This is a genomic window from Streptomyces sp. Wb2n-11 (assembly GCF_001049855.1).
Lineage (GTDB): Bacteria > Actinomycetota > Actinomycetes > Streptomycetales > Streptomycetaceae > Streptomyces > Streptomyces altiplanensis.
The window spans coordinates 562,560-618,953 of sequence record NZ_CVPB01000001.1; the positions used below are offsets into that span (position 1 = coordinate 562,560).

46 protein-coding genes and 8 pseudogenes (1 of these 54 cut by a window edge) are annotated in these 56,394 nt (G+C 71.7%); 17 read left to right on the top strand and 37 right to left on the bottom strand.

Annotated elements, in window-relative coordinates; genetic code table 11:
• On the top strand, positions 1-1,061 hold the 3' portion of the coding sequence (locus tag BN1555_RS02435) for an MMPL family transporter (RefSeq protein WP_093797427.1). It extends 1,027 nt beyond the left edge of the window; 1,061 of the gene's 2,088 nt are visible here — the last part of the coding sequence; its start codon lies beyond the left edge, outside the window; its stop codon occupies positions 1,059-1,061.
• A 24-nt stretch (positions 1,062-1,085) separates the two neighbouring features.
• Here BN1555_RS02435 and BN1555_RS02440 read toward each other — a convergent pair whose 3' ends face one another.
• The 14 genes and pseudogenes from BN1555_RS02440 to BN1555_RS02505 form a co-directional block, all read right to left on the bottom strand.
• Positions 1,086-1,280, bottom strand: a complete 195-nt coding sequence (locus BN1555_RS02440) for a hypothetical protein (protein ID WP_093797429.1) — start codon at positions 1,278-1,280, stop codon at positions 1,086-1,088.
• A 120-nt stretch (positions 1,281-1,400) separates the two neighbouring features.
• Positions 1,401-2,278 (bottom strand): annotated as a pseudogene (locus BN1555_RS02445) (phosphatidylinositol-specific phospholipase C/glycerophosphodiester phosphodiesterase family protein).
• A 108-nt stretch (positions 2,279-2,386) separates the two neighbouring features.
• The gene (locus BN1555_RS02450) at positions 2,387-3,049 is read right to left on the bottom strand and encodes an ABC transporter ATP-binding protein (RefSeq protein WP_093797431.1); all 663 of its coding nucleotides are present in this window, start codon (positions 3,047-3,049) and stop codon (positions 2,387-2,389) included.
• Positions 3,042-3,947, bottom strand: a complete 906-nt coding sequence (locus BN1555_RS02455; RefSeq protein WP_093803119.1) for an ABC transporter ATP-binding protein — start codon at positions 3,945-3,947, stop codon at positions 3,042-3,044. Before BN1555_RS02455 ends, BN1555_RS02450 begins: the two co-directional genes overlap by 8 nt.
• A 266-nt stretch (positions 3,948-4,213) precedes the next feature.
• Entirely contained in the window at positions 4,214-5,107 is an 894-nt protein-coding gene (locus tag BN1555_RS02460; RefSeq protein ID WP_093797433.1) for an ABC transporter permease, read from the bottom strand.
• On the bottom strand, positions 5,100-6,065 hold the full coding sequence (locus BN1555_RS02465; RefSeq protein ID WP_093797435.1) for an ABC transporter permease: 966 nt from the start codon (positions 6,063-6,065) through the stop codon (positions 5,100-5,102). The genes BN1555_RS02460 and BN1555_RS02465 overlap by 8 nt, the downstream gene beginning before the upstream one ends.
• A 32-nt stretch (positions 6,066-6,097) precedes the next feature.
• Positions 6,098-7,702: an ABC transporter substrate-binding protein gene (locus BN1555_RS02470; protein ID WP_093797437.1), complete on the bottom strand. Its 1,605-nt coding sequence runs from the start codon at positions 7,700-7,702 to the stop codon at positions 6,098-6,100.
• Between the two features lie 109 nt (positions 7,703-7,811).
• Positions 7,812-8,918 carry an acyl-CoA dehydrogenase family protein gene (locus BN1555_RS02475; RefSeq protein WP_093797439.1) on the bottom strand — a complete coding sequence of 369 codons (1,107 nt, stop codon included), beginning with the start codon at positions 8,916-8,918 and terminating at the stop codon, positions 7,812-7,814.
• On the bottom strand, positions 8,915-10,096 hold the full coding sequence (locus BN1555_RS02480; protein WP_093797441.1) for an acyl-CoA dehydrogenase family protein: 1,182 nt from the start codon (positions 10,094-10,096) through the stop codon (positions 8,915-8,917). Before BN1555_RS02480 ends, BN1555_RS02475 begins: the two co-directional genes overlap by 4 nt.
• Positions 10,093-11,061: an NADPH:quinone oxidoreductase family protein gene (locus BN1555_RS02485; RefSeq protein WP_093797443.1), complete on the bottom strand. Its 969-nt coding sequence runs from the start codon at positions 11,059-11,061 to the stop codon at positions 10,093-10,095. The genes BN1555_RS02480 and BN1555_RS02485 overlap by 4 nt, the downstream gene beginning before the upstream one ends.
• Before the next feature lie 93 nt (positions 11,062-11,154).
• The gene (locus BN1555_RS02490; protein ID WP_093797445.1) at positions 11,155-11,733 is read right to left on the bottom strand and encodes a helix-turn-helix domain-containing protein; all 579 of its coding nucleotides are present in this window, start codon (positions 11,731-11,733) and stop codon (positions 11,155-11,157) included.
• A 31-nt stretch (positions 11,734-11,764) separates the two neighbouring features.
• Positions 11,765-11,978 (bottom strand): annotated as a pseudogene (locus BN1555_RS02495) (CBS domain-containing protein); the annotation flags it as partial.
• A 126-nt stretch (positions 11,979-12,104) separates the two neighbouring features.
• Positions 12,105-14,777, bottom strand: coding sequence for a glycoside hydrolase family 84 protein (locus tag BN1555_RS02500; protein ID WP_093803120.1), 2,673 nt, complete (start codon positions 14,775-14,777; stop codon positions 12,105-12,107).
• A 269-nt stretch (positions 14,778-15,046) separates the two neighbouring features.
• A pseudogene (locus BN1555_RS02505) lies at positions 15,047-15,807 on the bottom strand (PIG-L deacetylase family protein).
• 209 nt (positions 15,808-16,016) lie between these two features.
• Between BN1555_RS02505 and BN1555_RS02510 the strand changes: the two are divergent.
• Both BN1555_RS02510 and BN1555_RS02515 read left to right on the top strand, forming a co-directional pair.
• On the top strand, positions 16,017-16,739 hold the full coding sequence (locus tag BN1555_RS02510) for a cupin domain-containing protein (protein WP_093797447.1): 723 nt from the start codon (positions 16,017-16,019) through the stop codon (positions 16,737-16,739).
• A gap of 129 nt (positions 16,740-16,868) precedes the next feature.
• Positions 16,869-17,564, top strand: a complete 696-nt coding sequence (locus BN1555_RS02515; protein WP_093797449.1) for a PepSY domain-containing protein — start codon at positions 16,869-16,871, stop codon at positions 17,562-17,564.
• Between the two features lie 79 nt (positions 17,565-17,643).
• On the opposite strand, the gene BN1555_RS02520 is transcribed toward BN1555_RS02515, so the two are convergent.
• On the bottom strand, positions 17,644-18,429 hold the full coding sequence (locus BN1555_RS02520; protein ID WP_093797452.1) for a LysR family substrate-binding domain-containing protein: 786 nt from the start codon (positions 18,427-18,429) through the stop codon (positions 17,644-17,646).
• Positions 18,430-18,487: 58 nt separating this feature from the next.
• Here BN1555_RS02520 and BN1555_RS02525 point away from each other — a divergent pair, with 58 nt between their 5' ends.
• From BN1555_RS02525 to BN1555_RS02540, 4 genes and pseudogenes are all read left to right on the top strand, one after another.
• Complete coding sequence (locus tag BN1555_RS02525; protein WP_093803121.1) at positions 18,488-18,862, top strand: DUF5997 family protein; 375 nt, start codon at positions 18,488-18,490, stop codon at positions 18,860-18,862.
• Between the two features lie 49 nt (positions 18,863-18,911).
• Positions 18,912-19,392: pseudogene (locus BN1555_RS02530) on the top strand (SRPBCC domain-containing protein).
• Between the two features lie 95 nt (positions 19,393-19,487).
• Complete coding sequence (locus BN1555_RS02535) at positions 19,488-19,880, top strand: cupin domain-containing protein (RefSeq protein WP_093803122.1); 393 nt, start codon at positions 19,488-19,490, stop codon at positions 19,878-19,880.
• A 431-nt stretch (positions 19,881-20,311) separates the two neighbouring features.
• Positions 20,312-20,803 (top strand): ATP-binding protein, encoded by a 492-nt coding sequence (locus tag BN1555_RS02540; RefSeq protein WP_255305842.1) that lies wholly within the window; start codon positions 20,312-20,314, stop codon positions 20,801-20,803.
• 772 nt (positions 20,804-21,575) lie between these two features.
• Here the strand turns inward: BN1555_RS02540 and BN1555_RS02550 are convergent.
• The 3 genes from BN1555_RS02550 to BN1555_RS38795 form a co-directional block, all read right to left on the bottom strand.
• Positions 21,576-21,779 carry a cold-shock protein gene (locus BN1555_RS02550; protein ID WP_093797454.1) on the bottom strand — a complete coding sequence of 68 codons (204 nt, stop codon included), beginning with the start codon at positions 21,777-21,779 and terminating at the stop codon, positions 21,576-21,578.
• Between the two features lie 459 nt (positions 21,780-22,238).
• Positions 22,239-22,490 carry a hypothetical protein gene (locus tag BN1555_RS02555; RefSeq protein ID WP_141662801.1) on the bottom strand — a complete coding sequence of 84 codons (252 nt, stop codon included), beginning with the start codon at positions 22,488-22,490 and terminating at the stop codon, positions 22,239-22,241.
• A gap of 210 nt (positions 22,491-22,700) precedes the next feature.
• Positions 22,701-22,841, bottom strand: a complete 141-nt coding sequence (locus BN1555_RS38795; RefSeq protein WP_176709925.1) for a hypothetical protein — start codon at positions 22,839-22,841, stop codon at positions 22,701-22,703.
• A 424-nt stretch (positions 22,842-23,265) separates the two neighbouring features.
• Between BN1555_RS38795 and BN1555_RS02560 the strand changes: the two genes are divergently transcribed.
• From BN1555_RS02560 to BN1555_RS02570, 3 genes are all read left to right on the top strand, one after another.
• Positions 23,266-23,577 carry a hypothetical protein gene (locus BN1555_RS02560; protein WP_093797458.1) on the top strand — a complete coding sequence of 104 codons (312 nt, stop codon included), beginning with the start codon at positions 23,266-23,268 and terminating at the stop codon, positions 23,575-23,577.
• Between the two features lie 288 nt (positions 23,578-23,865).
• A complete protein-coding gene (locus tag BN1555_RS02565) occupies positions 23,866-24,441 on the top strand; it encodes a hypothetical protein (protein WP_093797460.1) in 576 nt (191 codons plus the stop codon).
• 75 nt (positions 24,442-24,516) lie between these two features.
• Positions 24,517-25,254: a phosphodiesterase gene (locus BN1555_RS02570; protein WP_255305843.1), complete on the top strand. Its 738-nt coding sequence runs from the start codon at positions 24,517-24,519 to the stop codon at positions 25,252-25,254.
• Positions 25,255-25,318: 64 nt separating this feature from the next.
• Here the strand turns inward: BN1555_RS02570 and BN1555_RS02575 are convergent, their stop codons facing one another.
• Positions 25,319-25,519 (bottom strand): DUF5133 domain-containing protein, encoded by a 201-nt coding sequence (locus tag BN1555_RS02575; protein WP_255305844.1) that lies wholly within the window; start codon positions 25,517-25,519, stop codon positions 25,319-25,321.
• Positions 25,520-25,788: 269 nt separating this feature from the next.
• Between BN1555_RS02575 and BN1555_RS02580 the strand changes: the two genes are divergently transcribed.
• Positions 25,789-26,883: a carboxylate-amine ligase gene (locus BN1555_RS02580; RefSeq protein WP_093797462.1), complete on the top strand. Its 1,095-nt coding sequence runs from the start codon at positions 25,789-25,791 to the stop codon at positions 26,881-26,883.
• A 192-nt stretch (positions 26,884-27,075) separates the two neighbouring features.
• Here BN1555_RS02580 and BN1555_RS41520 read toward each other — a convergent pair.
• The 5 genes and pseudogenes from BN1555_RS41520 to BN1555_RS02595 form a co-directional block, all read right to left on the bottom strand.
• Positions 27,076-27,171, bottom strand: a pseudogene (locus tag BN1555_RS41520) (hypothetical protein); the annotation flags it as partial.
• Between the two features lie 60 nt (positions 27,172-27,231).
• On the bottom strand, positions 27,232-29,478 hold the full coding sequence (locus BN1555_RS02585; RefSeq protein ID WP_093797464.1) for a S9 family peptidase: 2,247 nt from the start codon (positions 29,476-29,478) through the stop codon (positions 27,232-27,234).
• Positions 29,451-31,235: an N-acetylglutaminylglutamine amidotransferase gene (locus tag BN1555_RS02590; RefSeq protein ID WP_093797466.1), complete on the bottom strand. Its 1,785-nt coding sequence runs from the start codon at positions 31,233-31,235 to the stop codon at positions 29,451-29,453. Before BN1555_RS02590 ends, BN1555_RS02585 begins: the two co-directional genes overlap by 28 nt.
• Entirely contained in the window at positions 31,223-31,378 is a 156-nt protein-coding gene (locus BN1555_RS38800; RefSeq protein ID WP_176709926.1) for a hypothetical protein, read from the bottom strand. Before BN1555_RS38800 ends, BN1555_RS02590 begins: the two co-directional genes overlap by 13 nt.
• Before the next feature lie 171 nt (positions 31,379-31,549).
• Positions 31,550-33,679 (bottom strand): SpoIIE family protein phosphatase, encoded by a 2,130-nt coding sequence (locus BN1555_RS02595; RefSeq protein ID WP_176709927.1) that lies wholly within the window; start codon positions 33,677-33,679, stop codon positions 31,550-31,552.
• A 299-nt stretch (positions 33,680-33,978) separates the two neighbouring features.
• Here BN1555_RS02595 and BN1555_RS40030 point away from each other — a divergent pair.
• A pseudogene (locus tag BN1555_RS40030) lies at positions 33,979-34,326 on the top strand (ADP-ribosylglycohydrolase family protein); the annotation flags it as partial.
• A gap of 137 nt (positions 34,327-34,463) precedes the next feature.
• Here the strand turns inward: BN1555_RS40030 and BN1555_RS02605 are convergent.
• Complete coding sequence (locus BN1555_RS02605; protein ID WP_093797468.1) at positions 34,464-35,714, bottom strand: cytochrome P450; 1,251 nt, start codon at positions 35,712-35,714, stop codon at positions 34,464-34,466.
• Between the two features lie 209 nt (positions 35,715-35,923).
• Here BN1555_RS02605 and BN1555_RS38805 point away from each other — a divergent pair, with 209 nt between their 5' ends.
• Positions 35,924-36,085, top strand: a complete 162-nt coding sequence (locus BN1555_RS38805; protein ID WP_176709928.1) for a hypothetical protein — start codon at positions 35,924-35,926, stop codon at positions 36,083-36,085.
• Between the two features lie 133 nt (positions 36,086-36,218).
• Here the strand turns inward: BN1555_RS38805 and BN1555_RS02610 are convergent, their stop codons facing one another.
• The 7 genes and pseudogenes from BN1555_RS02610 to BN1555_RS02640 all read right to left on the bottom strand — a co-directional run bounded on the left by BN1555_RS02610 (position 36,219) and on the right by BN1555_RS02640 (position 44,522).
• Positions 36,219-36,902 carry a hemerythrin domain-containing protein gene (locus tag BN1555_RS02610; RefSeq protein ID WP_093797470.1) on the bottom strand — a complete coding sequence of 228 codons (684 nt, stop codon included), beginning with the start codon at positions 36,900-36,902 and terminating at the stop codon, positions 36,219-36,221.
• 9 nt (positions 36,903-36,911) lie between these two features.
• Complete coding sequence (locus tag BN1555_RS02615) at positions 36,912-37,367, bottom strand: DUF4383 domain-containing protein (protein ID WP_093797472.1); 456 nt, start codon at positions 37,365-37,367, stop codon at positions 36,912-36,914.
• Positions 37,368-37,585: 218 nt separating this feature from the next.
• Positions 37,586-38,182 (bottom strand): Type-2Aa cytolytic delta-endotoxin, encoded by a 597-nt coding sequence (locus BN1555_RS02620; protein ID WP_093797474.1) that lies wholly within the window; start codon positions 38,180-38,182, stop codon positions 37,586-37,588.
• Between the two features lie 98 nt (positions 38,183-38,280).
• Positions 38,281-41,007, bottom strand: coding sequence for a SpoIIE family protein phosphatase (locus tag BN1555_RS02625; RefSeq protein WP_093797476.1), 2,727 nt, complete (start codon positions 41,005-41,007; stop codon positions 38,281-38,283).
• Positions 41,008-41,281: 274 nt separating this feature from the next.
• Positions 41,282-42,136: a carbohydrate ABC transporter permease gene (locus tag BN1555_RS02630; protein ID WP_093797478.1), complete on the bottom strand. Its 855-nt coding sequence runs from the start codon at positions 42,134-42,136 to the stop codon at positions 41,282-41,284.
• A complete protein-coding gene (locus BN1555_RS02635; protein ID WP_093797480.1) occupies positions 42,133-43,125 on the bottom strand; it encodes a carbohydrate ABC transporter permease in 993 nt (330 codons plus the stop codon). The genes BN1555_RS02630 and BN1555_RS02635 overlap by 4 nt, the downstream gene beginning before the upstream one ends.
• An 80-nt stretch (positions 43,126-43,205) precedes the next feature.
• Positions 43,206-44,522 (bottom strand): annotated as a pseudogene (locus BN1555_RS02640) (ABC transporter substrate-binding protein).
• 276 nt (positions 44,523-44,798) lie between these two features.
• On the opposite strand from BN1555_RS02640, the pseudogene BN1555_RS02645 reads away from it, so the two are divergent.
• Positions 44,799-47,200, top strand: a pseudogene (locus BN1555_RS02645) (glycoside hydrolase family 2 protein).
• Positions 47,197-48,228, top strand: a complete 1,032-nt coding sequence (locus BN1555_RS02650; protein ID WP_093797482.1) for a LacI family DNA-binding transcriptional regulator — start codon at positions 47,197-47,199, stop codon at positions 48,226-48,228. The pseudogene BN1555_RS02645 and the gene BN1555_RS02650 overlap by 4 nt, the downstream one beginning before the upstream one ends.
• Positions 48,229-48,294: 66 nt before the next feature.
• Here BN1555_RS02650 and BN1555_RS02655 read toward each other — a convergent pair whose 3' ends face one another.
• The 4 genes from BN1555_RS02655 to BN1555_RS02670 form a co-directional block, all read right to left on the bottom strand.
• The gene (locus BN1555_RS02655) at positions 48,295-49,275 is read right to left on the bottom strand and encodes an acetylxylan esterase (protein WP_093797484.1); all 981 of its coding nucleotides are present in this window, start codon (positions 49,273-49,275) and stop codon (positions 48,295-48,297) included.
• A 151-nt stretch (positions 49,276-49,426) separates the two neighbouring features.
• Positions 49,427-51,046 (bottom strand): cellulase family glycosylhydrolase, encoded by a 1,620-nt coding sequence (locus BN1555_RS02660; RefSeq protein ID WP_093797486.1) that lies wholly within the window; start codon positions 51,044-51,046, stop codon positions 49,427-49,429.
• Between the two features lie 327 nt (positions 51,047-51,373).
• Positions 51,374-52,615 carry a mannose-6-phosphate isomerase, class I gene (gene manA / locus BN1555_RS02665; protein ID WP_093797487.1) on the bottom strand — a complete coding sequence of 414 codons (1,242 nt, stop codon included), beginning with the start codon at positions 52,613-52,615 and terminating at the stop codon, positions 51,374-51,376.
• Between the two features lie 42 nt (positions 52,616-52,657).
• Positions 52,658-53,632, bottom strand: coding sequence for an ROK family protein (locus tag BN1555_RS02670; protein ID WP_093797489.1), 975 nt, complete (start codon positions 53,630-53,632; stop codon positions 52,658-52,660).
• Between the two features lie 321 nt (positions 53,633-53,953).
• On the opposite strand from BN1555_RS02670, the gene BN1555_RS02675 reads away from it, so the two are divergent.
• Complete coding sequence (locus tag BN1555_RS02675) at positions 53,954-54,298, top strand: tetratricopeptide repeat protein (RefSeq protein WP_093803130.1); 345 nt, start codon at positions 53,954-53,956, stop codon at positions 54,296-54,298.
• On the opposite strand, the gene BN1555_RS02680 is transcribed toward BN1555_RS02675, so the two are convergent.
• Positions 54,295-54,852 carry an ATP-binding protein gene (locus BN1555_RS02680; RefSeq protein ID WP_176709929.1) on the bottom strand — a complete coding sequence of 186 codons (558 nt, stop codon included), beginning with the start codon at positions 54,850-54,852 and terminating at the stop codon, positions 54,295-54,297. The two genes, BN1555_RS02675 and BN1555_RS02680, sit on opposite strands and share 4 nt — an antisense overlap.
• Before the next feature lie 232 nt (positions 54,853-55,084).
• On the opposite strand from BN1555_RS02680, the gene BN1555_RS02685 reads away from it, so the two are divergent.
• Positions 55,085-56,368, top strand: coding sequence for an alpha/beta family hydrolase (locus BN1555_RS02685; protein WP_093797491.1), 1,284 nt, complete (start codon positions 55,085-55,087; stop codon positions 56,366-56,368).
• Positions 56,369-56,394: the final 26 nt, after the last annotated feature.

Genomic DNA, 56,394 nt, shown 5'->3' on the forward strand with positions numbered 1-56,394 from the left:
CCGGGGACGGGAGCGGCGGTCACGGCGTCTGGACGCGGATCGCGGCCCTGGTGGACCGCGCGCCGCGCAAGGTGTGGGCGGTCACCCTCGCGGCCCTGCTCGCCTGCGCCGCCCTCGCTCCGACCCTGAACGCCAAGGGCGTGCCCCTGGAGGAGATCTTCGTCAACGACGCCCCGTCCGTCGCCGCCCAGGAGACGCTGGGCAAGCACTTTCCCGGCGGGTCCGGGAACCCGGCCGTCGTCATCGCCGACGCCGGGGCCCTCCGGCAGGTGACGGCCGCCGTCGAAGGCACCGAGGGTGTGGCCTCGGCCGCCCCGGCGACGGCCTCCGGGCGCCCGGGAGGCGGCGAGCCGCTCGTCGTCGACGGCAGGGTACGCATCGACGCCGTCCTCGCGGACGCGGCGGACACCGAAGCCGCCAAGGAGACCGTCGCGCGGCTGCGCGACGCCGTACGCGCCGTGCCGGACTCCGACGCCCTGGTCGGCGGCTACACCGCCCAGCGGTACGACACCCAGCGCACGGCGGAGCACGACCGCTCCCTCATCGTGCCGGTGGTGCTCGCGATCATCCTGGTCATCCTGGTCGGCCTGCTGCGGTCGCTGCTGATGCCCGTCCTGCTCGTCGCGACGGTGGCCCTGAACTTCCTTGCCACCCTGGGCGTTTCCTCGCTGGTCTTCCAGCAGCTGCTCGGTTTCGGCGGCACCGACTCCTCCGTTCCGCTCTACGGGTTCGTGTTCCTGGTGGCCCTGGGGGTGGACTACAACATCTTCCTGATGTCCCGGGTCCGCGAGGAATCGCTGCGGCACGGCACCCGCGAAGGTGTTCTGCGCGGTCTGACCGCCACCGGTGGCGTCATCACCTCCGCGGGCGTCGTCCTCGCGGCCACCTTCGCCGCGCTCGGCGTCATCCCCCTGGCCTTCCTGCTGCAGATCGCCTTCATCGTCGCCTTCGGCGTCCTGCTCGACACCCTCGTCGTCCGCTCCCTGCTCGTTCCGGCCCTGGTCCGCGACATCGGCCGCACCTCCTGGTGGCCGGGGGCGCTCAGCCGCAGGCCCGACTAGGACCCGGTGACGTGTGGGCGGCGGTCAGGGCCTGAGACCACCGACCACTTCGGCGGTGGCGGCGATCCCGTTCTGGATGGTCGGCCCCACGCTCGTACCGGCCAGGAAGAAGCCGAGCAGGGCGCAGACCAGGGCGTGCGAGACCTTCAGTCCCCCGTTGCGCAGGAAGATCACCGCGAGAATCAGCAGAAACAGCACCAACGAGATCGAAATGGCCATGGCCAACCTCCTCCGCCGCGCCTGAATTGCGGCATTCGGCCGTCAGTCTGGCGCAGCGGAGGGTCCATTCGGGCGGAAGACACGTCCGCCGTACGGGTGTTGACTGGCGGTGATGGCCGACTACGCGTCGTACGTGCGGAGGAAACGCTCCAGGCCCGCGAGGTCGTCGGTGTTGACGTGGTCCACGTCGGCGGCGAGCAGTTCGCTCCAGACGGCGTCCCGCGCCGGCCCCGGCAGGTCGGGTGTGGCCCAGAAGCGGACGCGCTGCCCGCGCCGGTGGGCGGTGGAGACGACGGCGTGCAGCTTCGCGCGTTCGGCCGCGGGGAACGGGCCGGTGCCCTGCCAGGTGAAGCTGTGCGTCCAGTTGCTGCTGATCAGCGGGATGAAGGAGGCGGGAGCCGGGCCCGCGACATCGGGGCCGTTCAGGTCGTCGAGGCGTCCGTCGTAGAAGGCGTGGCGCACGCGCTGCGCCTCCATCGGAGCGCGGGCCGCACGGTGGCCGGAGACGACGGGGGTCACCGCGCCGAGGCGGACGCGGCCGTACGCGTACGTGCTCAGCATCCGGCGGTACCGGCGCAGCAGACGGTGGAGTTCGGGATAGGCGGCGGCCCCGTCGGTCTTGATGTCGATCAGCAGTTGCACGGGACGGCGGTATCCGCGGTACACGGAGCCGTGGTTGGCCCCGACCCTGGCCGCCAGGGGGCCAGGTAGAGCGATTCGAGGGTGCGCGACGGGTCGAGGTCGATCGGGTCATGGGCGACGAGGAGCTGTCCGTCGACGAGGTGGATGTCCGCCTCCACGCTCGTGAAGCCGTGGGAAAGGGCGTCCAGGAGGGGGCGCGGGTGCTCGTAGTCGTTGTGCGCGTGCGCGCGGCGCAGGGGCCCGCGGCCGGGCTTCTGCTCGGCCGCTCGGGCGTACGAGGGTACGGCGACGGCTCCCGCGAGGGCGGCGGTGAAGGTGGTGACGACTCTGCGGCGGGTGGGCGTGACGACGGCCATGGTGCCTCCGGAGGTGTACGGGGCGTCGGTGACTCCGGCGAGTATCCGCCCCGTACAGCCTCAATGGGCAGGCCCGCTCCAGGAGTTCGGCCGATCGTCGCTCCCGGTTCAGACCACCGCGGCGACGTCCTCCCAGCGGACCGTGCGGTCGCACCAGCGCTCCAGGAGGACGCGGTCGTGGCCGACGGCCAGCAGGCCGGCGCCGTGTTCGCGCCGGTACTGCTCGACCACCGCGACCAGGGCCGCCGTCGTCGACGCGTCCAGCATCGCCGTCATCTCGTCGCAGACCAGCCAGCGCGGGCGCAGCACCAGGGCGCGGGCCAGACAGGCACGTTGCAGCTGGCCGTCACTCACCTCGTGCGGGCGCCGGGTGAGGAGGTCGTCACCGAGCCCCACGGCCTGGGCCAATTCACCGACGGCGGTGGCCGCTTCGTCGCGCCGCCCGGTGGCGCGCAGCGGTTCCGCGATCAGGTCGCGCAGGCGCAGGCGGGGGTCGGCGGACAGCCGGGGCTGCTGGAAGACCACGCCGATCGCCGTGCGCTGTGCGCGCGGGGCGCGGTGGCGCCAGCCGGTGACCGTACGGCCGTCGAGGGTGACGGTGCCGGCGTCGGGGCGGTGGAGCAGGGCGGCGACCCGGGCGAGCGTCGACTTGCCGCAACCGCTCGGCCCGAGCAGGCCGACCGCTTCGCCGGGTCCGACGGTGAGGTGGGCGTCCCGTACGACGGGCTTCCCGCGCTCGTAGCCTGCGGTGATCGCTTCGAGTTCAAGCACGGGCACTCTCCTGGACCGGCGGGTGGTGGCAGGCGACGCCGTCCGCGAAGTCCGGCCGCAGGGCGCAGGCTTCGGTGGCGTGCGTGCAGCGGGCGGCGAAGGCGCACCCCGGGGGCAGGTCTCCGAGCTCGGGCGGCATGCCGGGGATCGGCGTGAACGCGCGCTCCGGAAGGGCGTTCAGCAGGCCCCGGGCGTACGGGTGCCGGGGGCCGGCCCCCCGGAAGAACCGCGCGGCGTCGGCGAGTTCCACGATGCGTCCCGCGTACATCACGGCGACGCGGTCGGCGACGCGCTCGGCGGCCGCGAGGTCATGGGTGATCATCAGCAGCGCGTGGCCGTCGTCGACGTGCCGGCGGAGTTCGTCGACGGTGCGGTCGACGAGGTCCCGGTCGAGGCCGGTGGTCGGCTCGTCCGCGAGCAGCAGGGGCGCGTCGCCGACGAGGGCGAGGGCGGTCGCGGCGCGCTGCGCGAGTCCGCCGGACAGTTCGTGCGGGTAGCGGTCGAGGTGGTCCGCCGGGAACGCGGCCCGCCCGGCCGCCGCGCGGGCCGCCGCGCGCACGTCCTGCTTCCGCGTGCCGGTCAGCTCGCGCAGCGTCTCTTCGAGCTGCGCTCCGACGGTCCGTACGGGCGTGAGGTGCGCGGCGGGACTCTGCGGTACGAGTCCGACCCGGCGTCCCCGCACCGTACGCGCCAGGGTGCGTTCGTCGGCGGTGAGCAGGTCGACGTCTCCCAGGAGCGCGGATCCCGCGGTCTGGGCGTTGCCGGGGAGCAGTCCGAGCAGCGCGGAGGCGAGCACGGACTTGCCGCAGCCGCTCTCACCGACGAGGGCCAGGCACTCCCCCTGCGCGAGGTCGAAGTCGGCGTCGGCGACGGCGGCGATGTGCCGCCCTCCACGCATCCGGAACCGCACGGAGAGCCCCCGCACGGACAGCAGGGGCGTCCGGCGCCGCGCGGGACGGCCCGCCTCCGCGTCGCTTCCCGTGCCGGTGCCCGAGGCGGAACGGTCCGCGTCGCGGACGTTCCCCGCGACAGCGTGGTGAACATTCCCCGGAACAGAGGGGGGCGCCGCAGGGGAACGTTCCGAAACCGCTTCGGCGCCGTGCGGGCCGGCCACGGCCGGGGTCTGCGCGGCCGTGGGAACCGGCTTCGCGTTCTGGGGCGGTGTCACAGCATCAGCTCCGATCGGCGACGCGGGTTGATCCGTTCCCGCCAGGAGCCGGCCAGGCCCGCGATGGCGAGGGTCGGGATGATCAGGAGGAGACCGGGAAAGAGTGTCGGCCACCAGTCACCGGCCAGCAGCGAACTGCGGGCCGACTGGACCAGGTTGCCCAGGCTCGCCTGGTGCGTCGGCAGGCCGAGGCCCAGGAACGAGAGCGCCGACTCGTGCCACATCGCGTGCGGGACCATCAGGACCGCCGCGAGCCCCGCCTGCGGCAGTACGCCCGGCAGCAGGTGCCGCACCGCGACCCGCCACCGCGACGCGCCGCCCGAGACCGCCGCGTCGATGTACGGGCGCGAGCGCAGCGAGAGCACTTCGGAGCGGACGATGCGGGCCGTGGACAGCCAGTGCGTCAGGGCCACCGACACGATCACCGGCCACACCCCCGGCCGGAACATCGCGACGATGAAGATGCCCAGCAGCAGGTGCGGGATGGAGGAGAAGGTGTCGACGAGCCGCATCACCACACGGTCCGTCCAGCCGCCGAACGCCGCGGCCGCCGCTCCCACCGCCGTACCGATGAACGTGGCGACGAGCGCCGCGACCAGGCCGACCATGAGGGAGACGCGCAGTCCGTACACGCAGCGCAGCAGCAGGTCGCGCCCTACGTCGTCCGTCCCGAAGGGATGGGCCAGGGACGGCGGCTGGAGCTTCATCGACAAGTCGACGGCCTGCTGGTCGAGATCGGCCAGCGGCGGTACGACGAGAACGGCGAGCACCACCGCCACCACGATCACGGCGGAGGTGCGGACCCGGGCCGTGCGCGTCGAGCGGCGGGTGCGCCCGTGCGAGCGCCACACCGCGGGCTCGGAAACGGGACCGGAAGCGAGCTCAGCCATCGAAACCCACCCTCGGGTCCGCGAGTCCGTACAGCAGGTCGGAGAGCAGGTTCCCGGCCAGCACCGCCGCCGTGGCGAGCACCGTCAGCGCCGCCAGCAGCGGGAAGTCCACCGAGGTCGCCGCCTGCACGGTCGCCGCCGCGATGCCCGGCCAGCTGAAGACCGTCTCGACGAGCAGCGCACCGGTGATGAGTTCGGGCACGCGCGAGCCGATGAGGGTGAGCGTCGGCAGCATGCCGGAGCGCAGGGCGTGTCCGAGCAGCACGGTGCGGTCACTGAGCCCGCGCGCGCGGGCCCCGCGTACGGGGTCCTCTTCCAGCGCGTCGGCGACGCCCTGGCGTACGTAGAGGAAGAACCAGGGAAGCTGCGAAACACCGAGAACGGCCGCCGGCAGCACCAGGTGCGTGACGACCTGCCCCAACGTGATCACGTCGCTGTCGGTGTCGGTCAGGCCGCCGGCCGGCAGCACGCCCAGCCTGAGCGCGAAGAACCACATGGCGAGCAGGCCCAGCCAGAAGGCGGGCGCCGCTTCCAGGGTGTACGCCGCCGAGCTGACGGCCCGGTCCAGCCAGCCGCCCTGCCTCCGCGCGGCCAGCACGCCCAGCGACGTGCCGAGCAGGATCGCGACGAGGAACGCGGTGACGGCGAGCAGCACCGACCAGCCGAGGCGTTCGGTGATGACGTCGGTGACGGGCTGGCGCATCACGCTGGAGTCGCCGAGGTCCCCGGTGGCCGCCGAGGTCAGCCAGTGCCACCAGCGTTCGACGAGCGGCTGGTCGACGCCGAGGTTGGCGCGGAGCTGGTCGAGGTTCTCCTGCGAGGCGGTGAGGCCCGCGGTGCCCGCGTATGCCTTGACGGGGTCGAAGGGCGAGGCGGCGGCGACGGCGAAGACGCCGAAGGTCACCACCAGCAGGATGGGGGCGGCGAACAGGAGTCGCCGCCCCGCCATCCTCACCATCGGCCCCCAGGGGAGCTTCCGGCTCGGGTGTGTCACTTCTTCGGCTTCCAGTCCTCGACGTTCCACCACGGTCCGGAGGCCAGGCCGTGGTCGTGCGGCTCGATCTGCGTCGTCAGCCCGGACCACTTGTCGTCCACGACGTACAGGTGGTCGATGTGGGTGAGGAAGGTGTAGCCGGGGTTCTTCACGAGCTCGCGCTGGATGGTGTCGTACGCGGCCTTGCGGTCGGCCTTCTCGCCGCTCTCGCGGCCGGTCTTGAGCGCCTTGTCGACGGCCGGGTTGTCGTACCGGGCCATGTTGTTGAAGGCGTCGCCCGCCAGCGAGGACTGGAGGAGCGTGTACTGGTCGAAGTCGGGGTCGCCGGGCGAGCCGCCGCCCGCGAGCACCGCGTCGTGCTTCATGCGCGGCATGATGACCTCCCAGGTGCCGGCCTGGGTCTTGATGTCGATGCCGGCCTTCTTCGCGTCGGACGCGTAGGCGAGGGCGTGGTCCTGGCGGAGCTTGTCGCCGGACAGGTACCAGAGCGGGAACTGGGCGCGTACGCCGTCCTTGACGCGGATGCCGTCGGCGCCGGGCTTCCAGCCCGCCTCGTCGAGGATCTTCTTCGCCTTCGCGAGGTCGTGGGTGCGCTCGGTGCCCTTGGCGAACCAGGGGCTGTCCGTCGGGACGGGGCCGTAGGCCGGCTTGCCCGCGCCTTCGAGGATCTTGTCGACCATGGCCTGGCGGTCGACGGCCACGTCGAGGGCCCGCCGTACGTCGGTGTCGCCCGTGACCTTGTTGTGGGTCGGCAGGGTCACGGTGCGGTAGTCGAAGGACTTGGCGGCGTACGTCGTCCTGCCGGCCTCGTCCTTGAAGGTCTTGGCGAGGTTGGGCGGCAGGATGGCGCCGTCGAGGTCGCCGGTGCGCAGCCGCGTGGCGCGCACGTCGTCGTCCTTGATGATCGCCATGGTGAACTTCTTCACCTTCGGCGCGCCGCCCCAGTAACCGGGGTTGGCCTTGAAGCTGAGCTTCTCGCCCTTGGACCAGCCGGTGAGGACGTACGGTCCCGTGCCGACCGGCTTCGTCGTGAAGGATCCGCTGTTGACGTCCTGCCGGCCCGCGACGTGCTCGGGAGCGATCGGGAGGACGGTGCGCTCGGCGAACGGCGCGTACGGGTACTTGAGCGTGAAGACGACCTTGTGGTCACCGTCGGCCCGGACGTCCTCGACCGCGTCGAGTTCGGTCTTGGAGGCGTTGTTGGTCTTCTTGTCGAGGATGGTCTTGTAGGTGAAGACCACGTCCTTCGACGTGAAGGGCTTGCCGTCGCTGAACTTCACGCCCTGGCGCAGGGTGTACGTGTACGTGCGGCCGTCGTCGGCGACTTCGGGCAGCTCGGCGGCGAGCGCCGGCCGGAGCTTCATCTCGTCGTCGAAGGTGAGCAGCCCGTCGAAGATCTTGGAGTTGCCGTCCTTGCCGTAGCCGAGGAGCGGACTGAGCGTCTCGGGCTCGTACGCGATGCCGACGACCGCGGAGTCCTTGGAACCGCCGGATCCGGATCCGGTCCCGGACTCGCCCGGCTTCGAGCAGGCCGCCGCGGTGATGGCCAGTGTTCCGGCCAGCGTCGCGGCGGCCGCCCCACGTATCGATCGGGACAGCATGGCTCTCCACACCCCTAATAAAGATCAACAGTTATTGCGAACCGATCGCAATTAAACCGTATGTAAAGGGGTGTGGGATCCACTGCCCCTTACCGGGGCAGGGCCCGCGCTACTCGGGCGCGGGCAGGCCGACGAGCTGCGCCATCGCCTCCGTGTGCCGGCCGGGCGTGCCCAGCGCGATCGAGTCCGCCTTGGCCCGCTTGAGGTACAGATGCGCGGGGTGCTCCCAGGTCATGCCGATACCGCCGTGCAACTGTACGCACTCCTCGGCCGCGTGCACCGCGACCCGCGAGCAGTACGTCTGCGCGACCGCCACCGCGAGGGGCGCGTCCGCGCTGCCGGTGGCCAGGGCGTCGGCGGCGTTGCGGGCGGCGGCCCGCGCCGAGACGACCTCGAGCCACAGCTGCGCCATGCGGTGCTTGAGCGCCTGGAAGGAACCGACCGGGCGGTTGAACTGCTTGCGGTCGCGCGTGTAGCGGACGGCCTCCTCCAGACACCACTCGGCGAGCCCCAGCTGCTCGGAGGCGAGCAGCCCGGCCCCGGCGAGCAGCCCGCGCCGCACCGGAGCATCGGCCGATCCGGCGAGGCGGCGGCCGCGGGCCCCGTCGAGGGTGACGGTGGCGAGCGGCCGGGTCAGGTCGAGCGGGGTCAACGTCTCGACGGTGACGCCGGGCGCCCCCGTCTCCACCGCGTACAGCCCGTCCTCGGCCGGTACGAGCAGGACCGCGGCGGCGGCCGCGTCCGCGACGCCGGTGATGCGTCCGCCGAGCGAGCCGTCACCGTCCGCCCGCACCGTGCCGGAGAGTCCGCTCCCGGGAGCGGCGGACAGCGGGACGGCGAGTGCGACGACCGTACCGCCGCCGGCGAGTGCGCCGAGGAGCTCCCCGACCGCCCCGTCCTCGGTGTCGCACCCCAGCAGGGTCTCGGCGGCGATGACCGCTCCGGTGAGGTACGGCGTCGGGGCGACGCTGCGGCCCAGCTCCTCCAGCACCACCGCGGCCTCGCGGTGGGTGGCACCCTGGCCGCCGAGCTTCTCGGGTACGAGGAGCCCCGCCAGGCCCATTTCGGTGGCCAGCGATCCCCACAGCCGCGGGTCGTACGGCGTGTCCGACTCCGCGCGGGTGAGGACGGTCGCGTGGTCGCAGCGGTCGGCGAGGAGGGAGCGTACGGCGGCGCGCAGGTCGTCCTCCGCCTCGGAGTACAGCAGGTCAGTCATCGGGCCAGGTCCTTCCAGGCGATGTCCTTGTCGCTGCGCGGCTCGGACGGCAGGCCGAGTACGCGTTCCGCGACGATGTTGAGCAGTACCTCGCTCGTACCGCCTTCGATGCTGTTGCCCTTGGAGCGCAGGTAGCGGTAGCCGGCCTCGCGGCCGGTGAAGTCGACGAGTTCGGGACGGCGCATGGTCCAGTCGTCGTACAGCAGCCCCTCCTCGCCGCGCAGTTCCACCTCCAGGCCGCTGATCTCCTGGTTGAGGCGGGCGAAGGCCAGCTTCATGGCCGAGCCCTCGGGGCCCGGCTGGCCCGCGACGAGCTGCTGGCGCAGCCGCTCGCCGGCCAGGCGTGCGACCTCGGCCTCGACCCAGAGGCCGAGCAGGCGCTGGTGCAGGTCGTGGGTGCGCAGTTCGGGACGCTCGCGCCAGGTCCTGGCGATCGGGCCGATCATGCCGCCCTCGCGCGGGATGCGGGAGCCGCCGATCGAGACGCGCTCGTTCATGAGGGTGGTCTGCGCGACCTTCCAGCCCTCGCCGACGGCGCCGAGGCGCCGGCTGTCGGGAATGCGTACGCCGGTGAGGAAGACCTCGTTGAACTCCGCCTCGCCGGTGATCTGGCGCAGCGGCCTGACCTCGACCCCGGGATCGGTCATGTCGCACACGAAGTACGTGATGCCCTGGTGCTTGGGCAGGTCCGGGTCCGTACGGGCGATGAGGATCGCCCAGCGGGCCACGTGGGCGCTGGACGTCCACACCTTCTGCCCGTCGACGACCCATTCGTCGGCGTCCCGCACCGCGCGCGTGCCCAGCGCCGCGAGGTCGGAGCCCGCGCCCGGCTCGCTGAACATCTGGCACCACACCTCCTCGCCGACCCACAGGGGCCGCAGCAGGCTCTGCTTCTGCTCGTCCGTACCGAAGCGCAGGATGGTCGGCGCGGCCATGCCGAGGCCGATGCCGATGCGCCGCGGGTCGTTGTCGGGCGCGCCGGCCGCCGCCAGCTCCGCGTCCACGACGGCCTGGAGGGAGCGGGGCGCGCCGAGTCCGCCGAGGCCCACGGGGTAGTGCACCCAGGCGAGTCCGGCGTCGAAGCGGGCTTTGAGGAAGTCCGTGCGGTCCGTGGTGGCCGGCGGGTGCGCGGCGAGCAGTTGCCGGGTCAGGTTCCGCACTTCGGCTGCGTCGGTCATCGGGCCGTTCCCTCCGGTACGACGACCACGCGTCCCGTGGTCGTGCCGTCCGCGACGCGCTGGACCGCGTCCGCCGCGTCCTTCATGGCCACGCGCTCGCTGACCAGGGGCCTGATGGCGCCCTCGGCGGCCAGCTCGGTGAGCTCCTGGTGGCAGGCGAGGACCGCGGCCGGGTCCATGGTGTTGTAGAGGCCCCAGTGCAGGCCGACGATCGAGTAGTTCTTCACCAGGGCGTGGTTGAGCCCCGGCGAGGGGATCGAGCCGCTCGCGAAGCCGACCACGACGATGCGGCCCTCGAAGGCGACGCACTTCACCGACTTGGCGTACGCGTCGCCGCCCACCGGGTCGTAGACGACGTCGGCGCCGCGCCCGCCGGTGGCTTCCTTGACCTTGGCGACGATGTCCTCGCCGTGCCGGTCGATGACCAGGTCGCAGCCCAGCTCCCGGGCGGTACGGGCCTTCTCGGGGCCGCCGACGACACCGATGACGGTGGCTCCGGCCGCCTTGCCGAGCTGTACGGCGGCGCTGCCGACGCCGCCCGCCGCCGCGTGCACCAGCAGGGTCTCCCCCGCCTCGAGGTGCGCCCGGCGGTGCAGCCCGAACCAGCCCGTCTGGTAACCGATGTGCAGGGCGGCCGCCTCGGCGTCGTCCAGCGCTTCGGGTGCGGGCAGCACGCCGGCCGCGTCGACGACGACGTACTCGGCGAAACCGCCGTGCGGCAGCGCCGGAGTGGCGATCACGCGGCGGCCGTCCTCCGTCTCGCCGCAGATCTCGACGCCCGGGGTGAAGGGCAGGGGCGGCCGCACCTGGTACTGGCCGCGGCAGAGCAGGGCGTCGGGGAAGTTGATGTTCGCGGCGCGCACCTTCAGCAGGAGCTGCCCTTCGCCCGGCGTGGGTGTGCCGACCTCGTCGAGGCGCATCACCTCGCCCGGCTCGCCGTTCTCGTGCACTCGCCATGCCCGCATCCGAGATCCTCCACAACACCGTAGGCAGTATCGCGCTCGGCGCATACTAAGCGGTCGCTTGCCCCGATGGGAACAGCTGCGGCGCCATCACCCCTACTTCGGCCTGGCCCGCACGTGCATCCGCTCCCCCTGGGGGCCGAAGAGGCTCAGGACCTCCACGGGCCCCTCTCCCGCCGGGCCGAACCAGTGCGGCACCCGCGTGTCGAACTCCACCGCCTCGCCGGGGCCGATCTCCAGATCGTGCGGACCCAGCACCACCCGCAGCCTGCCCGACAGGACGTACAGCCACTCATAGCCCTCGTGGATGCGCGGCTCGGGGTCCTTGCGCCCCTGCCGGTAGACCACCTTGAACGCCTGGAGGCCGCCGGGCTGCCGGGTCAGCGGCAGATACGTCTGCCCGTCCCGCTCGATCGGCTTCGTCCGCACCCGGGGGTCCCCGACCGGAGGCGCGCCCACCAGCTCGTCGAGCGGCACCTGGTGGGCCCGGGCGATCGGCAGCAGCAGTTCCAGGCTCGGTTTCCGGCCGCCGGACTCCAGCCGGGACAAGGTGCTCACCGAGATCCCGGTCGCCTCGGAGAGCGCGGTCAGGGTGGCTCCGCGCTCCTTGCGCAGTTTGCGCAGGCGCGCGCCCACACCGTTCAGTACGCCGTCCAGGTCCTTCTCTTCATCCATGAGGACATTGCAGGATCGGCAAACCGCTTTGTCAAGCGGAGACGGCGCCGCCCACTGTCGCGGGACCGACGAGCTCTTCCAGTACGTCCTCCATGGTGACGAAACCGATCACGGCGCCCTCGCCCTCGCCGCCGACGACGGCGGCGGCGGCGGCGAGGTGCGTACCCGCGGCCCGCACGGCGGTCGGTCATGGTGTCGTCGAGCGGCGTGTCGGTCCCGACCCCGATCACCGGGTGCAGCGCGGTGTCCAGCCCCCAAGAGCAAGGGGGATGGCAAAGCAACGCAAAGAGGCAGCGGTCACAGCCACCGGACGGGCAGACACGACGCGGCCCCCGGCCGGCTGCCCGGGGGCCGCGTCACCACCGTGTTCCCTACCGCACGATCACCTCGGCGACCTGCGGCGTGCTCCCGCCCCCGCCCCAGAGCAGGCGTACGGCCGAGATCCGTTCGTAGCCCGCGGGGAACTCCTCGTAACCGCCGTCGACCCGGCCGACCGTGCGCCAGGCGCCGTCGGCCTCGCGTACCTGCACAGCGGCCTGCGCGGAGTTGCCCTCCGGCTGGAGGACGGTCACGGACGTCGCCGTCCGCGTCCCGCCCAGGTCCACCTGGAGCGCCTCGCCCGGCTCGGGTGCGCGCGCAGCGCGGTAGACGCTGCCGACGTCTCCGTCGGCCGCCGCACGCAGGCTGCTGCCGGCCGCCGCCGGCGGTCCGCCGGTCACGGCCGCGTCCTCGGTCTCCACGGCGAACTCCCGTACGACGAGCCAGTTCGTCTGCCCCGCCGTGGCCCGCGCCCGCACGTAACGGGCCTCGGTGCCGGCCGGGGCCGTCGCCGTCACGGCCGGCCGGCCGGAGAACGCCGTGAGCTGTTTCCAGGAAGTGCCGTCGGACGAGTACTCCAGCACTCCTTGGCGCATGTAGTCGTTCGCGCTGCCCGGCTTGCCCATGGCGAGCGAGACGCGGCCGATCTCGCGTTCCTTGCGCAGGTCGACCGTCACCTGGTCACCGGCGGCGGTGGCGCGGCTGCTCCAGAAGAACGTGCTGTCGTCGCCGTCGACCATCCGGGCGATCACGTTGCCCTGGTAGGCGGGCAGGTTGGTCAGCCCCCTGGTGCCGCCGGTGACACCGAGCAGCCGGTCGTGCTCGGCGGCCGCGTCCTCGGCGAACTTGTCGAGCACTCCTTCGCCCACGACCACCGGGATCTTGCGCCCTTCCAGATCGGTGTACGTGAAGGACTTCGCCGCGGCGACGAGCCCGGGCAGCCGCTGCCGCTGTTCCCAGGCGCGCTCGCCGTCTCCGTCCCGGGCCAGTGCGACCAGCCGCAGCGCGGCGCGCGTCGCGACGCCCCACGCCTCGGCGGCGTCGAGCCACGATTCGCTGTCGTCGATGAACTCCTGCTCGGGGAGGCGGTCGCGCAGGACGTCCGGTGACTTCTGGAGGTCCGCCAGCGCGCCGTCCAGTCCGCGCTCGTCCCCGGTCTCCCAGAACCGCTCGATCGCGGCGGCCAGGTCGGGGGCCTGCTGGGCGTTGATGCGGGAGCTGTAGTTGACGTCGGAGAAGACCCGCAGGGCCTTCGCCGTCTTCGCGTCGCCGCCCGCGTACTCGGAGATCGCCGTCCTCCACGAATCTCGCGGATCGTAGGCCGCGTCGTTCCACATGTAGTCGGCGACGGTGATCAGCGGGATCTTCGAGGCGTACGCCTGGTTCATCGGGTTGGCGGTGATGCCGGAGCCGAGCTCCGCGGGCATCCCCTCCTCCCGGCCGTTGTAGGGGCCGAGCAGCAGCCGGTTGGTGACGTAGTCGTTCACCGGGTAGTTGTCCCAGAGCAGGATCGGGTGCGCGAAGACGTCACGCGCGGCCCTCGCCTGCGCCACCGTGATCACCGGCGCGATGACGCCGACGCCGGTCCACTCGACCACCACGTCGTCGTCGAGCTGCTCGGCGAGCGCCTTCTTGTACGGGGAGGGAGTGATGTTGTAGTACTCCGTCGGCACCATCTGGAGCGGCGCGGCGCCCGGGTGGGCGGCGATGAAGTCCTGGTTGACCCGGTTGAGGAGGTACGCCTGGGCGGCGCCCGCGGCGGCCGCTCCCGTCCCCCACTTGTCCTGGTCCGCCTGGCAGTTCCACCTGGTGTAGCTGATGTCGTCGAGCGGCACGGCGTAGGTGCGGACACCGAGGTCCCAGACCGTCTCGAACTTGTCGGTCAGCGCCTTGATGTCGGCCTCGGAGCTGTAGCAGACGCTCAGCCCGGGCGACAGCGCGTAGGTGAACTCCACGTGCCGGGCGCGGGCCCGGTCGACGAGCTCCTCGATCTTCGCGAGCTGGGTGGCGGGGTAGGGTTCGCGCCACCTCTCGCGCAGGTACGGGTCGTCCTTGGGCGAGTAGACGTAGATGTTCATCTTGTGCTCGCCGTAGAAGTCGAGCTGGTCGAGACGGGCGGCGTGGGTCCACGGGATGCCGTAGAAGCCCTCGATGACGCCGCGGACGGCGGTGGTGGGCCAGTCCCGGACCTCGACACCCGCGACCTTCGCGCCGGGTCCGCCGCGCTCGGGGAGCAGCAGGCGCAGCGACTGGGCGGCGTAGTACGTACCGGCCGCGTCCTTGCCGGAGAGCGCGATACGGCGCTCCCCGATGCCCAGGACGTACCCCTCCGCGGGGAGGTCGTCGGGGCCCTCGATACCGAGGTCGGCGAGCGCCTCGGCGGTCCGCGGGGTCTCCCCCGGACCGCCGACGTAGACGGTGAGCCTGCTCTTGACGGGGCGTTCGCCTCGTACGACCTGGTGCGCACCGGCGTCGAGGAGCGCCTGCCGGATCACTTCCAGCGCGGCGGCGTCGGCCTTGGCGCCCGCGACAACCGTCACCGTCGGAGTGATGGTGGCCCGGTCGTCGCGCTCCTGGAGGTCCTGCGGTGTCGGGGTGATGACGGGGGCGGTTCTTCGGGCGCTGCCGCCCGGCGGTTCGGTGGCCGAGGGGGTGGCGGCTGCCGGTTCGGCGGCCGCCCCGACGGCCGGAACTCCGGCCACCAGGGCGAGAGCGGCAGCGAGCATGGCGAGCGGGCGCAGGCGGAGCGTCACACGTCCTCCAGGGGTCCCGGCGAAAACTGCGGGCAATCACGCATCACAACCCCACAGAATCGTCCCGGAGCCTGACAGACTGTCAATGGCGCGCACGTCTCATCCAGACGATTTCGCAAGTCGCCCGTGACCGTTCATCTTTGAGCCGGATAGCGGTATCGGTCCCGCAACGCCGCCGCCCGGCACGCCCGAGGCCGGCGCGGTGCCCGCAGCCGCCTTCCCGGCGTACGCCCCGCCGGGACTCAGCGGCTGAAGACCTCGAAGGTGACCGCGGGCTTCCCTCCGAAGCGTTCCGCCGCGCGCTGCGCGTTCCGGGTGAGGAACGTGCGGCAGTACGTCTCGGGGTCCTCGTCCGTCAACGCCTCGATGTAAGCCCGGTGTTCGAGCAGGGACAGCACGGAGCGCTCCAGTCCGGGCTCCGCGTCCACGGCGTGGGTGGGCGTCGCCGAACCCGCGACGGCGACCCACCGCACCCCGTCCCAGGGCGCGAGCCCCGGGCGGTGAGCTCGGGAAAGATCCAGCGGTTCCCGGCGTCGCCCGCCGCGTCCAGAGTGGCCCGGCCCACCGCCCGGTGGTCGGGCGTGTTCCAGGCGACGCCGCCCCAGGTGTCGCGGTGGTTGAGGGTGATGACGAGTTCGGGGCGGTGCCTGCGGATGGCGGCGGCGATGTCCCGGCGCAGTCCGGTCCCGTACTCGATCACGCCGTCCGCGTAATCCAGGAACTCCACCGTGGCGACCCCCACCACCGCCGCACTGGCCCGCTGCTCCCGCTCCCGCAGCGGGCCGCACCTGTCCGGCTCCAGGGTGTCGATCCCGGCCTCGCCCCGGGTGGCGAGCAGGTACGTCACTTCGCGGCCGCCGTCGGTCCACCCCGCCACGGCTCCGGCGCACCCGTACTCGAGATCGTCCGGATGCGCCACGACGGCGAGGGCACGCTGCCAGTCGGAAGGCATCGGCTGAAGCTGCTGGGGCTGTCGGGGCTGTTGTGTCGGCTCGGTGGTCATGCGCGGAGAATAAGTGGCGAACCGCCAGTTCCGGTTCGCCCCGGGCCGTTGCGGTGCCAGGTGTCGTCGCACGCCGGGCGAGCGGCTTCTCGCACGAAGGCTCGACGCGCTCCCCGGCAGTCGGGAAACCGGCGCGGGCACACCCTTGACCGCGGTCGCACACACCCCTAGGTTGCGGCGGGGAAAGCGCTTACCGAGGAGCTTCCGTGGTGACCGGATACGAAGGACTTCCCGGCGGTGTCGGTGTCTCACTGCTGCGGGTGTACGACTGGCCGGCCGCCGACGGGTTGCGCGGCGGCACCCCTCACCTTCACCTCACCTGCTCCGAGGGTTACCTGGTGACCGGCGGCCGGGGCTCGGTGCAGACGCTCACCGCGTCCGGCTTCCGGCAGACACCCCTCACCGAGGGGGCGCTCGTGTGGTTCACGCCCGGCACCGTCCACCGGCTCGTCAACGACGGCGGCCTGACCATCGTCGTACTCATGCAGAACCGGGGCCTGCCCGAGGCGGGCGACGCGGTGCTCACCCTCCCCCCGAGGCTGCTGGCCGACCCTGCGGCGTACCGGGCCGCCGCAACGCTGCCCGCGCACGGCACCGAGGAAGAGCTGGCACGCGCGGCCCGGGTACGCCGTGACCTGGCCGTCGAGGGGTTCGCGGCGCTCCGCGAGGCGGCCGGCGGCGGCGACCCCGGGCCGCTCGCCGCGTTCCACCGGGCGGCGGCCGCGCTGGTCGGACCGCTGACCGGGGACTGGCGCGAGCGGTGGCAGAACGGCGCCGCGGCCGCGGCCGACGCCACGAGGGTCCAGCTCGGCCGGCTGGACGACGGCGACTGCGGGTACCTCGCGCAGGCGGTCGTACGCGCCGAAGGCCCCGCGGCCCGCGGAAGGTTCGGGATGTGCGGCCGACTGGACGTCTACCACGCCGACGGTTGACCCGCGGCCGCGCAGCGGCCACGGGGAGGGCTGCCGGCCGGGAACGCGCGCCGGCCCGGGACCGGGCAGTGGAGTGATCCTTGGCGCCGCAGGGCATGTCGGCGCGGCTTGACGGCTGGAGGTGCCGGTATGGACTTCGAGTCCAGCCGCGTGAAGCCCGGCGTCTCACGCCACCGATGGGGCCGGACCGGGGCCGCCCCGTGCGCCGTCGCCGCCTCGGCGGTACTGATGAGCGGGTGCGGGGACGACGACGGCGGTGGAGGGGAGCCCTCCCCCGGCGCCACTACCGGGAACACGAAGGCGCCGAGTCCGGCGCGGAGGAACAGCCCGTCGGACACCGGGGGGCTCACCGAGGACCAGGCCGAGCGCAAGGCCCTGCTCCCGTCCGCCAGGATCAGCTACGACAAGGCTGCCCGTACGGCGGTGGGAGAGGTTCGGGGAGGCAAGCTGACCGGGATCGAGCTGAAGGACGGCCCGCAATGGATGGCCGAGGTCGCCGCGGAGGACGGCACCGCCCACCGCGTCCGCGTCGACGCCGTCCCGGGCAGGGTGACCCAGTCCGGTGCGGAGGCCGACCAGGACGCCGACGACAAGCGCGAACCGGCCCATCGGCTGGCCGGGGCCGAGCAGAGCTGGGAGCAGGCGGCCAGAACCGCCACGGAGAAGAGGAGCGGCACGGTCGGCTCCGTCAAGCTTGACGACAACGACAGCGGGGCCCTCATCTGGTCCGTCGATGTGGTGACCACCGACGACTGGAACAAGACCACGTTCGACATCGACGCGGCGGCCGGCACGATCGTGCGCGAGCATGTCGACCGCGGCTGAGGCGGCAACCGGTGCCTCGCGGCTCTCCTTCGCCGGCCGAACCGAACCCCCGCAGATCCGCCGGCCCGGCCGAACCGGGCTACGACCGACGGCGAGGTTTGCCGCGCTTGCCGCCCTTGGACCCCCTGGGACCGCTCCGCGGGTTCTTCCCGGCCGTCTTGCCTGTCGTCCTGCCGGCCGCCTTGCCTGCTGCGGGCTTCCGCTGTGCGCCGCCCGCCTCGGGGCTCTTGCCCTTCGACTGTGCCGGGGCCGGGGGGCGGCCTCGTGAACTGTTGACGGTCCGCCCCCGGACGATTCCGATGAACTGCTCCACCAGTTCGGTGGTCTCGTCCTGCGGCCACGACAACGCGATGCGTGACTCGGGGACGTCCGAGACCGGCCGGTACGTGAGGTCCCTGCGGTGGTGCAGGCGGGCGAGGGACTGCGGGACGACGAGCAGACCCACTCCTGCCGCCACCAGTTCGACGGCGTCCTCCGTCGTGGCGGGGCGCTCGTTCGCGGGCTGTCCCGGCGGGTGCTCCCATTCGAGGGTGTCGTCGAGGGGGTGCAGCACGATCTCGTCGGCCAGGTCCTCGGCGGACACCTCGTCGACCGCCGCCACGACGTGGTCCTTCGGGATCACGACCACCGTCGTCTCGGTGTAGAGGGGGATCGCGCTGAGATCCGTCCGGTCGACCGGCAGCCGCAGGAAACCCGCGTCGGCACCGCCGTCACGCAACGCGTCGGGCGCTTCGGCGGCGGACACCGCGACGAGGGTCAGCGGAACTCCGGGCAGCCGCTCGTTCCAGATCCGCACCCACTTCGTGGGCGTCACCCCGGGGACGTAGGCGAGCCGAAACGAAGGAGGTACTTCCGAGCCTGTCACTCCCCCAGGTTACCGGCCGTGGTCGGAGGTAGCGCACATGCTCGATACCCTTGACACCATGACGTCGCACCAGAACACCCAGACAATGAAGCCCGCGACCGCGGCGAAGAAGCTGGGTGTGTACCTCGAGGCCACCCCCGCCGAGTTCCAGGAGGGTGTCGTCTCACGCACCGAGTTGAACGCGCTCCAGACCGATCCGCCCGAGTGGCTGCTGGAGCTGCGCCGCAACGGCCCGCACCCCCGGCCGGTGGTCGCGGCGAAGCTGGGCGTCTCCATCTCGGGTCTCGCACGTGGCGGAGTCACGGAAGCCCTCACCACGGAGCAGATCGACGCGTTGAAGAAGGACCGCCCCGAGTGGCTGGAGCGGGAACGCGCCACCCAGGCCGAGGTCCGGAAAGAAGCGGTGCGTATCAAGGAGAAGAACGCAGAGTAAGGCGCCTCCCGAAGCGGAGCGCCGGGGGCACGAACCATAATCTGCATACGTGCGTTCGACTCGGATCTCCCGTCGTGTGAGTGCCCCCGTCCGGCTGCCTACCGGGCGCTTCTCGATGCAGCCGCGATCGCGAAGTGGAGAGTTCCACCGGGCGTGAGCAGCCACGTGTATGAGTTCGATGCCCGTGAAGGCGGCTCGTTCCGAATCTCGCTCACGTACGACGCGCCGGACGGAACCGGAAAGTCGGCGGCGCAAACCGACACGTGCTACGGCCGCTTCGTGAAGCTCGTACCGGACGAGCAAGCGGTCGAGGTGTCCGAGTTCGAGACGGCAGATCCGAACTCGGCGGTGAGATGACGCTGACCACAACGCTTACCTCGGCAGACGGCGGCACCGACGCCCTCATCGTGCGCGGAGGAACTCCCGACAGCATTCCGGCCGCCGACAACGAGACCGGTACGCGGATGGCACCGGCGAATCTCGCCGGGCTCGTCGAGACCGGCCGGCGTTCTCCCACAACCGCTCGTTGACGGCCGCGGCCGGCCCGGTTGCCCCCACAGGCCCGATTCGCGCGGAAACCGTACGCCTGCGTCACCGGTGGGAGCGGGTGGTACCTTCCGAAGCCATGAACGACAGCGTGTACGTGGGCAATGCGGGCAAGGACGCGCCACTGGACCGGGGATGGCTGCTCGGGCACTTCAAGGACGCCTCCGACCCTCGGCACAGCGAGGCCGTCGAGATCAAATGGGGTGTCCACCCGCAGGGCGACGAACGGGCGCAGTGGGTGACCGGTGAGGAACGTACGGCTCTGCTGGTCCTCATCAGCGGCCGCTTCCGTGTGGAACTTCCTGGGCGCAGTGTTGTGCTGGCCGAGCAGGGGGACTACGTCGTGTGGGGCCGGGGCGTCGACCACTCCTGGTACGCGGAGGAAGAATCCGTCGTACTGACGGTCCGCTGGCCCTCTGTCCCCGGCTACAAAGTGACCTCTGAAGAGGACCGTGCCGGAGTGCTTGCCTGACACCGTGGTGCGTGCCGGTCACAGCCACGCGCGCGTGGCTGGCGACTGCCGGGCCGGGTCCGGTCGTCGGGACGGGAAAGCACGCGAGGAGGATCAGTGACAGGCGGGCACCGCCCCCTCCCACGCCCCTTCCGTGGCCGCCGTCCGAGCGGATGACACCGGTCCGATGCCTCCCGGACCGCGCGCGGACGTTCGCGTACGCACCGCACGGCCCGGTGGAGCGCAGGCTTCCCCGCTGCGTACGCCTGTCCTGGCGGCCCGCGGTGCCCGGGACCCGACCGTGCCGCACACTTGGGCCGGGGAAGTCACCGGCTGCTCCCGCAGGGCCGGCCGACGGAATCACCTGGCGCCGGACACGCGCTGAACCACTGCGCGCCGCAGGAGCCGGCCCGGTGGCGCCGGGGCTGTTCCGGATCAATGAGGAGGTGCCGGTGCAGGAACCCCCGAACAGCGCGGGATTGGACATGGCCGTACTCGTCGGACTGCAGGCTTCGGGAAAGTCCACCTTCTACGAGCAACGCCTCGCCGGCCGTTACGCGCTGGTGAGCAAGGACCTGTTTCCGCGCGCCGCGCGGAACAAGCAGCAGCGGCAGATGCGTCTGGCGGAAGAGGCGCTGACCGCCGGGGAACCGGTGGCGGTCGACAACACCAACCCGTCGCCGCAGGAGTGGCAGCCCTTGGTGGCCCTGGGCCATGCCCTGGGTGCGACGGTGACGGCGTACTGGTTCCCTCCGGACGTCCCGGGCTCGCTCCGGCGCAACGCGGCGCGGGAGGGACGAGACCGCGTCCCCGACGTGGGCGTCCACGCCACGCTCAAGCGGTTGCGCAAGCCGTCGCTGTCGGACGGGTTCGACACCGTGCTGGAGGTGCGGTTCGACGGCCACGGCGGGTTCGAGGTGCGGCGGGACCTCGACGCCGGATGACCGGGCTGCCCCGGAGCCGGACTCGCCGGGATGGCCGCATCCCGGCGAGGTTCCATGCGGTTGTCCGGGTTCGGCTGTCCGTCTTGATCTTCTTCATGGTGAGGTGGGAGGTCAGGCGCAGGACGGCGGGCAGACCACTGAGCCTGCCGGCCAGGAGGGCTTCACAGGCGGCGTGGTCGGCGACGCGGATGAAGTAGTCGGGGCGGCCGTAGGCCGTACATGCGGCGGAACCCGGCGACCTCCCCGTAGGAGGCCACGGTGGCCTCGAACCCGAACGGCGGCCCGGTCCTGTCCCGGGTCGGCTTCGGCATCCTCGGCCGTCTCGCCCTCGACGAGTGCGAGACCCGACCGTCCGCCCCCTTGCAGCCCTCGCGGTGGACGTACGGCGCCGAATGTCGTCGGCGTCCATCCGCCCCTCGGGCGTATCGGCGGGGACCAGGCCGAGTTCGTGGACGCCGTGCACCTGGCCGACGGAGAGAAGGGCACATGTGCGAGCTGGTCGTGACGGTCCGCCACCGCCCTGCCGGAGCCGTTCGTGCCCTCTGTGCGCGGACCGCGGCCGAAGCGGTCCGGGCCGGCCCCCTCTGCACCGGGACCGTCTGGGACTGACAGCACGCCGGGCCGGGCGCCCGAATCGGCGCCCGGCCCGGCCGCTCCGGGTACCCACGGGGTGAGCACCCGGAGCGCAAGGGGATCACCCTTGTCACTTGATATGCGGCCTGCCGCGCTTCTGTGCGCCTACTGCGCCGTCGTCCCCGGCAAGCCCGCTCCGCTATTCCGGAACGATGTTCTCCGCCTGCGGGCCCTTCTGGCCCTGCGTGACGTCGAAGGACACCCGCTGCCCCTCCTGGAGCTCACGAAAGCCCTGGGCGGCAATGTTCGAATAGTGGGCGAAGACGTCGGGCCCGCCGCCGTCCTGCTCGATGAAGCCGAAACCCTTCTCACTGTTGAACCACTTCACGGTGCCCGTAGCCATACCGGTCTCCTGGAATCAAAGGGGCGGATACCGCACAGCACGGCACCCGGAGGTGATCGCCGGGCCCATGAAGACTCTGAACAGCACAAAATACTGTGATCGCCGATCACAGGCGAACAGGGTTCGGAACCACGACTGCTATGACACCGACCGTACCCGAGCAGTGCCCGCTCCGCTATGCACCGCGACGCGGAATCCCCACCTGCACCGTAATGGGGTAAGGGTCTGAATTCAGAGTGGTGAACGAGTAACCGATCGTTCACTTGGGCGGCATCATCAGCAGCAGCACCAGTAATGGATTGCACATGAATGCGATCACCATGAAAGCCGTCACCACCTCCGGGGCGGCCGGGGCGGACGGCCGCCGACCGCCCCGGCAATGGACACCCGCCGGCCGCTCCCTCGGGGGCGGTCGGCGAATACGCCCGCAGACCTTCTCTTCGCCGGCAGTCCGGACGGTCAGTGTGCGTCGCTCTGCATCGCCGAGCCGAACGCGGCCATACAGGGGTCGCAGTAGCGTTCGGCGATCGCCTCGCTGTGCGTGGCGGCGCGGGGTGGAGCGAGACGGCTTCCGCAAAGAGTGCTGGCGGGCGCGTCCTTGGCAATGACATGCCAGACCAATTCGCCTCTGTCCACGGTGGGCTCGGCGCGCATCTCGTACATCGGCGTGCCCTTCTTCATGGTGGGGAGGGGGACCGGTCCGTTGTCCATCAGAGCCCCTGACGGCCGAAAGGGCCACCGGGCGTAGGCCAACAGGAGGAACACGAGGCACCGGAGGTTTACCGGCGCGCGGGCGGAGCCGTCCGGCATCCCGGCAAAGGGCATGGAAGGCGACGCCGGATCACAGTCGGCGGCCACCGGAGGCAGCGGCGCGAAGAGGTGGCGGCCAGGCGCAGGACCCCGGGCCCGAAGGCCCCGGCCTCACTCCGCCTCCGGGCCCTCGGCTCGGTACGTCTTGGTCCAGGCGGCTCCGCACCGGCAACCGAACCGCTCGACCAGTTCACCCTCTTCCGAGACCTCCATGCCCCGATTGAGACGGACGTGTACATGCTGCTTGCTCATAGGGACCACTCTTCGCTGTAGGCGGATTCCCGGCGGGATCGTTCCCATAGTGGGCATATGCCGCCGTTGCACCAATGACCCAGGTCACACTTTCCTTTCGTCACCTCGTAGGGGAAGGGCGCCAGAAAGGAGAAAACCCTGAGATATGAAGAATTCCCGGCATACGTGCGGGAGTGCGGTGAGCACCCCATCCAGGGCGAGGCCGTGCAGGTCACCGCCATCGCACTGCGGGTTCTCGCTCACCGCATCGCACGTGGCGAGGCCAAGACCCCGGCTTTCCCGGCCCTCCTGATACGCGGGCCCGTTCAGAAAATCCGACCCCGGCGGCCAAATCCGTTTGTAGGCCTTTAACGGCTCGGTGACAGCGCGATTGCGGAACGGTCCCCGGGCACTTCCGGTGGCCGGGCCGGGCGTTGGAACGAGCATGGAGCTTTTCAGGAGCAAGCCGGTCACGGCGCCCGATCCTCCGCCGCGCGGCGCGTACCGGCCCGACTCGCCGCTGCACGCACGGGAAAACTGCGCGCAGTGTGCGCGGATGCGTAAGGCCGAAAGCCGGAACGCGCGCGTCACCGGGGCAGCCGGGCCGCGTACGTCCGGGTTGCCCGCCCGCCGCGCGGCGCCGGGCGCGTGGCCGAAGTCCGCGGCCGGCCGGCTGGCGGGGCCGGCGCGGACCGTGATACTCGCCGTCGCCGTGTGCACGGTCCTCTCGGCGGTGCTCGCTTTCTCCCTGACGTGACACCGCTCGCAGGGCGCCGCACCCCTGCGCCCCGGATGAGGACCGCGAGTGATGCCCATGGCCGACCCGGGACCCCGTACGGGTCCGGCGGCGGACCGGAGACAGGGCGGCACCAAACACACGGCGCCCGGCGCCCGCGGCCGGCCTCCCTCCCGGCTGTCCCCGGCCTTCCTCGCTTCCGGCAGCCCGTTCGGACCACCTGCAGTGGTGGCGGACGGCGCCCTGACCGCACGGTGAGTCAAGGGTCGCGCACCGGCGACATCCGGAGCACTTCGAAGGAGCCGTCCCATGTCGGAACGCAACACCGTCCTGCGCAGCCTTCACGATGTGGGCCTGGCAGCCTGGTTCGGCGGTGCGCTCATGGGAGCGGTCGGGTTGAACGGCGCGGCCCGGGACGAGGGCGGCACCGAAGCGACCACCGCCCGCATCGCCAGTTCCGGCTGGTCGAAATGGACGCCCGTCAACGCAGCCGCGATCGCCGTGCACCTGGTCGGCGGCAGTGGCCTGCTGTCGGCCAACGCCGCCCGGGTCGCCGGTCAACAAGGGGTGGCAGCCTCCACTCTGGCCAAGACCGTCCTCACCGGCGCGGCTCTGGCCGCCACCGCCTACGCCCGTATGCTGGGTAAAAAGGTGGAGTCGGCATCCTCGCCCCAGCCCGAAACCGAAGACGGGCACAGGATCTCCAGGCACCCGGCCGACATGGAGAAGGTGAATCACCGGTTGATGTGCATGCAGTGGGCGGTACCCGCCCTGACCGGCGGTCTGATCGTTCTCAACGCGCTGCACGGTGAGCAGCAGCGCCCGGAGCAGCAGGCGGAGGGCATGTGGCACCGTGCCGTGGCCCCGCTGCCCTGGCGCTGCTGAGCGAACGAGCGGCAGTCCCGAACGGGCCGGACCGGTGGCACCGGTTTCCTCGAAGAGCAGCGAAGGCGAGCCGCGATGAGCAGCCACACGCAACGGACGGCGACGAACGACAGGGGCGAACCCCGGCCCTGGCCATGGGTCGTCGCCCGCTGGGTGGCCGAGCTGCGGAAGGGGCCGGCGCTTCACCCTCACGGAGTGACGGGCGCCGCAACCCTGGAAGTGCACGCGAATGAACAGTGGTGGGGCGAGCCGTGGCTCGACCGGCCGGGCCGGTATCCGGCGCTGGTGCGGTGGTCACGGGCCGCCGGGCTCCCCGGACGGTTGCCGGACGGCCTGGGTCTCGCCGTCCGCGTCGTCGATGCCGGCGGACCGGGCCGTCCGCTGGATCTGCTGTTCACCACCAGCGGTGGCGGCCGGTGGATGCGGCACGTGCCGCTGCCCAGGCGCCACGCGCTGGCCGGTCCTTACTCCACGCTCCTCGCCTACCAGGTCGGCGACCGCCCGCGTGTGCTGGCAGCCGCCCCCTCCGCCGACGCGCCCGCCGTACGCAGCGACCTCGACGCACTGCGCACCGCCCTGCGGCACACTCCCCTCTCGTTCGAGCTGTGCGCCGCGGGGCCCCGCGAACCCTGGCGGCGCTTCGCGACGCTGACGACCCACTCGACGCAGGGCACTCCACCGGAAGCAGTCCCGGCCTACGATCCGTACCTCAACCACTTGCCGCGTCTGCACCCCACACCACGCCTGAGCGGGCTGAGGGAAGCGGCCTACCGGGGCTCGCGCACGGGGCGCGGGGCCCGGCCGCACCGCTGACCGGTCCACAGCCGTGGCCGGTCGGCCGCCGGGTTCCGGTTGCCCCGCACCGGGACGGGGCCGGTCAGTCGTCCGTGACGGCCAGCCGTGCACGGGCCACAGCCAGTGCCTGGTCGGGGTGGCGCGTTCCGGTGATGACACACAGCGTGTAGGCCGCGTCCTCCAGCCGGCGTTTCAGCTCAGCCGTGGCGGGCGATCCCTCCGTGGCAGTACGCAGGGCTTCGTATCGCGACACCAGCTCGTGGAGGACTGTTGAGTGGGCCATCAGCATGAACGTTTCCGCCTTCCCGCTCGCCAACGGATGGTGGGAGGGCGGTTCGACCTCCCTGAGGCCGGGGTCCACCGACCCCGGTCCGGGACCGCCCGTCCCGAAGTAGGTGTGCCCCGCGGTCGGCCGCGCACACACCACCGTGATGCAACCGTGACGCGGTTCGCGATCCGCCCCGGAGGAACCCGCAGGAACGCGGAGCACCTCGCGGCCTCCGGGCCGCTTCTCCCCCTGGTTCGTGGGGGTGGTGGGGGTAGTCACGGAACATGATCACTGTGGGTGTCGAGGAGGAGTATCTGCTGCTCGATCCGGGGTCGGGGCTGCCGGTGCCGCTGGCCGAGGAGGTGCGTGGGTCGTCGGGGCTGGAGCCGGTGGTGGACCGGCGGGAGGTGCAGGCCGAGCTGTTGCAGGCGCAGGTGGAGGTCGCCACTCCGGTGTGTACGGACCTGGAGGAGGTGGGGGGTCATCTGCTGCGGCTGCGGCATGCGGTCGGTGCTGCGGCCGAGGAGTTCGGGTGCCGGCTGGCGACCTGTGCGACGGCGCCGTTCCGGCGGGCGGCGCCGGTTCCGGTGAGCCGTCAGCCGCGTTATCTGGCGATGGAGTCCCAGGCGCCGCAGCTGGTCGCGGAGCAGCTGATCAACGGGATGCACGTGCATGCGGCGGTGCCCGATCCGCAGACCGGGGTGGCGGTGCTGAACCGGATCCGGGTGTGGCTGCCGGTGCTGGTGGCGATGGCGGCGAACTCGCCGCTGTGGGACGGTCGCGACACCGGGTTCGCGAGCTGGCGCACCCTGATCTTCGGGCGGTGGCCGGTGAGCGGGCCGCCGCCGTACTTCGACGATCTCGCCGATCACGAGCGGCGTGTGCAGGAGCTGCTGACGTCGGGGATCATCACCGACACCGGGCAGCTCTACTGGCAGGCGCGGCTGTCCGGCCGGTATCCCACCGTCGAGGTGCGGTGCATGGACGTGCAGCTGCGGGCCGACGACGCGGTGATGTTCGCCGGGATCGTCCGTGGGCTGGTGGCGACCGCGATCCGTGACGAGAAGGCCGGTGCGCCGGTGCCCCGGTGCGCGCCGGAGCTGCTGCACGGCGCGAACTGGCACGCCGCCCGGCACGGCATCAGCGCGTCCCTGGTCGCCCCCGACGGCACCCTGCGCAGCGCGGGCGACGTGGTGCACCTGCTGATGGAGCACATCGCCCCCGCTCTGGAGGAGGCCGGAGACGCCCGGGAGGTCGGCTCCCTGGTCCATCGCCTGCTGCGGCAGGGCACCCCCGCCGACCAGCAGCGCCGCGCACTCGCCGAAGGGGGCTTTCGGGCGCTGACCGACCTGGTGACCGCCCAGGGCACCATGCCGTGACCGGCCACGCCGCGCGGGAGCGGCCGGGCCGTGACCGGCCGCGCCTTTTGGGCGGTCGGGCCCGCGGGGCCGCGCGGGCGGGGCCGGTGCCGGGCCACCGCGGCCGCGCGGGCCCGATGCGCACCCGCCGCACCCCGGTGAGAAGTGCGCCAGCGGGGCGCGGGAGGGCGCGGGCAGGCCCACCGCCGTCGTCAGCGACTGCGCCAGATCCTCGACCGTGCCGGTGCGCAGCGGCCACGGCGCGTGCTCCACAGGGGTCTCCCAGACCAGCCCAGACCAGCCCGGCACGGTACGTGAAAGTACGCCACCGGGTGGAGTTCGGCGGCGCTCCGGCCGGGCCTGAACCGCTCAGCCGTTGAGGTGGCGTTCCATCCAGTCGGCGGCGGCGCGGCGGAACAGCCGTCGGTTGTCCGCCCGCAGGAAATCGTGCCCCTCGTTCCTCAACAGCAGCAGTTCCGAGGGGACGCCGTGCTCGCGTGCCGCTCGTACCACCTGCTCCGACTCACCGGGCGGGACGTTCGTGTCGTGCTCACCGTGGACCGCCAGCAGCGGAACCCGCAGCGCGTCGATGCGGCTCATGGGGGACAGTGCGTGCAGGAGTTCCCGGTCGTGTTCGGGATGGCCGTACTTGGCAGCGGCCGACTCCGCGATCCACGGCTCGGTCCCGGCGAAGAAGGTCGCGAAGTCCGACATGCCGCAGACAGCGACGCCGGTACGGAACAGGTCCGGGTGCCACACCAGGGACGCGAGCACCAGGTAGCCGCCGTACGAACGTCCCATCACGGCCAGCCGTGTGGGATCGGCAAGGCCGACCGCGACGATGTGCGCGGCGCAGTCGGCGACGTCGTCGATCGCCGCGAACCGCCCGGTGCCCAGGTCCGCGTCCACGAAGGAGCGGCCCCAGCCCGACGAACCCCGGACATCGGGCGCGAAGACGTCCAGCCCGCGGCCGAGCAGCTCGTGGTAGAGCGGATTGAAGACCGGCCGCTCCTGCTCCTCCGGCCCGCCGTGCAGGTGGATCACGCAGGGTGCCGGCCCGCCGGTGTCGCGGTCCGCCGCCCGGTAGTACCAGCCGCCGAGCGGCAGGCCGTCGCGGGCGCGCAGGCGCACCGGCCGGGGACGCACCGGCGGGCGGCCCGGTGGTACGGCGTCCTCGTCACGCGCCGACCAGCCCGTGCGCACAGGGGACGCGCCGTCGGGAAGCCGCCACACCCCCGGCCGGCGCTGGGAGCCGGAGAGGGCGAGAAACATGCCGCTCGGCCCGCTGGAGGAGATGCGCGTCACCACCTCGTGCGGCAGCGGTACGGCGACGGCCTGCGGCGGGGACGCGTCGCTGCCCTGCCCCGCGGCGGGGAGGGTGATCACTTCCAGCTCGCTCGCGCCGTGCACGTTCCAGGCGAGGACGGCCGACCCTCCGTCGTCGGAGACGGTCAGCAGCTCAAGGCCCGCGGCGTCCCGCTCGGCCACCACACCGAGGCCGAGACGCTCGCCCCCGGCTCCCAGCATGACGGTCATGAGGGCCGGGAACTCGCGGTCGGCGTCGCTGCGCAGCCACAGGGTGCGCCGGTCGGGCGAGAACCGCCCGATCCACGGATCGCCGTCGGCCACCGGTACCACGCACGTCGTCCGCGCGTCGGTGGTGCGCACCACCATCGCCTCACGCCGTCCTCGTGGGCCACGGCGCAGGAGCGCGAGACGGCCGTCGGCGCTGATGTCGCACACCCGCAGGGTGGCGGCGCCGGCCTCGGTGGCCAGCAGGACGGGCGAGCCCACTCCCAAGGGATCGACGAGGTACGCGGCCAGCCCGCCGCTCGTCACCTCGCCGCCCGCAGGGTGCCCGACGGCCGGCTCGGCCGTCCCCGGATGCGGACCGGGCCCCGCGTGGTCCCGATTCCCACCGCCGAGCAGGGTGGCTTGGCCGTCCCGGTCGGCCCAGCCCGCGGGCAGTGCCGCGAGCTGCGCGTCGGCGCGGAATTCGCCGTGTGTGTGACCGGCCGTGCCGGGCTCCGCGGCCACGGCGGCCACCGCGTCCACGGCGGCCGGTTCGGCGACGGTGACGGCCAGAGCCGAGCCGTCGCGTGCCCAGCAGCCCAGCTGGGCGAACTGGCCCTGCTCGGCGCCGGCGAGCACCCGGCGGCCGGTGCCGTCGGGGCGTACGCACAGCACCCGGGTGTGCTCACCGCCTCCCGGAGCGGTGGTGTACGCGATCCAGTGACCGTCGGGTGACCAGGAGACCTCCGTGACCGGGTCCGGATCGGCGTCCAGGAGGTGGGCGGCGCTGCCGTCGGCGGCCGCGGCCCACAGCTGCGGTACACCGGTCCGGTCGCAGATGAAGGCCACCTGCCCGCCCGTCGGGTCCACCGACGGATACCAGCAGCCGTGGACCGCCAGGGGTGTCGGGGTGTCCCGGGTGCCCGGTGCGTCCGGCAGGGGCACCGCAGCGGGGGCCGGAGCGGCGGCCGGAGCGCGGCCCGGCGAAAACCGGCCCGGCGTGCCCGGGAACGTGGTCGCGAAGGGGGCGGACGAAGGTGGGGCCTTCTCCGGTTCCCGCAGCCGCCGCTCGCCGATCACCTGATTCCGTGCGTCTGCAGCCATATCTCCAGCAAAGCTACCTGCCACAGGGCGTTGGCTCCGCGCTTGGTCCGGTGCTCGTCGGGCGCTGCCAGAAGTTCGGCGACGTACGACTCGCGGAAGACGCCTCTCTGCCGGGCTTCGGGAGCGGACAGGGCTTCACGCACACGTTCGAGTACCGGCCCGGCCATGTGCCGGATCGCCGGGACCGGGAAGTACCCCTTGGGGCGGTCGACGACTTCGCGGGGCAGCACCTGACGGCCGGCGTCCTTCAGCACTCCCTTGCCCCCCTGCGCGAGCTTCAGCTCCGGCGGGCACGCGGCGGCCAGTTCGACCAGTTCGTGGTCGAGGAACGGCACCCGGGCCTCCAGGCCCCAGTCCATGGTCATGTTGTCCACACGCTTGACCGGGTCGTCGACCATCATGACGTGGACGTCCAGCCGGAGCGCCGCGTCGAGTGCGGTCTCGGCGCCGTCGACCGCCATGTGGGTCCGGACGAAGCCGCCGGAGGCGTCGTGGTCCACCAGCATGTGCGGCTGGAGCATCCGGGCCAGGTCGGCGTGCGGCCGGTCGAAGTACACGTCGGCGTACGTCCCGGGCTCCTGCTCGCGCCCGACGGCGGCCAGCGCCGGATACCAGTGGTAGCCGGCGAAGACCTCGTCCGCGCCCTGTCCGCTCTGGACGACGCTGAGTTCTTTGGCGACCTGCTCCGACAGCATGTGGAAGGCGACCGTGTCGTGGCTGACCATGGGCTCGCTCATGGCCTCTATCGCTCCGTCCAGCCCGTTCGACACCCGGTCGGAGGGGATCATGAGCTGGTGGTGGTCCGTGGCGAACCGCTTCGCCACGAGGTCCGAGTAGCTGAACTCGTCGCCCTCCTCACCGTTCTCCGACTCGAATCCCACGCTGAAGGTCGACAGGCCGGTCTGCCCCTCTTCGGCCAGCAGGGCCACGATCAGGCTCGAGTCCAGGCCGCCCGACAGCAGTACGCCCACCGGCACGTCCGCGACCATCCGGCGGCGCACGGCCGTGCGGAGCGCGTCAAGCACCGCGTCCCGCCAGTCGGCCGCGTCCATGCCGGCGTACGCGGACCTGCGGGTGTACGACGGCTGCCAGTAGCAGTGCTGCCGGTACCGGCCGTCCCGCTCCACGACCCGCACGGTGGCCGGGGGGAGCTTGCGCACGCCGGCGAGCACGGTCCGCGGCGCGGCCACCGTGGCGTGCCAGCTCAGGTACTGGTGCACCGCCACCGGGTCGAGGGAGGTGTCCACCGCGCCGCCCGCGAGCAGCGCCGGCAGGGACGAGGCGAATCGCAGGCGGTCCGCCCCCTCGGTCAGGTACAGCGGCTTGATGCCCAGGCGGTCGCGGGCCAGCACCAGGCGGCCGGTGTCGTGCTCGGCGATGGCGAAAGCGAACATTCCGAAGAGGTGCTCGACGCAGTCGGTGCCCCACTGCCGGTAGGCCTTGAGCAGCACTTCGGTGTCCGAGGTGGAGAAGAAACGGTGCCCGAGGCCCTCCAGTTCCTTCCGGAGTTCCTGGTAGTTGTAGATGCAGCCGTTGAAGACGCCGGTGAGCCCGCTCTGCGTGTCGGTCATGGGCTGGGACCCGCGCTCGGACAGGTCGATGATCTTCAGTCGGCGGTGCCCCAGGGCCACCGCGCCCTGCGACCACATCCCCCGCCCGTCGGGACCGCGCGCCGCCAGCCGGTCGGTCATGCGCTCGACCGCGGCGACGTCGGGCCGCCCGCCGTCGAACCTGATCTCTCCGCTCAGTCCGCACATACGGCACCGCCGCGGTTGCCGGCCGGGTGCCGCGAATCCGCGGTGACGGCCGTCGGCCGGCCGGCCGCAGGGACTCCCGGCAGCAGGATCCCCCTCTTCGGTTCGGCGGTGTCGAGTTCCTCCGCCCCTGCAGTGACGCTCACGGTCTCTCCTCACAGACAGTTCCGTCGGACCCACTGCCGCGCTGCGCTGTCGCGGTACCGATGGGCCACCCTGGTCTGCGGGTTCCCCGCGCAGTACCACATATGCCCCACAGGACTCATCCGCCCATGTGGTGGGCCGGTGGCGTGGGGTGGGCCCGTTGGGCCCTGCCGTCACGGCGGGGCCGGACGCAGAAGGAACAGGGCCGTGTCGTCCCTGCGGTCGCCCGACGGCCGTGCGTGCCGCACGAGGCCGTCGGCGAGGGCTTCGAGGTCGTGGTCACCGGCACTGAGGACTTCGGCGAGGTCCGCGGTCGCGTCCTCGATGTCGGTGCCCGGTGTCTCGACCAGACCGTCGGTGAACAGGGCCAGGACGGCGCCGGGCGGCAGGGCGACATCGACCGCCTGGTAGTCCGCCGCGGAATCGATGCCCAGGAGGAGCCCGGGCGGCAGGGCGGGGCTTTCGATGCGCCCTCCCGGGTGGCGCAGGAGCGGCAGCGGATGGCCCGCGGTCGCGAGGCACGCACGCCGACGGGCGAGGTCGAGCTGGACGTACAGGCAACTGGTGAACAGCCCCGGGTTCAGGTCGGTGAGAAGGCGGTTGGTCCGCGCGAGAACGTCGTCGGGGGACGCACCGGCGATGGCGTGGGCCCGCACGGCGGTACGGACCTGTCCCATCAGGGCGGCGGCGGTGACGCTGTGCCCCTGGACGTCTCCGATGACCGCGGCGGCCGTGGTGTCGTCGAGGCGGATCAGGTCGTAGAAGTCTCCCCCGACGTCCATGCCGCGGGTGGCGGGCAGGTAACGGGCCGCCGCCTGCAGGCCGGGGAACACCGGCAGTGTCTGGGGCAGCAGGCTCGCCTGCAGGCTGCGGGCGAGTCCGCTCTTGGTGTCGTACAGATGGGCGCGGTCCAGCGCCTGGGCGGCCAGCCCGCCGAACGCCGTCAGCAGGGCGCGTTCGTCGTGCCCGAAGACGTGAGGACGCGCGTAGGCCAGTACGCAGCAGCCGATCGGGCGCCCCGAGGCGAGGAGGGGCAGAAAGGCCCAGGCGTTGTTGCCGTCGTCGGCCATGGAGCCGGGAAAGGCGTCGCCGAGTTCGCGGCGGGAGGCGAAGAAGGCCGGCTCACCCGTCGCCACCACGCGTCCGCCGGGGCTGTCCGGCGTCAGCGGCGCTCCGTCGAAATGCGCCACCTCCTGCGAGCTGTAGCCGTGATGACCGCGTACGCGGAGCCTTCCCGCCTGTGCGGCGAGCAGTACGACGGCCTGGGCACCGAAGCTGGGTGCGATCTGGCCGACCACCAGCCGGATCACATCGGGCACGCTGAGCGCCTCGGTCAGCGCGGCGGCGAGATGGGCCAGTTGGTACAGCACCCCCGCGCGGGTCGGCCCCGTCTCCGTCCGCGGGGTCGCGGTCGGTGCCGGCGTGGGAACCTGCGCGCCCGCGGCGACACCGGAGCGGGCGATACGGACGCTGATGCCCCGGGCGTCGGGGTAGAGCTCGAAGGACAGCCACAGGCCGTCCGGACGCCGGACGGTGAAGGACGTGGGATGACGGCTCATCACCGCCGATCGGTAGCGGTCCTCGAACACGGGGTCGTCCAGCCATGGCAGGGTCTCCCAGGGGCGTGCCCCCAGCAGGGTCAGGACGTCACTGCCGACCAGCGCCGCGCCGACAGGGGTGATGAACGTGATCCTGCCGTCGAGATCGAGCGCGCAGCCGCCCTCCGGGAGCCGCTCGGCGAAATCCACCGCCGCCGTCGCCTCGGCCTGGGTGACCGTTCGCCGCCGCGGCACCGGCATGATCCGCGGCTCGGTCCCCGGCAGGACCGGACGGCCGCTTTCGGCGGCGCGGCGCAGAGCCGCGCCGACATATCCGCAGGCCCTCTGGATCGCCCGTTGCCGCTCCCGCTCGATCACCGGAGGGTGGGATCCCGGCCACAGCAGCAGCAGTCCGCCCCAGATCTGCTGCGCGCTGAGTGCCGGAGCGGCCGCGAGGGCGAACGAGTACGGCAGCGCGAGGCCGAGGCGGGGGTAGCGGCGGGCCAGCTCCCCCTCGGCCCCGACCCACACCAGCCGGCCTTCCCGCACCGCTTCGGCCAGTGGGCCCGAGGCCGATATCCCGATCCTGGCCCAGGGCATCGCCAGGTTGGACGGCACTCCGGCGAGCACAGCGGCGGAGAGCACCTGGCCGTCCGCCGACCGCACGTAGACCCCGCCGCCGTACGCCCCGGTCTCGCGCAGCGCCCGGGAGAGCAGTCGGTCCAGCACTTCCGGCGCCCCGGCCTCCTCCTCCGGCGAAGCCATGTCCTACTCCCCTGTTTCCCCTGTTCGGCTGCCCGGCCACACGCGATCACGGCTCCTGCGGGCATGCCGCGCAGCCTCATGCCTCATGAGTCCGCCCTTTCAACATGCGAAAAATAACACCGTATAAGGACATTACGCCCACCGCGTGGTGGTGCGCCCGCTTGAGTTCCCGGAGGCCGCGCTCCGCAGCCTTCCCCCCCGCACGCACGAGACCGACGGCCCCGCCCGCACACGGCTTCCGGCGCCTCACGAACCGTTCCGTACGGCTGCCGTCGGCCCGGCAGTGGACAACGGGCCGCGTCCGCCCGGACCACCGTCAGCGATACGCCATCGTCCTCGCCCCTGGCCGGTGCCCCGGCCGGCACCCCGACCGGGCCACCGCATTCAACGGAGCCGTCCGGCCGCGCCCGGGCTCCACCGTCCGGGCCCCGCGCACGACGGCCGGTTACGAGGACGCGGTACGCGCCGCGACCGGCCCCGGCGGTGGCACGGACACCGTCGCCGCGGTCACCGGCGGCCTCGCCGGCGCGTACTGCGGGCTGGACGCGATTCCCACCCGCCGGGCCGGGCGTCCGCACGTCCCCCTGCCGGGATCCGGCGGACGGGTGCCGCGTCCGCCGGACCTGCTCGACCTCGCACACCGCCTCAAAACCCGATCCCGCTCGCGGGGAACCGGCAAGGGGCGGACTCCGGGGGCCGAGGGGCACCGGCCGCTCCGGAGCCCGGGGTACGGGCGTGCCGTCCGCCGCGTCCGTGCGCCGGTCGCCGCCGGTGCGGGCCGGTGTCACATATCGGCGCGGCGTACCGCGGTGATGCGGAAGCCGCTGCGCGGGCGGGTCGGGACGCGGCGCAGGGGAATGGTCAGGTCCTGGGGCGGTACGTCGTACTCCAGGCGGGCCAGCCGGACGCTGAGGGCTTCCAGCAGGGCGATCGTAACGCCCTCACCGGGGCACCTGTGCCCGGTCGACGGGTCGCCGCCGCCCTGGGGGATCAGTTCGTCGCGTTCCACGGGGCGTTCCAGGAAGCGTTCGGGGCGGAAGGTGTACGGGTCGCCCCACAGTTGGGGGTCGTGGTTCTGCCCGTACAGGTCGAGCAGGACGAGCCCTCCGGCGGGGACGGTTTCGCCCCGCCAGGTCAGGTCGGCGGCCGCCCGGCCCCCCGTGAACGGCGCGAAGGGGTAGAAGCGGCGCACTTCGTGGACGAACGCCGCCGCGAAGGCCGCGTCGTCGGCCTGCAGCCGTTTCCGGTTGTCGGGCCAGCGGTGCAGGGCGTGCGCGGCGAAGGCGACGAACCAGGCGACCGCCGCGGTGGGCCGGACGACGTTGAGCAACTCCACCGCGGCCGTACGCGCGTCGAGGAGCCGGCCGTCGGCATCGCGGTGCTGCGCCACCGCGTCGACGACCGAGCCCTCGGGAACGGTGGCGGCGCCGGTGCGCACGTCGTCCACCAGGCCCGCCAGCCAGGTCTCGCACCGGCCGCGGGCGCTGCGGGCACGCCAGTGGCGCGGTCCCGGGGTGGCGAAGCCGTCGACCATCGCCACCAGGTCCCGGGCCACGGGCTCCGCCCCCGGCCCGTCCAGCGGTACGCCGGCCCAGCGGCACACCCCGGCGGTGAGGACTTTCGCCGCCTCGTCGAACAGCACCACGTTCGGCCGGTCGCTCCAGGACGCCACCGCCTCGTCCCACACCGCGGTGACCTGTTCGGCCAGGTCGGCGACACGGGCGGGGGGCGTGAGGAGCGACAGGAACATCGCCTTGCGGACGCGGTGCGCCTCACCGTCCAGCGTGTGGACCGCCCCATGGCCGAAGAGGGTGCTGAGCACCGGCTCCGGGATGGCCTGGTGGCGGTGTACGTGGTGTTCGTCGTAGAAGAACCGCACCGCCTCCGGACCGCGCAGAGCCACCGCGTGCCGCCCGAGCACGCGGGCGCGGACGACGGGGCCCGCGGCACGCCGCATCCGGTCCGGAAGCCAGGCGTATCCCTTCAGCAGCAGCAGTGCGGTGCGGTCGGCGAGGGGGCGGCGGTAGGAGCGCATGGATGCCCAGTGCCCGTGGCGCCGGGAGCGAAACCGTGAGTCATCCGCTCGGCCGAGCTACGCCGCAGATCGGGTTTAGGCGGCATATATGAGGAAAAGCGGCTGGTGTGCCGCGGTGTCGGCTTCTTGTCGTGAGGGAGCCGGGGACAGAAGCGTGACCGGCCGCACGGCCCGCTGCGGCAACCTGACGCCCAGAGAGGAAATGGCCCATGACTGTGCCCGAGGAGAACCGGCCGAAGACGGAGTCGACCGACGAAGTCGTCAAGGACACCAGCAAGGCCGGACCGGAGTCGGAGGGCGGTACCGGCCGCACGATTCAGGAGGCCCTGGAAGAGGCGGGTGTGAGCCGGGACGACTTCGAGGAGAAGTAGTTCCCTCTCGGGCCATGCCACTGATGCGGCATGGCCCGCGGCTTCCCGCCGGTGGGCTTGGCGGACGCCGGGAGGCACGGCCGGAGCCGCCGGGACGGCGGCTCCGGCCGCGACGCGTCGGCGCCGCCGCGTATCAGCGCTTCCGCCGTACCGACACGCCCACGAGCCACACGGCGAGAAGTGCCGCGATCGCCGCTGCGGCCCTCCGGCCGCGGAACGCCCGGGTACCGGCGGGCAGCAGGTCGCGGGCGCGGTCGAACGCGCTCAGGGGGACCCCGGCCAGGGCGTTGCCGGGCGGCCGGCGCGGCACCGCCGGATGCGGGTGGGTGGGAGCGGTGCGGCGGACGGTCTCCCAGGCCGAGCCCAGGCGGCGCAGGCGCGCGGGGTCGTGGCCCAGGGCCTCCTGCAGTCGCGGCAGGAGCAGGTCCTCCTCGTCCCGGATGTCCTGCTGGATCAGGGCGAAGACCCGGCCGGTCAAGTGGTCGTGGCGGGCATCGTCCGGGTCCGTGCGCTCGATGTCGGCCACGAGGTCGTTGATCTCCTGGTGTTCCTTCTCGACCCTTGAGGTCAGCTCCTCGCCGTCGGGTGCGAGCCGCCGCAGGGCGGGCCACAGCACGGTCTCCTCGGCGAAGGCGTGGCTGAAGGTCAGCTGGATGATGTCCTTCAGTGTCTGCTGCCGCTCCTCCCGTGGCCGGCCGCCGGAGGTGTAGAGGTTCATGAGGCGGTCGAGTTCGGCGTGGTCACGGCGCTGTCGCGCCAGGATGCTGGCCTGGCCGCCGAGCTGCTCGACGCTTTGCTGAGCGATGGAGAGAGACATGCGACCGTCCTAACGCGTGGCGCCGGTGTGTGTGCGGCGGGTGAGCAGGACGCCGAGAGCGATCATGCCCAGGCCCAGGGCGAAGTGCAGCCAGTTGTCCGCCGTGTTGAGGGGGACGAAGTTGGCGGCGCTGTCGTGGTCGATGAACAGGCCGTACAGCCACAGCACCAGGTAGACGGCACCGCCGCCGATGAGGAACGTGCGGGCGGTGGACGCGGCGCGGGCCATGGCCAGACCGGCCACGCCGAACAGCAGGTGCACGATGTTGTGCAGGATCGACACCTGGAACACGCCCAGGAGCTTGGCCTCGGAGTGGTGCTCGGCGAACTTCATCGTGTCGTAGTCGGTGGTGATCCCGGGGATGAAGCCGAGGATGCCCACCAGCAGGAAGACCGCGCCCACCAGCAGCGCGGCCTGCTGCACAGGGGTCCGGGCGGTCGGCGCCGTGCGGTACTGAGCAGTCATGAACGCTCCCTTTCCTTCTCACGGGGGACGGCCTCGCGGGCCGCCCGATCGGGCCCCCATCGCGCCGGTTACCCCGCATTCACGGCATTAGGCCGACCGCCCCCGAATCACCTGACCACTGACCACTGACCGCCGACCCACCGCGCCCTCGGAGGAGTGCTCTGTCGCCGCCGCTGGGCCTTGCCCCCTGCAGGGGGCAAGGCCCAGCGGTCCGGTGATCAGGCCGCGGACGGCAACTCCTGCCGTACGGTGATCGCGTTGAGGCGGATGGTGTACCGCGCGGTGTCCCCGACGGTCAGGGACCGGGCCTGCTCCGGGCCCAGCGCGACCGTCACGTCGACGCAGAAGGCGATGGTGTGGAGCGCGTCCCCCGTCTCCTCGTCCTGGAGGGCGAACAGCAGGTTGTAGTAGTAGCTCGTACGGTCCGCCTCCTCCCGATGGAAGGAGAGGTGCGTGCCCTCTTGCCGGCCCAGGTCCACGAAGGCTCCGGTGAGGGCCCGCTCGGCCTTGTCCCAGAACGCGGAGTTGGCGGACGGGAACGGAAGGGCCTGGCGTACGGCCTCCTTGAGGGAGAGGACCATGACGCTGACGGGAGCGGTCTCCTGCAGGCCCCAGCCCCGGATGATCTTCACGGTCGAGCAGTCGGGGATACCGCTCGCCGCCCGGCTGATCTCACCGAAGTCGAAGTCCACGGTCGCCGGGGCGATCGCGTACTGGAACCCGGCCTCGACGCTCCGTGCCCGGCCCATGGAAGACGGACCCACCTCGAAGACCGTCTTGAAGGTCGTCTTCTCGGTGGCGATCCGGTCGGCCATTGCTGCTCCTAGCATGTCGGAAGTGATCGCGCCCGGTCGGCAAGTATGCCGTCCCCCCTTCCGCCTCCCGCACGGGGCACGGTCCGTCCCGGTGTCCGTCACAACGGGTCGTCGGGCAGCCAGGACAGGTCGTCCAGATCCGGCTCCGGTGCGGACTGCCGGCCGTCGGTCAGAGGCTGCTCGGTCCACATGACCTTGCCGGTCGGCGTGTATCTCGTTCCCCACCGGCCCGCGAACTGGGAGACGAGGAACAGGCCGCGTCCGCCCTCGTCCGTCGTGGCCGCACGCCGTAGGTGCGGGGCGGTGCTGCTGCCGTCGGACACTTCGCAGATCAGACCGCGCTCGTACATCAGCCGTACGTGGATCGGCGCGGAACCGTAACGGATCGCGTTGGTGATCAGCTCGCTCAGCATGAGCTCGGTCGTGAACCCGATCTCCCCGAGCCCCCATGTCTCCAGCTGGCGGCCGCACGCGGCGCGGACGGGGGCGACGGCCGCGGGGTCGGGAGGGACGTCCCAGTCCGCGACCCGCGCCGGGTCCAGCAGACGGGTGCGGGCCACCAGCAGCGCGATGTCGTCCCGGCGGTGCGGGGGCAGCATCGCGCTGAACACGGCCTGGCAGGTCTCCTCCGGCGTCGCGTCCGCGTGGTCGGCCAGGGTCTGGCGCAGGAGGCGCAGGCCGGTGTCGATGTCCCGCTCGCGGTGTTCGATGAGGCCGTCGGTGTAGAGGACGAGCCGGCTGCCCTCGGGCAGCCGCACTTCGGAGGTCTCGAAAGGCAGACCGTGGAGGCCCAGGGGCGGAAAGACCGGCACGTCGAGAAAGTCCACCGTGCCGTCGGGACGGACCAGCCCGGGGGCGAAATGCCCCGCCGTGGCCATGGTGCACAGGCCGGAGACCGGATCGTAGATGGCGTACAGGCAGGTGGCTCCCGTGATGCTGTCGCCTTCGCCGTCCCCCTCTTCCTCGTCGATGCGGGAGACCAGCTCGTCCAGGTGGCCCAGCAGTTCGTCCGGCGACAGGTCGAGTGCGGAGAAGTTGTGGACCGCGGTGCGCAGTCGGCCCATGGTGGCGGCGGCGTGCAGGCCGTGCCCGACGACGTCGCCGACGACCAGGGCGACCCGCGCCCCCGGCAGCGGGATGGCGTCGAACCAGTCGCCGCCCACCCCGGCCTGCGCGGGCAGGTAGCGGTACGCGACCTCCAGGGCGTCCTGCTCGGGCAGGACGCGGGGCAGCAGACTGCGCTGGAGGGTTACGGCCATGGCGTGTTCGCGGGTGAAGCGGCGGGCGTTGTCGATGGCGACCGCGGCGCGGGCGGCGAGCTCCTCCGCGAACGCCAGATCCTCCTCCTCGAAACACCCGGTGGACTGCGAGCGCCAGAAATTGACCATGCCCAGGACGACGCCACGTGCCCGCAACGGCACCGACACCAGGGAGTGGATGCCGTAGGCGAGGGCGTTGCCGGCTCCCACGGGGTCCTGGGCCCGCCAGCCGTGGGCAACCCTCAGGTCGGCTTCGAGCACCGCATGGCCGCTCGCCAGAGCCGCCGCCATCGGCGTGGTGGGGACGACGAACCTGACCAGGTCGCCCACCGGCTGGAAGGGGCGGTCCTCGCCGACACCGTTCACGGCCGCGCGGCGCATTTCGGTGTGCGCACCGGTGGGCTCCTCGCCGCGCAGTACGGGATCCAGCAGCTCCACCGTGACGAAGTCCGCGAACCGGGGAACCGCCACCTCCGAGAGCTCCTCGGCGGTACGCACCACGTCCAGCGTGGTCCCGATCCGCACTCCGGCCTCGTACAGCAGCTTCAGGCGCTCCCGGGCGACCTCGGCCGCGCCGGACAGCGCCCTCAGCTCGGTGGTGTCCCGGAGCGTCGCGGCAGTGCCGGGGGGACCCCCGTACGGGGCGGTGGGCCGTGTGTTGACGGCCAGCAGCCGGTCACCGGCCAGGTGGATCTCGTCGGTCACCGTGCGGCCCGAGACCAGCAGCCCGGTGATGGGGGCATCGAGGCCCAGGTCGGTGACGTGCCGTCCCTCCGCGCCGGCGGGCAGCTCCAGGAGCCTGCGCGCCTCGTCGTTCACCAGCGTCAGCCGGCCGTCATCCCCGATGATGAGCACGCCCTCCCGGACGGCGTGCAGAACCGCGTCGTGGTGCTCGTACATCCGAGTCATCTCGGCGGGGCCGAGGCCGTGCGTCTGCCGTCGCAGCCTCCTGCTCACGAGTACGGCGCTGCCTGCGGCCAGGGCGAACACCCCGACGGCGGAGGCGAGGAGCGCCGGCAGGTGGCGGTTCACCGCGTCCCCGACGTTCTCGACCGTGACGCCCGCGGTGACCAGGCCGACGACGGAGCCGTCGACGTCGGTGACGGGGACGACGGCCCGGGCCGCGTCGTTCGGGGCACCCTTGAAGACCTCCGTGAAGGCCGTTCCGGCAGTGGCGCGTTCCACGCCCTCGGTGCGCTCGCCGACCAGCGCCGGATCGGTGTCGGTGTACCGGGTGCCGTCCGGCGCCGTCACCGCCATGAAGTCCACACCCGATCCCCGCTGGGCCGCGTCCGTGTGGGTCCGCAGCGCGGCGGCCGGATCACGGGACCGCAACGCCTCCACGGTGCCCGGGGCCTCCGCGAAGGACTCCGCGGCGGCGAGGGACCGGTTCCGGGCGTCCCGCTCGCTGTCCTGGCGCGTCTGGAACGCGAGCGCGACCACCGCGGCCGCGATCAGCAGTACGGCGACCATGATCTGGAGGAGGAGCACCTGACCCGCGGCGCTGCGCACCTCCAGCAGGGAACGCACACCTGGCCGCGACGCGCCTCCGAGACGTCCAGTCATGCACCATTTTTAGCATCAAGTTACTTTTCGGGCGCAGGCCCCGCAGCTCGCAGCCGGGGCGGAAGCGGCGGAGCGGTCCTCGACGCGGCCCCCGGTCCCCGGCCCGCTCGCGAGCCCCTCCGGAGCGACGCCGTCGCCGGCCGTTCCGCGTACGGACGGCCTGCGCGGCCGGGGTCCCGTTCCGCCCGGCCGGAAGGTCCCCGCTGCCGGAGGGTCCGCGCTGCCGCCGCGCTGCGGCGCGAAGGCCGCCCCTTCGCGCCGCACGCGGCCGGGATCACTTCGTGGCGCCCTGCGCGAAACCGTTGTAGATCCAGCGCTGGAGGCAGAGGAAGACGATCAGGGTGGGGACGATCACGAGGATGGCGCCTGCCGAGATGTTCTCCCAGTGCGCCCCGAAAGGCCCCTTGAAGCGGAACAGGGCGGTGGAGATGGTGCCGAGCTCCTCGGACGGCATGTAGAGGAAGGGAATGTAGAAGTCGTTGTAGACGGTGATTCCCTTGATGATCACGACCGTCGCCACAGCCGGTTTCAGGAGCGGGAAAATGATCTTCCGGTAGATGGTGAAGGCGTTCGCCCCGTCCAGGCGCGCGGCTTCGTCCAGGGACGTCGGGATGGACCGGATGAACTGCAGGAAGATGTAGATCGAGACGATGTCCGTGCCCATGTACAGCAGGATCGGGGCCCAGCGGGTGTCGAACAGGCCGAAGCCGTTGACGACCTGGAAGGTCGCGACCTGCGTGGTGACACCCGGTACGAGCGTGGCGACGAGGAACAGCGCCATGACGAGCTTCTTGGCGCGGAAGTCGAACCGGTCGATCGCGTAGGCGGTCATCGAGCCGATGACGACGGTCCCGCCTATGGAGAAGAACAGGATGAAGGCCGTGTTGCCGAAGGCGGTGAGCATTTTGCCGTCGGTGAACGCGGTGGCGTAGTTGCTGAAGTTGAGCCAGTTGCCCGGCAGCGAGAGCGCGCCCCCGTCGGTGGCTTCCTCCGACGTCTTGAGCGACGTCAGGAAGACGACGGCGAGCGGCAGGAGGACCGCCAGGCACGCGACGATCAGTGACAGGTAGGTCAGGGCCGGTCCGAGCCGGCGGCGTCCGCTGCGTCGGGCGGGCAGGGCCGTGGTCATACGAGGTCCACCTTCTCATCGGGCACGAGACGGCGCTGGATCCAGGTGATCAGGAGAATGATCAGGAGCAGCACGACCGCGGCCGCCGAGGCCAGGCCGGTCTTGTTGAACTGGAAGGCGAGCTTGACCGTCTGGATGACGAAGGTCGAGGTACCGGTCGCGCCGCCCGTCATGATGTACGGGATCTCGAACACGGCGAGGGAGCCGGAGATCGCCAGGATGACACTGAGGCTGAGCACGGGCTTGATGCTCGGGGCGATGATGTACCGGAACTGCTGCCACTTGCCGGCGCCGTCCAGTTCGGCGGCTTCGTACAGCTCTCCGGGGATGGACTGGATCGCGCCCAGGAACAGCACGAAGTTCAGCCCGGTGTACCGCCAGACGGAGACTCCGGCCAGCGACGTGTTCGCGGAGGTGGGGTCGCCGAGCCAGGCGTGGTCGGTGTCCGCGCCCAACCAGGAGAGCACGGAGTCGAGCGTGCCGCCGTCCTGGAAGAAGTAGAGGAAGACGAAGCCGATGGCGACGCCGTTGACGAGGTAGGGGAAGAAGAGGATCCCCTTGAAGAAGTTGCGGAACCTGAGGTCGAAGCTCAGTACGGCCGCGAAGTACAGTGCGACGGCGATCTGGACGGCGGACGCGGCGAGATAGTAGCCGCTCACGAAGAAGACCCGGAAGAGTTCCGGCCGGGTGAAGATCTGGGTGTAGTTGTCGACGCCCGTGAAGTTGCGGTCCGGGCTGATGCCGTCCCAGTCGGTGAAGCTGTAGAAGACCATGTTCGCCACGGGGACGTAGGTGAACGTGATCAGCAGGGCCAGCGGGATCGCCAGGAACAGCCACGGCGTGATCTGCCGGAGAGGACTGCTTCGCCAGGAACGGCCCGGAGGGTCGCCGGGCGCGCCCCGCCGCGCGGATCCGCGGCCCGTCCTGCGCGCCACGGGAGCCGCTCCTGCGGGAGACTGCGCGGGCGCGGTGTCGGTTGTTTCGGTCATGTCGGCCTTTCTGTCCACTGGTGCCGTACGACAGGGGCCCCGGCCGGTGTCGTGCGGCCGGGGCCCGCCTCCGCCGTCCGTCAGGAGCCGGCGGTCTTCGCCGCCTCGTTCCACTTCTCGTCCAGGTCGGCGAAGAAGTCCTGGAGACTGCCCTTCTGGCGCCGCGCGCCGTGTCGATCAGCTTCTGGCGGTAGTCGGGCTTGGCCAGACCGATCTCGGCGGCGTTGTCGATCACGTTGACCTTCTCGGTCTCCGCCTCGGAGCGCTCCACCAGCTTGACATCGTTGTCAACGTAATCCTTGAGCGTGCTCGGCATGGGGGCCGACTTCACCACGGGGACCGCGCCCTCCTTCTGCGAGTAACCGGACTTCTCGGTGAACCAGTCGATCCAGGCCGGGCGGCCGCCTTGTTCTCGGAGTGGATGCTGACGGCCTGCTGGTAGTCGGAGACGACGGTGGCGCAGAACGCGCCGTTCTTTTGCGCGGGGAAGGGCATGAAGCCGATGTCGTCCGGATCGGTGCCCGCCTTCCTCGCGGCGTCCCGCATCTGCGTAATCGCCCAGGAACCGAGCTGCATGGTCGCGATCTCGCCCTTGGCGATCAGGGTCTTGGAGCTTTCCCAGTTCGTGGTGGTGGGGTCCTTCTCGGCCAGCCCGTCGTGGACGATGTCGTACAGGAGCGAGTCGATGACGTTCAGCTCGCTGCCCTGCTTCCACGGGGAGACGGGGCCGGCGAGCCGGTCGCTGGCCTTCGCGTCACAGGTGACCGAGCCGACGCTGTTGCTCCAGGCGGTGAGCGGCCAGCCGTCCTTGAAGTTGGTGTAGTAGGGGACCGCGCCGGTCTTGTCCCCGACCGCCTTCAGAGCGGCCGTGAACTGCTCGGGGGTGGTCGGCCACCGCGTGACGCCGGCCTTCTTCCAGACGGCCTTGTTGTAGACGAAGCCGTTGGCCGTGCCGAACTGGGCGATGCCGTAGACCTTGCCCCGACGTCCGTCTTGTCGCTGAAGCGGTACTTGTCCGCGAGCTCGGAGGTGGCTCCCAGGGGGGCGAAGAACTTCGGGTAGTCGCCCTTGGCGACCGCGCCGGGGATCATCAGCACGTCGCCGTACGCCTTGGTGTTCATCCGGATCCTGACCTCCCCCTCGTAGTCGGTGAGAGGCTCGAACTTGACCTTCACCTTGGGGTAGGTCTTGCCGAACTCGGCGGCGTAGGCCTTCATCGCCCCGTTCTGGACGAGGTCCGTGCGCGGCGTCAGGACCTTGATCTCGCCCGAGACGTCACTCGGGTCCGCGGGGGCGGCCGCCGTCTCGTTGGAGGCGGCACCTCCTCCGCCGCACCCGGTCACGGTCAGCATCGCGACGGTCAGTAGCGCGCCCGTGAGCGTCTTCGTCTTCCCCATGTGCCAGCTCCTTCAGGGTTGCGGCTCGGGTCCGCGGTGGGATGTCGGCACTATGTCAGTCGGATGTGAACCGGTAAAGCTCTGATTTCCGGCACGATGCCCAATCGTTACCGGAGATGGTTGATTCATCGACGAGATAAGCCAGTTGGTGACACTGCGTTACATCAATGTGTCTGAACCGAGCTTTACCGGTTTATGGACAGGGGGTCGGAGCCGGGTTAGGTTGTGCGGCGTCGTACATCCACCTGGCCCGAGCCAGGCGATTGGAGCCGCACCATGAAGGACGTCACCCAGCTGACCGAGGGCTGGAGCCTGCGCCACGAGGAGGCACTGCTTCCGGCGCGGGTTCCCGGCTGCGTCCACACCGATCTGCTGGCCGCCCAGCTCATCCCCGACCCGTTCATCGGCCGCAACGAGGCCGAGATCGCCTGGGTCGGCAGGCGGGCGTGGTCCTACGTCACGGACCTGTCGCACGACAGCGCCCACGAGCGTACCGACCTGGTTTTCGACGGGCTGGACACCGCTGCGGAGATCACCCTCGCCGGCGAGGTCCTCGGTACGACGCGCAACATGCACCGCGGTTACCGGTTCGACGTCACCGGGCGCACCGGAGCGCTGGAGGTCGGCTTCGCCTCCGCCTACGACGAGGCGGCGGCGGTCCGGAGCGTGACCGGGGAGCGGCCCAACGTCTACCCGAGCCCTTCCAGTACATCCGCAAGATGGCCTCCAGCTTCGGCTGGGACTGGGGCCCCACCGTGGTGACCGCGGGCATGTGGCGCCCCGCGCGGCTGGAGCACTGGTCGACCGCCAGGATCGCGCAGGTGCGCCCCCTCGTCACGGTCGGTGAGGACGGCACGGGTCGCGTGGAGCTGCACCTGCGGGTGGAGCGTACGGAGCGGGGGGCCGGGCGCCGGCTCACCGCCCGCGTCCGCGTGGCGGGGGCGTGGGCCGAGGTCTCCTTCGACGGCGAGGAGACCGTGCTCGGCCTGGAGGTGCCCGAGCCCCGGCTCTGGTGGCCCCGCGGCTACGGCGAACAGCCCCTCTACGACCTCGACCTGACCCTGCTCGACGGGGCCGGCGACCTCGACACCTGGCACCGCCGGGTCGGTTTCCGCACGGTCGAGCTGGACCGCTCCGCCGACGAGCACGGGACCGGCTGCACGTTCGTCGTCAACGGCGTACGGATCTTCGCCCGCGGGGTCAACTGGATCCCGGACGACGTCCTGCCGAGCCGCGTCACCCCCGAGCGCTACCGGACCCGCCTGACGCAGGCCGCCGAGGCCAACGTCGACCTCGTCCGGATCTGGGGCGGCGGCATCTACGAGGACGACGCCTTCTACGACGTCTGCGACGAGCTGGGCCTGATGGTCTGGCAGGACTTCCTCTTCGCCTGCGCCGCCTACCCCGAGGAGCAGCCGCTGCGCGGAGAGGTCGAGGCCGAGGCTCGTGACAACGTTGTCCGCCTGATGCCGCACCCGAGCCTGGTCCTCTGGAACGGCAACAACGAGAACCTGTGGGGCTTCAGGGACTGGGAGTGGGAGCCGGCCCTGGCGGGCGACTCGTGGGGGGAGGGGTACTACCTCGGCCTGCTGCCGCGGGTCGTCGCCGAACTCGACCCCACCCGCCCCTACACGGCGGGGAGCCCGTGGTCCGGCTCCTGGGACCACCATCCCAACGACACGCGCCACGGCACCCACCACTCCTGGGAGGTGTGGAACCGGCAGGACTACGCGGAGTACCGGGCGAGCGTGCCCCGGTTCGTCGCCGAGTTCGGCTGGCAGGCCCCTCCGGCGATGGCGACCCTGCGCAGGGCCCTGCCCGGTGAGGACCTCGCCCCCGACTCCCCCGGCATGCTGCACCACCAGAAGGCCGAGGACGGCAACGGCAAGCTCGACCGGGGCGTGGCGCGTCACTTCGCCCTGCCCGAGAACGACTTCGACCGGTGGCACTACCTCACCCAGGTCGTCCAGGCGCGCGCCGTCGCGGCCGGCATCGAGCACTGGCGGGCGAACTGGCCGGTCTGCGCCGGCACGGTGGTCTGGCAGCTGAACGACTGCTGGCCGGTCAGCTCCTGGGCCGCGATCGACGGCGACGGCCGGCTGAAGCCGCTGTACCACGAGCTGCGCCGGGTGTACGCGGACCGGCTGCTGACCCTTCAGCCGGACACCGGAGGACTCGTGCTCGCCGTCGTCAACCAGTCGGGCGACCGGTGGCGGACGGCTGTCGCGCTCCGGCGCCTGGAGGCGGACGGTGCCGTGGCGGGTGAGGCCGTCCTCGACGTCGTGGCCGAGCCCCGGTCGGTGGTGCGCCTGGCGGTCCCGGCGGGCCTGGTGCCGGCGGAGCGGTCGCCCAAGGAGTTCCTGGTCGCCGACGCGGACGGGCTGCGTGCGGTCCATTTTCCCGTACCGGACAAGGAGTTCGCATATCCGGAGCCGCGTTTCGACGTCCGGCTGGAGCCCGTGCCCGGACAGAGCGATAGAGTCGACGTCGTGGTGACGGCACAGACCTTGGTGAGGGACCTCCTCCTGCAGGCCGACCGTCTCGGCCCCGAGGCGAGTGCGGACTGCGGCCTGCGGACGCTGCTGCCAGGCGAAGAGGCCCGTATCCGGGTCAGCGGCTGCGGCGGCGTGGACGCCGATGCCGTCCGGGCCGCCCTGTTCAGTGTGGATGTGGTGTGAAACCGTCTTCCGGACGCGTCACGATCAACGACGTCGCAGCGCGGGCAGGAGTGTCCAAGGGCGCGGTCTCCATGGCCTTCAACAACAGGCCGGGAGTCTCATCGACCACCCGGGAGCGCATTTTCGAGGCCGCCCGCGACCTCGGCTGGGCTCCCCACCAGACCGCTCGCAGCCTCTCCAGCCAGCGCATCGACATCGTCGGTCTGGCGATCTGCCGGCCGGCCCGGCTGCTCGGCCTCGAGCCCTTCTACATGGAGTTCATCTCCGGCATCGAAAGCGTCCTGGCGCAGCGGTCGTGCTCGCTCCTGCTGCGCCTGGTGCGTGACCTCGACGAGGAGATCGCCCTGTACGAGAGCTGGTGGCGCAGCAAGATGATCGGCGGTGCCATCCTCGTGGACTTCCACCAGGACGATCCGCGGGTTCCGGCGCTGCAGGCCGTCGGGCTTCGGGCGGTGGCCGTCGGGCACCCGTCCCTGACGGGATCGTTCCCGTCGGTCTGGACCGACGACGCCACGGCCGCGGCCGAGGCCGTCCGCTACCTGGCCGCCCTGGGCCACCGGCGCATCGCGCGCGTCGGCGGCCCGGCGGGGCTCGGGCACAGCGGCATCCGGGCCGCCGCGTTCGAGTCCACGGCGCGTGAACTCGGCCTGGAGGGGCACCGTCAGGTGTCCACCGGATTCGCCGGTGAGGAGGGCGCCCGGGCGACCCGCAGTCTGCTGCTGTCGCCCGACCGACCGACGGCGATCGTGTACGACAACGACATCATGGCCGTCGCGGGCGCCGCGGTGGCGGCCGAAATGGGGCTCGCCGTACCGGACGACCTGTCCCTGCTCGCGTGGGACGACTCGCAATTGTGCCGTCTGACGCACCCGACGCTGTCGGCCATGAGCCACGACGTGCACCACTTCGGCGAGGAGGTCGCCCGTACCCTGTTCGGTGTGATCACCGGTTCCCAGGGGGGTTCGCTCCAGGTGCCGACGCCTTCACTCACCCCGCGGGGCTCCACCGGGCCGCCGCCGCGCGGATAGCCGGAACGGCTCGGGGCCGTGCCTCCTTCACCGGGGCACGGCCCCAGCCGTTTCTCCACCGGACCGCTACCGGGCCGTCGGCGCCAGGCCGAGCTCGCGCAGCCGGCGCAGGTGTTCCGGAGCGGTGGCTCCCCGGCCTCCGGCGTGGTCGGCGAAGGGCCAGACCTTGATGGCCTTGGCGGCCGCGTAGGCGTGGTACGCCGCGTACACGGTGGACGGCGGACAGACCGGGTCCATCAGCCCCACGCTGAAGAGCGCCGGGGCCAGGGCCCGTCGTGCGAAGTGGACGCCGTCGAAGTGGCCGAGGGTCTCGAAGGCCCGCTCGGGGTCGTCCCTGGTGTGGTGGCGCAGGTAGTCGACGAGTTCGGTGTACGGCCCTTCGGCGGCGGTCTCGGCCCCGCGCCTGAAGTGGCAGAGGAACGGCACGTCGGGCAGGGCCGCCGCGATGTCCCGGCCGGCCAGGCCGGCGACCGCGAGTGCGAGACCGCCGCCCTGGCTGGCTCCCTGGACGACGATCCGGTCCGTGTCGACGTGTGGGAGGCAGCGCGCCGCGTCCACGGCGCGGACGCAGTCGGTGATGAGGCGGCGGTAGTAGTGGTCGCGCGGGTCGTGGATGCCGCGGGTCATGAAGCCGTGGACCCACTGGGGGCCGTCGCTCTCGTCGTGGTCCGGTGTGTCGTGGCCCTGCCCGCGGCTGTCGACGACGAGGTGGGCGTAGCCGGCCGACGCGTAGAGGAGGTGGTCGGTCGGCAGGCCCCGTCCGCCGCTGTAGCCGATGTAGGTGATCACGGTGGGCAGGGGGCCGTCGGCTTCGGACGGGAGGATGAACCAGGCGGCGACGGGCTGACCGCGCCAGCCGGAGAACCGCAGGTCGTAGACGTCGACGGTGGACAGCAGTGTGTCCTTGACGGGCGTGAGGCGCGGCTCGTCTCCGGCCTCGCGGGACAGCCGCAGGCTTTCGTCCCAGAAGGCGTCGAAGCCCTTGGGCTCCGGTATCTGCTCGCGGAGGGCGTCCAGTTGGTCGGGGGGCAGGTCGGTGAACGGCATGGAGCCGACTCCTCAAGGGTTCTCCGGCCGGTACGGTTCGCGCCGTCCTTGCCGTGCCGGGTGGGTTCTGACATGGCGCGACGGTCTCCCACCGGCCGGGACAGCACCGGGGGGAGACCGCCCCACACCCCGTGGCGGGGTGCGGCTGTGGTCAACTCTTCGCGCAGGTTACGCCGTTGAGGGTGAAATCGGCAGGGATGCCGTTCGCGCCGGTGGAGGAGCCGTTCAGGCCGAAGCTCACCGATCCGCCGGCCGGAATGGTCTCGGTCCACGACTCGTTCGTCGCGCGCAGTCGTGTCCCCTGCTGGACCACCTTCGCGTTCCACGAGGAGTTGAGGGTCTGGCTGCCGGGGAAGGCGAAGTCGAGCTGCCAGCCCTTGATCTCCTGGGTGCCGGTGTTGCGGACGGTCACGTCGGCGTTGAACACGCTCCCCCAGTCGCTGAGGCGGTAGGTGACCGCGCACTTCCCGGCGGACGGGCCGCTCGCGGTGGTGACGTTCACCGTGGCGGAGCGCGGCGAGCGGTTGCCGGCCGCGTCGCGGGCGTAGACGGCGAAGGTGTAGGCGGTGGAGGCCGTCAGGCCACTGACGGTGGCGCTGTTGGTGGCCGTGGTGGTGACCTGCGTTTCCTGGGTGCCGTTGACCCGGACGACGTCGTAGGCGGTGACCGCGGTGTTGTCCGTGGCCGCCGCCCAGGACAGGCGGACGCCGCTGGAGGTCACCGCGGACGCGGCCGGGGCGCCGGGCGCGGTGGGCGCCTGGGTGTCGCCGCCGGTGCCGAAGACGCTTGCCTCACGGGCGGTCCGCTTGATGCCGTCGGGGCCGTCGAAGAGGCGCTTCCCCCAGGCGGTCAGCCGGCTCGCGTCGAAGCCGGTGGCCATGTCGAGGTACTCGACGCCGCCTCCGTTGCCGCTCCAGGACCACCCCAGGTAGCCGAGACCGAACTCCTCGGCGGTGGCCATGATGGCGTCCTCGTCCGGGTTGCCGTCCGAATGCGCGTCACCGAACTCGCCGACGACGAGGGGCAGTCCACGGGACACGAACCGGTTCAGGTAGTCCCGCACTTCGGCCGCGGTGTCATAGACGCCGTACATGTGAATCGAGAAGACGGTGTTTTTCCGCGGGTCCGCGGCGAAGACACCGGGGGCGTTGTCGCGCATGGTGAACGACCAGTCCTGGCCCCAGTTCGGCGCGTCCGCCATGAGTGTGTGATCGAATCCGGCGGTACGCATGCGGCTGATCGCGTTCGACGTGTCGGCCGTCCAGGCGGTGTATCCGGAGTTGCCGTGCGGCTCGTTCCCGAGGTTCAGGATGACGTACTTCTCCTGCCCCTTCACCGCTTCCTGGACCTCGATCCAGTAGTCGACCGCGCGGGAGAGCGAGACGGCGCCGCCCTGTTCCCCGTAGCCGGTGGTGTCATGGGCTTCGAGAACGCAGACCAGCCGGTTCGCCCTGCACTGCTCGACGACGGCCGCGACGTCCGCCGTGCCGTTCTTCGTCCAGCGGTCGCCGGTGCTGAGGACGACGCGCACGGAGTTGGCCCCCAGCGCCTTGATGTCGGCCAGCGCCCGACCGGTTCTGTCCGGGTACCAGGCGTGTGCGTGGTTGACGCCTCTGAGGACGAAGTCGTTGCCGTTCGCGTCCAGCAGCCGGCCGTCCTCGACGTGGAACCCGGGCGCCGGATCCGCCGCCTGTGCGGCGGTCGGAGCGGCGAACACCGAGGCGGCCATGGCCAGCAGCGCTCCCGCCGCGGTGGCCAGTTTCCTTCTCATCCCTTGCTCCCAACTCGGTGCGCGCACGCGGCCGGACCGGGAGTCACGGGCGTGCGGCATTTCCGTTTCATGGCGGATGTGGTGATCCCGGATCCACGGGGCTTCATTCTCAAAGCGACGTGAAAGCCGGACCGGCTGCCCCTGTCCGATCGCGGAACGCGACTCACGTCGGGCAGGTGGAAATCGCTCTCACCGAAACTTCAATCGCGCGGACCTTCACTCAACGGATGAGAACATCAAGCCAGTTGGCTCATCCGTCCGGCGACCGAGAGAGAGATTATGGGCTCTCCCTTCCTCACACAATGCTCCGGACCGAACCGGTTAAGTTCAGTCGCGGTTTTGTTCGACGGAGGGACCGGCAGGTCCCGCGAGGGCGTCCGCTCCCGCCGCCACGGTGGCGCGGAAGACCGCGCCGTCGCCGGTCACGGTGACGCGCTCCCGTGCGGGGACGTAGACAGCACGGCCCGGTCGCAGGACCAATGCCCCTCCCTCTCCCCCGATACGGACCTCGCCCCGGGTGCACAGGAGGATCTGCGGGGCACCGCCGCCCAGCGTCCGCGCCTCGTCCCGCGCGTGCAGGAGCAGCCGGGAGAGACGGAAGTCGTCGACCGGCGCGGGATAGACGTGTTCACCGCCCCGGTCGTCGGCCGTGGGGCGCAGCACGCGCGTCGGCGGCGCGGCGAAGCGGACGACCTTCAGCAACTCGGTGGAGTCGATGTGTTTGGGCGTCAGCCCGCAGCGCAGCACGTTGTCGGAGCTCGCCATGATCTCCACGCCCAGGCCGGAGAGGTAGGCGTGCGGGATCCCCGCGCCGAGGAACAGCGCCTCACCGGGCACGAGCCGGACGTACGCGAGCATCAGGGCCGGCAGCAGGCCCTGGTCGCCGGGGTGGGAGCGGGCGATCGCGGCGTATGCCTCGAAGTCGTCACGGTAGGGGCCGTCGCGGTCCGCCTCCCGTACGAGCGCGTCGGTGACGGCGCCGAGAAGGTGTGGGCCGGGGGCGAGGAAGGCGGTGAACACCTCGCGCAGCGCCGCTTCGTCCGGACGGGTCCGCAGCGTCCGGACGAAGGGGGCGAGGGCGTCCACGCGCAGGGCGTCCAGGAGCTCCGCGCACCGGCCCGGCGGCCGAAAGCCGCAGAGGCCGTCGAACGGGGTGAGCGCGACGATCATCTCGGGCTTGTGGTGGCTGTCCCGGTAGTTGCGGCGCGGAGAGTCCAGTGGGATCCCGAGGGCGTTCTCGGCTTCGTATCCGGCCGCCGCCTGTGCCAGGTCGGGATGCACCTGGATGGAGAGAGGGGCGTCGGCCGCGAGCAGCTTGAGCAGGAACGGCAGCCGGGGCCCGAAGCGGCGCAGTACGGAGTGGCCCAGTTCGTTCACCGGGTCGGCGGCGACGGCGCGGTCCAGCGGGACGGGGCCGCCGACCCGGTCCACACGCGAGGGAGCCGCCGGGTGGGCGCCCATCCACAGCTCCGCCTGCGGTGTGCCGGTGGGGCGGGCCCCCATGAGCTGCGGCAGGGCGGTGACGGAACCCCACGCATAGGGCTGGATCGTGTTGGTCAGAAGGTCCACGACAGGTGATTTCCAGGTGACGTCGAAGCGGCTGGGACGGACCTACGGGCGGGACACGGGAACACGGGCGCGGCCGGCCCGGGAGAGTCCCGCTTCCGCGGCCCCCGCGGCGGCCGCGCCGATCAGTCCGGCGTCCAGGGCGAGACCCGCCGGAACGATCGGTACATTCCGGGTGAAATCGAGCACCGCGTACTCCTCCATGCGGCGGCGCAGCGGCCCGAAGAGCGTCTCTCCGGCCTGGGCCACGCCTCCGCCGATCACCACCACGTCGAGTTCCACGAGCGCGATGGTCGCGGCGATGCCGGCGGCGAGGGCCCGCCCGGCCCGGTCGTAGGCCGCCAGGGCGCGCTCGTCCCCGCCGCGCGCCGCCACCTCGACCGCCGCCGCGGTCGGCGCCTCCCCCGGAGGGGGCGTCCAGCCCGAGGCCAGTGCGTGGGCGGCGATCGCGGTGCCGCTGGCGAACCCCTCCACACAGCCTCGCGCACCGCACGGACAGAGCGGACCGTTCATGTCCACGGAGATGTGCCCGATGTGCCCCGCGTTCCCGGAGATGCCCGCGTGCAGGCTGCCGTTGAGGATCAGCCCGCCGCCCACACCGGTGGAGACCACCATGCAGAGTGCGTTGTCGACGCCCCTGGCGGCGCCCGTCCAGTGCTCGGCGGCGGTCATCGCCACCGCGTCCCCGACCAGCACCGGTCTCACGCCGACGGGCATGCGGGGGTGGGAGCGCACCTTCTCCACTAGCGGATAGCCGCGCCAGCCGGGGATGTTGACGGGGCTCACCGTCCCGGCGACGGTGTCGACCGGGCCCGCGCTTCCGATCCCCATACAGGAGAGGTCCGCCCACTGCGCGTGCCGCGACAGGTCGTCAAGCACCGCGCTGACGGCTCCCATCAGCGCGTTCGCCGACTCGCGGGCCGGGGTGGCTCGCTGCGCCCGGGCCACGAGCCGGCCGTCCGCGTCCACGAGCGCCCCGGCGATTTTCGTCCCGCCGATGTCGAGTGCTCCGTACACCATCGCGTTCAGCCCTTCCGTCAGCGCAGGGATATGCGTTTCGCAGACACTCTGCACTTCTTTGACAACGTTGTCTAGTAAACAAGTTTAGTTCAGTTAAAGGTTTAGTCAAGCGTTTTTCGACGCCATTCATCCCCGCGAGGGAGGCACTGCCGCCCTCGCGCGCGAGGCGCCAACAAGCCATCAGGCGTGGCGCTTTCCGGGGGCACCGGCAAGTGAAGGTAGTGGAATATTAAACTTCCAGGGTTGGTTGAGGCTGCCGCACGGCCCCGCTCCGGAGGCCGACCGCCGAGCAGGAGGGTCCCGATGACCGGGCAGACGAATCTGAACGACGCCCACTACAGCCGCGGCACTACCGCCGACCGCTGGGCGCGCGCGCAGCTCTTCTTCGAAGCCAGGGAGTACGACAAGGCTGCCCGCGTCCTCACCGGCCTGGTCGACGAAGTTCCCGAGCAGCTCGCTCCGCGTCTGCTGCTCGCCCGCTCGTACTACCACTCCGCCCAGCTGGGCAAAGCGGAGACCGAGCTGCGCTCCGTACTGGAGCGCAGCCCGGTCGAGCACTACGCGCAGCTGATGCTCGGCCGCACGCTGGAGCGCCAGGGCCGGAGCGGCGAGGCGGCGCCGCATCTGCGGATGGCCGCCGCGCTGTCCGGGGACTTCCCCGGCTAGGCGGGCACGGGAACGGACGGCGCGACCGGCTCCCGGGCGGGGGCCGGCGCGGGGGCGGGGGCGGGGGCCGGCGCGGGGGCGGGGGCGGGCGCGGGGGCGGGCGCGGAGGCCGGGAACTCCTTCGCGTCACCCACGCCCGGAAGCGGCGTGCGCGGCAGCAGCGGGCTGTTGCGCGCGTCCTCCACGCGCCGCGTGAACCACACGACCTTGCCGTCTGCGGTACCGCAGGTGCCCCAGCTGTCGCACAGGGCCGCGACAATGGCCAGACCGCCTCCACCGGCGGACACCAGGCGCGGCATCGGGGGGCCGTTGTCGGCCACCGAAGCCGTCAGGTGCCTGCCGGTCCAGCGCAGTTCGACCACGCACCGGCTGTCGTCGCCGACATGCCGATGGACGTTGGCCAGAAGTTCCTCGACACCCCTGCACACGGGCTGGATGTGCAGCTCGAGATTCCAGTACCGCAGGTGTGCGGCAACGATGCGCCGGATCTGCGAGACGCGCTCCGCCGATACGTGCAGTTCGACCGCGTAATACCGGTCGGTGGAAAGTGTCATGGCCGTGGCTCCTTACCGCGAGGCTCACATGCTTCACCTCGTTGCAGCAACGACCCCCGAACACGAAGAGTGAGCGATAGTCACCTTTGGGTCAGGGCCATCCTGTCCCCCGGAAGCGGGAACCGCAACCGGTGCGGCCCGGCGCCGCCGACTTGCGGAACAGTCGCAAGTGGGGTTGTTTCGAAGGAAATGGATGTGGTTTCCGTCTCCCCTGGTTCGGGGGTGAACCACCGTGCTGTTCACCGACCGCGTCGACGCGGGGCGGCGTCTCGCCCTGGCCCTGCGGCATCTGAAGGCGGAAGGACCCGTCGTACTGGGCCTGCCCCGGGGCGGAGTTCCGGTGGCCTTCGAAGTGGCGCGGGCGCTCGGCGCACCCCTCGATGTGGTCGTCGTACGCAAACTCGGGGTCCCGTACCACCGGGAGCTGGGTTTCGGCGCCATCGGCGAGGGCGGGGCCCGGGTCATCAGCGACGACATCGTCCGCCGCAGCGGCCTCCGGGAGGAGGCCCTCGTGGCGGTCGAACGCGCCGAGGAGGCGGAACTCGAACGGCGGGCACGGCGGTTCCGCGGCGACCGGCCGCGGCTGGCGCTCGGCGGGCGGACGACCGTCGTGGTGGACGACGGGATCGCAACCGGTGCCACGGCGGCGGCCGCCTGCGAGGTCGTACGGGCGCAGGGCGCGGCCCGCGTGGTACTGGCCGCGCCGGTGGCGGCGCCCGACGCGGTCGCCCGGCTGAGCACCGAGGCGGACGACGTCGTGTGCCTGTCCGTGCCGCAGATGTTCCGTGCTGTCGGAGAGTGGTATGAGAACTTCACCCAGACCTCCGACGAAGAGGTCGTCGCACTGCTGGCGCAGGCGGCGCGGGCCGGGGGAAAGGCCGCGGAGGAGGTCGAGGTGGGCGCCGGCGGGGTCCGGCTGGCCGGGGACCTCGCTCTGCCGGAGGGTGCCGGGGCAGTCGTGATGTTCGCCCACGGCTCCGGCAGCAGCCGCCACAGCCCGCGCAACCGGTCGGTGGCGGCGGCCTTGAACCGGGCGGGCCTGGGCACCCTGCTGTTCGACCTGCTCACGCCCGCGGAGGAAGCCGACCGGGCGAACGTCTTCGACATCGAAACCCTGGCCGGCAGACTCGGGGACGCCACCCGCTGGCTGCACCGCCGCGTGTCCCTCCCGATCGGCTACTTCGGGGCGAGCACCGGGGCCGCGGCAGCACTGCGTGCCGCCGCGTCCGCCGGCACGGAGGTCGGCGCCGTGGTCTCACGCGGCGGCCGGCCCGACCTCGCGGGGCCGCGACTGGGTGACGTACGGGCGCCCACCCTGCTCATCGTGGGCAGCCGGGACACCCTGGTACTCGATCTCAACCAGCGGGCCCAGGCGGAGCTGCGCTGCGAGAACCGCCTGGAGATCGTCCCGGGCGCCACGCATCTCTTCGAGGAACCGGGAGCACTGGACAAGGTCGCCGACCTGGCCCGGGACTGGTTCACCCGGAAGCTGGGGCCGTCGGCGCGCGCCGAGTAGCCGGAGGCCACCGCGTCGCCGGGCGG

Coding starts and splice junctions, on each gene's coding strand:
- BN1555_RS02525 (WP_093803121.1), top strand. CDS start 18,488: ATGACGTCGCACCAGAACACCCAGACAATGAAGCCCGCGACCGCGGCG.
- BN1555_RS02475 (WP_093797439.1), bottom strand. CDS start 8,918: ATGACTGACCTGCTGTACTCCGAGGCGGAGGACGACCTGCGCGCCGCC.
- BN1555_RS02485 (WP_093797443.1), bottom strand. CDS start 11,061: ATGCGGGCATGGCGAGTGCACGAGAACGGCGAGCCGGGCGAGGTGATG.
- BN1555_RS02490 (WP_093797445.1), bottom strand. CDS start 11,733: ATGGATGAAGAGAAGGACCTGGACGGCGTACTGAACGGTGTGGGCGCG.
- BN1555_RS02500 (WP_093803120.1), bottom strand. CDS start 14,777: ATGCTCGCTGCCGCTCTCGCCCTGGTGGCCGGAGTTCCGGCCGTCGGG.
- BN1555_RS02515 (WP_093797449.1), top strand. CDS start 16,869: ATGGACTTCGAGTCCAGCCGCGTGAAGCCCGGCGTCTCACGCCACCGA.
- BN1555_RS02440 (WP_093797429.1), bottom strand. CDS start 1,280: ATGGCCATTTCGATCTCGTTGGTGCTGTTTCTGCTGATTCTCGCGGTG.
- BN1555_RS02555 (WP_141662801.1), bottom strand. CDS start 22,490: ATGGACAACGGACCGGTCCCCCTCCCCACCATGAAGAAGGGCACGCCG.
- BN1555_RS02570 (WP_255305843.1), top strand. CDS start 24,517: ATGAGCAGCCACACGCAACGGACGGCGACGAACGACAGGGGCGAACCC.
- BN1555_RS02615 (WP_093797472.1), bottom strand. CDS start 37,367: ATGACTGCTCAGTACCGCACGGCGCCGACCGCCCGGACCCCTGTGCAG.
- BN1555_RS02660 (WP_093797486.1), bottom strand. CDS start 51,046: ATGAGAAGGAAACTGGCCACCGCGGCGGGAGCGCTGCTGGCCATGGCC.
- BN1555_RS02585 (WP_093797464.1), bottom strand. CDS start 29,478: ATGGCTGCAGACGCACGGAATCAGGTGATCGGCGAGCGGCGGCTGCGG.
- BN1555_RS02635 (WP_093797480.1), bottom strand. CDS start 43,125: ATGACCGAAACAACCGACACCGCGCCCGCGCAGTCTCCCGCAGGAGCG.
- BN1555_RS02680 (WP_176709929.1), bottom strand. CDS start 54,852: ATGACACTTTCCACCGACCGGTATTACGCGGTCGAACTGCACGTATCG.
- BN1555_RS02590 (WP_093797466.1), bottom strand. CDS start 31,235: ATGTGCGGACTGAGCGGAGAGATCAGGTTCGACGGCGGGCGGCCCGAC.
- BN1555_RS02630 (WP_093797478.1), bottom strand. CDS start 42,136: ATGACCACGGCCCTGCCCGCCCGACGCAGCGGACGCCGCCGGCTCGGA.
- BN1555_RS02575 (WP_255305844.1), bottom strand. CDS start 25,519: ATGGCCCACTCAACAGTCCTCCACGAGCTGGTGTCGCGATACGAAGCC.
- BN1555_RS02550 (WP_093797454.1), bottom strand. CDS start 21,779: ATGGCTACGGGCACCGTGAAGTGGTTCAACAGTGAGAAGGGTTTCGGC.
- BN1555_RS02670 (WP_093797489.1), bottom strand. CDS start 53,632: ATGGTGTACGGAGCACTCGACATCGGCGGGACGAAAATCGCCGGGGCG.
- BN1555_RS02565 (WP_093797460.1), top strand. CDS start 23,866: ATGTCGGAACGCAACACCGTCCTGCGCAGCCTTCACGATGTGGGCCTG.
- BN1555_RS02535 (WP_093803122.1), top strand. CDS start 19,488: ATGAACGACAGCGTGTACGTGGGCAATGCGGGCAAGGACGCGCCACTG.
- BN1555_RS02620 (WP_093797474.1), bottom strand. CDS start 38,182: ATGGCCGACCGGATCGCCACCGAGAAGACGACCTTCAAGACGGTCTTC.
- BN1555_RS02460 (WP_093797433.1), bottom strand. CDS start 5,107: ATGGCTGAGCTCGCTTCCGGTCCCGTTTCCGAGCCCGCGGTGTGGCGC.
- BN1555_RS38795 (WP_176709925.1), bottom strand. CDS start 22,841: ATGAGCAAGCAGCATGTACACGTCCGTCTCAATCGGGGCATGGAGGTC.
- BN1555_RS02465 (WP_093797435.1), bottom strand. CDS start 6,065: ATGGTGAGGATGGCGGGGCGGCGACTCCTGTTCGCCGCCCCCATCCTG.
- BN1555_RS02480 (WP_093797441.1), bottom strand. CDS start 10,096: ATGACCGACGCAGCCGAAGTGCGGAACCTGACCCGGCAACTGCTCGCC.
- BN1555_RS02580 (WP_093797462.1), top strand. CDS start 25,789: ATGATCACTGTGGGTGTCGAGGAGGAGTATCTGCTGCTCGATCCGGGG.
- BN1555_RS02610 (WP_093797470.1), bottom strand. CDS start 36,902: ATGTCTCTCTCCATCGCTCAGCAAAGCGTCGAGCAGCTCGGCGGCCAG.
- BN1555_RS02595 (WP_176709927.1), bottom strand. CDS start 33,679: ATGGCTTCGCCGGAGGAGGAGGCCGGGGCGCCGGAAGTGCTGGACCGA.
- BN1555_RS02655 (WP_093797484.1), bottom strand. CDS start 49,275: ATGCCGTTCACCGACCTGCCCCCCGACCAACTGGACGCCCTCCGCGAG.
- BN1555_RS02560 (WP_093797458.1), top strand. CDS start 23,266: ATGGAGCTTTTCAGGAGCAAGCCGGTCACGGCGCCCGATCCTCCGCCG.
- BN1555_RS02455 (WP_093803119.1), bottom strand. CDS start 3,947: ATGCGTGGAGGGCGGCACATCGCCGCCGTCGCCGACGCCGACTTCGAC.
- BN1555_RS02470 (WP_093797437.1), bottom strand. CDS start 7,702: ATGCTGTCCCGATCGATACGTGGGGCGGCCGCCGCGACGCTGGCCGGA.
- BN1555_RS38805 (WP_176709928.1), top strand. CDS start 35,924: ATGACTGTGCCCGAGGAGAACCGGCCGAAGACGGAGTCGACCGACGAA.
- BN1555_RS02605 (WP_093797468.1), bottom strand. CDS start 35,714: ATGCGCTCCTACCGCCGCCCCCTCGCCGACCGCACCGCACTGCTGCTG.
- BN1555_RS02625 (WP_093797476.1), bottom strand. CDS start 41,007: ATGACTGGACGTCTCGGAGGCGCGTCGCGGCCAGGTGTGCGTTCCCTG.